We start from the raw sequence: 54,881 nt of genomic DNA on the forward strand, positions 1-54,881 counted from the left end.
TGCCAGGAGGGGGCGTCGGCAAGCGGGGTGGCGCCCACCGAGGTAGGCAGCGGCCGATCGGGCTCGGGCTGGGCGCAGCCGGCGAGGCAGAAAGCGGCCAGGATGGCGAAAATGAGAGTGCGCTGCATTGAAAATCCCCCCGAATTGAAAAGTGCAACGCCCCGAAGTTTAGCGGCTGACTGTGAATCGCGCACTCCAACTTTTGTATAGCGCGCGAATCGCTAGAATGTCAGACATGCCTAATACTTCCCAGTCGCAACAGTGGTTTGAGCGTTCCTCCAAGGTGATTCCGGGCGGGGTGAACTCGCCGGTGCGCGCATTTGGCTCCGTGGGCGGCCAGGCCCGCGTGATTGAGCGCGGCGCGGGCTCGCGCCTGTGGGATGCCGACGGCAACGAGTACGTTGACCTGGTCAGCTCCTATGGCCCGATGATTCACGGCAACGCGCACCCAGAGATTGTGGAGGCCGTGCAGCAGGCCGCAGCGGGTGGATTGAGCTTTGGCTCGCCCACCGAGGGTGAGGCTTTGCTGGCGGAGGCCATTGTGTCGCGCACCGCGGCCGATAAGGTGCGCATGGTCAACTCCGGCACCGAGGCCACCATGTCCGCGGTGCGCCTGGCCCGCGGCTACACCGGCCGCGCCAAGGTGCTGAAGTTCGAGGGTTGTTACCACGGCCATGTGGATGCGCTGTTGGCCTCGGCTGGTTCCGGCGTGGCGACTTTTGCGCTGCCGGATTCCCCGGGCGTGACGGGTGCGACGGCGGCCGATACCATCGTCGTTCCCTATAACGATATCGAGGCCGTGCGCGAGGCATTTGCGCAGCACCCGGGCGAGATTGCCTGCATCATCGCGGAAGCCTCGGCCGGCAACATGGGCACCGTGGCACCAGAAGAGGGCTTCAATGCCGCGCTTGCCGACGTCGCCCATAGCGACGGCGCCCTCCTCATCCTCGACGAGGTCATGACCGGTTTCCGTACCTCCTATCAGGGCTGGTACGGCGTCGATGGCGTGGCGGCGGACTTGGTGACCTTCGGCAAGGTCGTCTCCGGTGGCCTGCCGGCCGCTGCTTTCGGTGGCCGCGCCGAGTTCATGGACTACCTCGCGCCGGACGGTCCGGTCTACCAGGCCGGTACGCTGTCCGGTAATCCGGTGGCCATGGCCTCTGGCCTGAAGTCTTTGGAGTTGGCCGATGAATCGCTCTACGAGCGCCTGCAGGCCAACGCGGACCGCCTGACCGGCATGATTTCCTCCGCGCTGTCGGCCGAGGGCGTAGCGCACCACATCCAGCGGGCGTCTTCGATGTTCTCCATCCGTTTTGCCGAGGGCGAGGGCCGCAACTTTGCCGATATGCAGGCGGCCGAGACCTTCCGCTTCACCCCGTTCTTCCACGCCCTGCTGGATAACGGCATCTACGTCGCACCAAGCCCATTCGAGACCTGGTTTGTCTCGGATGCACTTACCGACGCCGACTTTGAACTCATCGAAGCCGCCCTCAAGCCCGCCGCCCAGGCTGCGGCCGCCGCGCGTCCCGCACATTAAGTCCCGCACACTAAGGAGAGACATGACACGCACCATCGTTCACCTCGTGCGCCACGGCGAGGTCCACAACCCGGAGAAGATCCTCTACGGTCGCATCCCGGGCTATCACCTGTCCTCGCGCGGGCATTCCATGGCGGCACGCACCGCGGAGTCCTTCCGCGACCACGATGTGACTTACCTGGCGGCCTCGCCGTTGCAGCGCGCCCAGGAAACCGCGCGGCCGATTGCGCAGGTAACGGGGCTAGACGTGGACGTCGATAAGACGCTCATCGAGTCCGGCAACCGCTTCGAGGGCCTGCGCACAAAAGGCCTGCGTTCCGCGCTGTGGAACCCGCGCCGCTGGCCGCTGCTGGTCAACCCGCTGGAGCCCTCGTGGGGCGAGCCCTATGAGCAGATTGCCGAGCGCATGCTGGGCTCCATCGAACGCGCCCGCACCGCCGCGGCCGGCCACGAGGCGATCTTGGTCAGCCACCAGCTGCCCATCGTGATGGTGCAGCGCACCGTGCTGGGCCAGCGCCTGCCGCACGCGCCGTGGAACCGCGAATGCGACCTGGCCTCGGTTACCTCCCTGCTTTTCGATGACAACCAGGTCACCGATATCTTCTACTCCTCGCCGGCCCAGGAGATTTAATGGCACTACAACGCAAACGCGCGATCGGCGCGGTGCTGGCGGCGGCAGCCATCGCGCTGCCGCTTGCCGGTTGCTCGCAGGATGCCGATAACGCGCAAAACGCGGTTGCTACCGGCGGAAACTTCGAGTTCATCACGCCCGGCGGCGAAAAGGTCATCAACTACGAGGAATCCGAGCGCAAGCCGCTGCGCACCTTCTCCGGCGAGGATGTGCGCGATACGGATAAGACCATTTCCCTGGAGGACTTTGAGGGCGAAATCGTCGTGCTCAACTCCTGGGGCCAGTGGTGCGCCCCGTGCCGCGCCGAGGCCGATGACCTCCAAGAGGTCCACTCCGAGCTACAGAAGCGGAAGATTGGCACCGTCTTGGGCATCAATGTGCGTGACTATAACCCGCAGGTGTCCAATGACTTCCTCGAAGACAACGGGCTGAAGTATCCCTCCATCTACGATCCGCCGTTTAAGACCGCGGCGGCCCTGGGCGGCGTGCCCACGTCCGTGGTCCCGACCACCATCGTCTTGGATAAACAGCACCGCCCGGCTACGGTCTTTTTGCGGTCCATCACCGCCCAAGACGTGATGGACGTAGTGGACAAATTAGAAAAGGAATAAATGGACAACGCAGCGAGCATCGGCAACTCTTTTGCCGAGGCCGCGACCTCCGGCCCTCTCATTCTGGGCCTGTTCGCGGCCGCCGTGGCGGGGCTGGTGAGTTTTGCCAGCCCATGCGTCATCCCACTGGTGCCCGGCTATATTTCCTACCTGGCCGGCGTGGTGGGCGGCGAGGTTACGTTTGACGGTGAGTTGGGGGTGGGCGTCGGCAAGCGCAGGCAATGGGCCGTGGTACTGGCCGCCGCCTTGTTCATCCTGGGATTTACCGTGGTTTTCCTGCTGGCGACGGTCTCCGTATTCGGCGCGATTTCCGTGCTCCGGCTCAATGAGGAGACGCTCATGCGCATCGGCGGCGGCGTGACCATCCTGATGGGTGTGGTTTTTCTCGGCGCGATCCCGGCGCTGCAGAAGGACACCCGCATGGCACCGAAGCGTTGGACCACCTGGCTGGGCGCGCCGCTGCTGGGCGGGATTTTCGCGCTGGGCTGGACGCCGTGCCTGGGACCAACGCTGGCCGCCATTATTTCCGTATCGGCCGGCACCGAAGGCATGACGGCCGCGCGCGGCGTGCTGCTCATCATCTTTTATTGCCTGGGCTTGGGCCTGCCGTTCCTTCTGGTGGCGCTGGGCTCCGCGCGGGCGATGCGCTCGATTTCGTGGGCCCGCAAGCACTCGCATACCATCCAGATAATCGGCGGCGTGGCCATGATCCTCGTCGGCCTGGCCCTGGTAACCGGCCTGTGGGGCGAGTTTATTAGCCTCATCCGCCAGTGGACCGGCAACTTTGGCGCAACCCTGATTTAGGAGAGACGTGAAATATTTCCGCAAAGCCTGGCATTGGCTGACCAGCATGCGCACGGCACTGGCGCTGCTTTTCTTGCTGGCGCTGGCCGCGATTCCCGGTTCCTTGCTGCCGCAGCGCGACCTCAACGAGCAGAACGTGCAGGACTTCATCGAGTCCAACGGCAACGTGGCGAAGATCTACGACAAGCTGCAGCTTTTCGACGTCTTTTCTTCCGTCTGGTTCCAGGCCATCTTCATTCTCTTGGCCATTTCCCTGGTGGGCTGCATCCTGCCGCGCTCCTGGGATCACTACAAGGCGTGGAAGACCCCGCCAACGCGCGCGCCGAAGTACCTCCACAAGCTGCCGCTGGCGGCCGAGGGGCACTCGGATAAGAGCGAGGAAGAGCTCTCTGCGGAAATCAAAAAGCGCCTGAAGAAGTGGCGCGTGGCCGAGTACGACCCAGAAGAAGACCGCGCCGGCGTGCATACCTTCTCCGCGGAGCGCGGCTACGGCCGCGAGCTGGCCAACCTCATTTTCCACGTGGCGCTGGTGGCCATCTTGGTCACCGTCGCCGCCGGCCGTTTGGTCAACTATGAGGGCCAGGTCATCGTGGTCACCGAGTCTGGTTCGCAGGGCGGTGGCCAGACCCTGGACCAGTCCACGGAGTTCTGCAATACCTCCACGTCCAACTTTGACTCCTTCCGCGCCGGCCCGCTTTTCGACGGCACCGGTCTCCACCCCTTCTGCCTCATCGCCCATGACTTCGCGGCCGAATACCTGCCCAACGGCCAGGCGGAGATGTTTACCTCCAACGTTTCCTACGCGGAGGGCGAGGACATCTACAAGGATGACTCCGAGTGGAAGGATTATGAGCTTAAGGTCAACCACCCGCTGCGCTTGGCCCACAACCGCGTCTACTTGCAGGGCCACGGCTACGCGCCGACGGTCACGGTGGAATGGCCCAATGGTGAAAAGCGCACCCAGACCATTCAGTTCCAGCCGAATGACACGACCTTCTTCTTGTCCTCCGGCGCGATGCGCTTCGACCCACCGGCCGGCATGCACCCGGATCTCTATGACCGCCGCCAGAACCAGATCGCCATCCAGGGCCTGTTTGCGCCCACGGCCGAATGGGCCGGTGAGAACGGCAAGCTGCTGCAGTCCTCCTACCCAGGTTTGCAGGATCCGGCCATGGCCATCGATATCTACCGTGGTGATGCCGGCTTAGATACCGGCACCCCGCAGTCTTTCTTCTCGCTGGATCCAAACCTGGTGCACTCCGGCCAGCTGCGAAAGATTGACCGCGTGAACCTCAACCAGGGTGAGGATGTCACCTTGGACGATGGCACCAAGATCACTTTCAACGGCGCCAGCGAGTTTGCCAATTACCAGGTCTCTTATGACCCCTTCCAGAAGTGGGTTCTGGTCTCCGCGCTGGTAATGCTCATCTCCTTGGTGGGTTCGCTGGTGATTAAGCGCCGCCGCGTCTATATCCGCCTGCGGCCGAATGCAGCCGGCGGCACCGATGTGGAGATGGGTGGTCTCGCCCGCACCGACCGCGCCGGTTGGTCAGAGGAATTCCACGAGTTGCACCGCGCGCTGCTGGAGCTGCCGGACCCAGACGAGGTCGAAGAAGACGAGCTTTATACCGATGATTAGTACGTCGGACTAGTCCAACAAAAGTTGGACTAGTCCATTTCGCTGAGTAAGGTAATCAGCACTATCCCCGCACGTGTATTGGCTAGGAGCGTTCATGCAGATCGATCAGAATCTATCTAATTTCTCGGATATCGCGGTGCAGACCGCCTTTGTGGTGTACTGCGTCGCGCTCTTTATGTCGCTGTTCTACTACGGCCGCATGCAGGGAATTATCGAGGGCCGCCGTGCCGTGAAGTCCCAGGCCGCTAAGGTCTTGGTGGGGGCGGGCGCTGGGGGCGTCGATAAGCAGAGCTATGCGGGCGAGGTGGCCCAGTCCTCTTCCGGTATCACGGAAGGTGAGCTGAAGGAGAAGGAGCGCAAGGCCGATAAGCTCGGTGGCATGACCAGCGCGCTGATGTGGGTGGGCATTGCCCTGCACGCCGCGGCGATTGTGCTGCGTGGCCTGGCTACCGGCCGTTTCCCCTTTGGCAACTTGTACGAGTACGTGCTGATGGTGAGCTTTGGTGTGTTGTTGGTGGGCAATATGGCCATGCAGCGCAAGGAATGGCGCACCGTGTGGCCCTGGCTGCTCACCCCGGTGCTGGCCCTGATGTTTTATGGTTCCACCAAGCTCTATGCTGAGTCTGCCCCAGTGGTGCCGGCGCTGCAGTCGCACTGGCTGCCCATCCACGTCACCGTGGTTTCCTTGGGCGCATCTATCGGTCTTATTTCCGGCATTGTCTCGCTGCTGACCCTATTCCGTATGGCACAGCCGAAGCATGCCGAGCATGGCTTTTTCGGTGCTGTAGCCCGCCCGTTGCCTTCGGCCGCGAAGATTGACCAGCTGGCCTATCGCTTGGCCGTGATCACCCTGCCGACCTTGGGTCTGGGCCTCATCTTGGGTGCTATCTGGGCCGAGTCCGCGTGGGGCCGCTTCTGGGGCTGGGACCCGAAGGAAACCGTCTCTTTCGCTACCTGGATCCTTTATGCCGCTTACCTGCACGCGCGTGCAACGCCGGCGTTCCGCAAGGCTGCGCCGTGGATCAATGTCATGGCGATGGCGTTGATGGTGTTCAACCTCTTCTTCATCAACATGGTTGTGTCCGGCCTGCACTCCTATGCGGGGCTGAATTAAATGGCGGAGCATACGAGCCCGCGCCATAAGCTAGGCAAGCCGGCTGGTGATAATGCGGTGATTTTGGGGCTGGGCGCGCAATTTGCGGAACGTCGCCGCGAGTTGGGTATTTTGCAGCAGCAGCTTGCCGACGCCGCCGGTATCTCCCGCTCCACCCTCCACACCATTGAGCACGGGGGCGCGGGCGTGCGGTGGGAAAAGATTACCGCCGTGGCCGAGGCCCTCGGCTTGGAGATGCGCTTCGTGCCGAAGGAATCCTAATCCTTCTCGCCGTCGGTGTCGCGATTGCGGCGCTGGCGGCGTTTTTCTTCCTCTGCCTCCTGTGCGCGGCGCTGTTTGAAGCGCTCCTTTTCTAAGTTCCAGAGGAATTCCTCATCATCGTCGGGTCCCTTGATAGCGCGGGGTTGTTCCACCTCGCGCTTTTTCCATGTGTTGGGCCCGAAGGCCTTCCACACCAAGTAGGCGGCGAGGACAAAGAGTAAAAGGAGGATGATTCGGCCCATGCGTGGAATTCTACCTGCACCGCGTACAATCAACCCCCATGACGCATAACCCTGAGCCACCCAAGCCGGACCCAGAACTGCGCCGCCGTTCCCGTGCGGCGCTGTGGAAGTATGGGCTCGCCCGCGTAGTGCTTTTTATCGCTTTGACCGTGGTGATCGAGCTTTTGTCCATCGCCATCCGCTTTCCCATCCCGGTGCTCGTCTCGGCGCTGTTGGCGCTCTTCGTGGCGCTGCCGCTATCGATGCTTATCTTTAAAAAGTGGCGCATCGAGGCCACCCAAACGCTGGCCGAGTACTCCGCCCAGCGCAAGGCCCACAAACGCTGGGTCCAGGCGGAACTGGAAGGCCGCGCCGCGCAGGATTAGACGATGATGAGTGCGGCGGCCTCGATAACGGCCCACAGGAGCATCGCGCGGCCGGTCAGGCCGAGCACGGGGATAAGCTTTGGTCCTTGAGCGCCGCGATTGACGGTGCGAATGGCACGCAGCGCGAAGGGGAAGTAGACCAAGCCGGCGAGTGCGAGCCAGCTGCTGAAGGCAATGCCAATGGTCAGCAGGAATGGCAGAAGGAGCAGCACCGTAAAGAGCAGGCGTGCCTTCTCATTGCCGAGGCGTACGGCGAGCGTAATCTTGCCAGTTTCAGCGTCGGAGGGAATATCGCGGATATTATTGACTAAGTTCACCCCGGAGCTCATCGCGCCGATGCCCACGGCCAGCGCGAGGCCCGACCACGACAGGTGGCCGGCTTGGGTGAATTCGGTGCCGAGCACGGCGACGAGCCCGAAGAAGATAAAGACAGCAACCTCGCCGAGCCCGCGATAGCCATACGGGTTCTTGCCACCGGTATAAAACCACGCGCCGGCGATGCATAGCGCGCCGACGAGGATGAGCCACCACGCATGCGCCGCGAAGGAGAGCGCGATGCCGGCGAGCCCGGCCACGGCGAAGGCGGCGAAGGCCGCGAGCTTTACGTGCTGCGGGCGGGCCAGGCCGCCGCCGGTGAGGCGCTGCGGACCGGTGCGGTCATCGTCGGTGCCGCGGATGCCATCGGAATAGTCATTGGCATAGTTCACGCCGATGATAAGTGCCCACGCCACGATGAGGGCGAGGAGCGCGCGGCCGAAGTGCGCGCCGTCGGCAGCCGCTGCGGCACCAGTACCAGCGATGACTGGGGCGAAGGCATTAGCCCACGTGTGCGGGCGTGCGCCTTGGAGCCAGTCTTTGGCAGTTGCGGGATAGGCAGAAAGTGACATGTCAGTTATTGTGCCACGCCACCGCGGGCATGCTGTGCACAAGGGACGTACACGGCGGATATATAAAAGCCACGGGTATGGCGGAAGCGCGTCGTACGTACCCAAGAAAGGACGGCTGTGGGCCACACCCGTGACAAAAGTTCAATGCGTTGAACTTTCTTAAAGTTATCATGTGAATCGCTCGCGGGGCAAGGCCGTTACTACGATGAATGTCATGCATTTAAGCGATCTCCCTGAACGTACCCAGGACTACCTCAAAGTCCTGTGGGACCTCTCCGAGCACTCCGGCGGCGCGCCCATCGCGCTCAAGGAGCTGGCGGGGCGATTGAACCAAAAGGTGCCCACGGCGTCGGAAGCCGTAAAGCGTCTCGTTGCCCAAGGGCTGGTGGAACATGAGCGCTACGCTGGCGTTTCGCTGACCCCAGAGGGCCAGGCACTGTCCATGGGCATGGTCCGCCGCCATCGTCTCCTCGAGACCTTCTTGGTCAAAGAGCTGGGGTACACCTGGGACGAGGTTCACGAGGATGCCGATCTCCTCGAGCATGCATGCTCCGATCGCTTCATCGATCGACTCGATCAGCACCTGGGCCATCCTCAGCGCGATCCCCACGGCGATCCCATCCCCGACGCGCAGGGCAGCATCGAGGACCTTGGCACGCTCACGCTTGACGACGTTCCCCTTCACACCCCTGTCACCATCGAGCGGGTATGCGACGGAGACACCGAGCTGTTGCGCTACCTCGACAGCCATGGCGTCGGCCTGGGCGTCGAGGTCGTAGTCGATTCCCGCGTTGCGGGCCTGCTCAACCTGCACGCAGGGGACGAGGAGTTCTCTCTTGCGGAAGTCGCGGCCGCCGACGTGACGGTGCGCGCTAACGAAGTCTAATCAGTTCTTAAAGAGCCCTGCGACACCACGACGGTCCACCTTGCCGGGGCCGGTCAGCGGCATCTCAGCAATGCGGATAATCTCGCGCGGAATCTGCCACCGAGGCAGGTCATCGAGCGCTTCGAGGATGTCGGTGCGCGAGGCCCAGCCGGTGTAAGCTGCGGCGATCATCTGGCCAAGACGTGGATCAGGGATGCCCACCACGCATACACTGTCGACGCCCGGTACCTGCAACAAGAGCTGTTCCAGTTGTTCTGGGTGCAACTTCAACCCGCCCGAGTTGATGATGCTGTCCAGACGTCCAGTGACGGTGAGTTGACCGTGGGCGTCGAGCTCCCCGGCGTCGGAAGTTGCGAACCAGCCACCGACGAAGTCGCGCGATTCCACATTGCGGTAGCCCTGCGCAATGGTCGGCCCGCCCAGGAAAATGCGGTTATCTTCCCCGATGCGCACCTCGGTGCCGGGCAGGGGAGTGCCGTTGTAGACGCAACCGCCCGCAGTCTCCGAGGAGCCATAGGTGGTTACCACGGTGATGTCGAGCTTGCGCGCAGATTCCAATAGCTGGGGATGTGGCGCTGCTCCACCTACCAGGATGGAGTTGAAACGGCGCAGTGCTTGGATGCCGTCCAGCGAATCGAGTGCCTTGTGCAGCTGCATCGGTGTGAGCGCGGTGTACATGCGGTCCTCGGTGTGGGCGAGTTCTTCTGCTGCGCGGGCGAACTCGGTGATGTTAAAGCCTTGGGACAGGTCGAGGCACAGTGGCTCCACACCCGCCACCAACGAACGCACGAGCACCTGGATGCCCGCGATGTGGTGGGCGGGCATGGCCAGTAGCCATTGGCCGGGGCCACCCAGGAAAGAATGGGTGGCATCCGCACTCGCCACCAGGTTAAGCGGGCTTAGCTGCGCACCCTTCGGTGTGCCCGTGGAACCCGAGGTGGACACCACCAAAGCAATGTCCTCAGCAATCGATTCGCCCGCGCGCATGTGGTTGCGCAGCAATTCCGTCCGCGTGCGGTCCGCTGCGGGAAGGGGTAAGAGCGTGGTCTGCCCAGCGATGGCCTTCTCGAGGTCATCCAAAATTCCTGCGGGATTGCGGGGATCGACTGGGAGTGGGGCGAGGATATGAGTCACGAATAATCAGGTTACCCGGGCATATCGCTCGTCCCGGGAGGCGGCGCGCCGGGCGTTTAGAGCAAGGCGCGCAGCCCCATGCTGAGCAAATAGAACACACCCGCCAGCACCGCGATGCAGCCGCCCGCCGACAAACTGAGTGCGGCCGCCAGCCAGAGCCCGCCGCATGCCAGCGCAATGCCCGCGATACCGGCACCGAGCATGAGCTGGGTCGGGCGCTTGATCCACGGCTGCAACGCCGCCGCCGGGGCTACCAGCAGCGCCAGGGACAAGATAGTGCCCACTGCGGGAATCACCACCACCATGGTCACGCTGATAAGCGTGAGGGTAAGCAAGTCATAGCGGCCGGGCTTTCCGCCTTGTGCGCGGAAGGACGTCTGGTCGAAGTAGAAGGAGACTAACGTCCGGCGAAATGCCACCAGCACGCCAAGGCTGACCACCACCAGGGCGCCGACAAACCAGACATCCTGCGCATTGACAGTGGTCAGCGAGCCCACGAGAAAGCTATCCACGTGGATAGGTAGCGGTTGGAACCAGCGCAGCAACAAGATGCCCAGGGAAAATCCCAAGGTGAGCGTCACGCCGGCGGCAGCGGTCGAAGAAATGCCCTCGACGGTACTCAACCACCGCATAAGCCAGGCCAAAGGCAGGCAGAACAGTGCCGCCCCCACCATCAAACCCGTGGAGAGATCCAAGCTCAGAAGGTTGGCCACTACTACACCGAGCACCGCGCCGGGGAAGATTCCGTGCGACAGGCTCTCAGCGAAAAAGACGCGCTTGCCCATGACCATCAAGGTTCCAACTAAGCCAGATAAACATCCCACAGCGATGGCCTCAAGGAGGGGCATCCGCAGGATCTCTGGATCAAGATGAGACAGTCCCATTAGCTAAATACCCCCTTCAAGCCCGCTAGCGGCACGGTGGCAACCAGCATCAAGCTGACGATTGCCTGCGGCGAAATCTGGTGCGTGGTTTGGGACAGCATGATGGCAAATCCAACCACCACTGCCAGCGTGGACAAACCCGCAGCCCAGAAGCACATGCTGCGCGGGGATCCTGCGATCAAGCGCGCCGAGAGGCCTGGAATGACAATAAAACCGATAACCAGCAACACACCCACTGCCGAGCTAGCCGCCACCACGATTAGGCCAACCGCGATATTCGCAATGAGCTCATAAGCCGCCACGTTGATGCCCATGGCGCGGGCCGCTGTGGTATCGAAAGCGACGAGAATCTGCATGCGCCAGGTTGTCAGGATGAGTAGTGCCGCAATCACGCAGAGCGTGACGGAGGTTGCCAGCCTGGACTGCGTGACGTCGAGAAGCCGGCCAAACATGAGGGCCTCCAGCTGCCCGGACTTGTCGCCATAGGCCAAACTGATGACCACGCCGATGCCGTACATAAAGGTCAGCACCACGGCCGTTCCGGCTTCCATATCCAGCTTCTGCGCTGACTGGCCCTGCCCAGAACCCAGAGAAGCCAGCACCAGCACCGTCACCGTGGCCACCGCGGCCGCACCCGGCACGATGCCCGGGATGCCGCCCACGATGAGCCCTACCACGATGCCCGGAAAAACCGAGTGCACGAGGGCTTCCACCGTAAATTCCATGCGGCGGAGATTAACGAGGACGCTAATGGCAGCTCCCGCAATCGATAGGCACAGCAGGAAGAGGAAAGCATTGCGCAGGTACGGGGCGAAGAGAATCTGCTCTATCACAGTCGCGCGCCTTGCTCCATATAGGTTTCCACTGCTTCCTCGGTTCCCATGGTGCGGACCTTGCCGTCGATCACAAACGCCGCCCAGTCGCAGGTGTGCTGCGCCAAGATGGGGTCGTGAGTGGAGACGAGCAGGGCGATTCCTGCTTCCTTGAGATCCGCAATGATCTGAATCAGGATTCGGCGGCTTTCTTGATCAAGCCCGTTGAAGGGTTCGTCGAGAAGCACCAGCTCCGGGGCCGAAACCAACGCGCGCGCGATGAGCACGCGCTGGCGCTGCCCTCCCGAGAGCTGGCCAAACCGCGTCTCGGCGAGGTGCTCCATCCCCACTTGTCGCAGGGCATTGAGTACATGGCCGCGATAGCTACGCATGCTCGTGCACCTATGCCACCAGCTCACTGATGGCAAAAGGCCCATTTCCACGACCTTGTAAGCCGTGACGGGAAAACTCAGGTCGGAGTCTTGGTACTGCGGGACGTAGCCGAGCGAGGCGTCGATGGTGGCCATGCCGCGCAAGGCAGCCAGGCCAGTGATTGCCTTGAGCAGCGTAGACTTGCCCGCGCCGTTGGAACCTAGGAGCGCCACGGCCTCGCCCGCGCGGATCTCAAGGTCAACGTCGGTGAGGATATCCCGGGCGCCATAGCCGCAGGTGGCATTGTGCAGAGTGACTAATGGGGAAGACATAAAGAGCTACTTGCGCTTGGCGAAGTCGAATTCCTGCAGCGATTCTGGCAACGGTTGCTGCTTGGAGTCCCAGGCGCTGACCAGGGTGTTGATGTTGTGGACGATGGATCCGATGTAGGTCTCGCCCTCACTGCCTGGCACACCTAGCGAGTCGCCGTACAAAGCGTCGTCGGATGTAACCGCCTTGACGCCTGCGGCGCGGGCGATGGCCTCGATGGACTTCGAGTTGTTGGAATTCTCCGCAAAGATGGCCTTGGCGCCGGACTCGCGGACCTTCTTTACCTGCTCATCGATGTGGCTCGAGGTGGCGTCCTGCTGGTGGTTGAAGTCAGACAGTGCGGAGCCGATGAATTTCACGCCATACTCGTTAGAGAAGTAGCCGAAGGCGTCGTGGGAAGAGAAGAGCACGCGGTCTTGCTCAGGAACTGCGGACATGGAATCGCTGGCCCACTTGTCGAGGTCCTCCAGCTGGTCGGTGTACTTCTTGCCGGCGGCGGTGAAGGCGTCCTTGGCCTGCGGGGAGGCCTGGGACAACGTGTTGACGATGTTGTCGACCTGAATCTTGGCCTGCTTCGGGGAGGTCCACACGTGCGGGTCGTACTTGAATTCTGGGGCCTCGCCGTCCTCCCCCGGGAAAGGCCACGGGCGCGGGCTCACGTGTTCGATGCCCTCGTCGATGGTGTACTTGCCGTTGCCATCGCCCATACCTTCGCTCTTGACGCCCGAGGTCACGGCCATGACGCCGTGGAAGCCGGAGGAGTCCACGGCTTGGTCGAGGAAGTGCTCGAGGTCGACTCCGTTGACGAACATGTAGTCGGCCTGGGAGAGCGCCTGCATCTGCTGTGGGGTCATCTCGTGCTCGTGGGCGCTGGCGTTGGGGGCGAGCAAACAGGTGAGGTCGAGGGTCACTGGGCCCTCGCCGGAGGTGGTCTCTGCACCTTGGGAGTCGACCTTGTGGAGCTTGACGCCGCCGGCGGCTATCTGGGTGAGGTAGTCGCAGATCTGGGTAGTCGTGGCCACGGCCTTGACGGTGTCGCCGTCCTTCGGCTTTGCAGCGTCGATGGATTCCTTCGAGGCGCTGCAAGCGGCGAGGCTGGCGCCGAGTGCGAGGGCGCAGGTGCCTGCGAGAATGCGCTGTAGGGGCCGGCGTGGGGTGCTGTGATTTGAGTTCATAATGAACTTCCTTTGTATTAGGAGAAGTGAACTCAACAAACACTAGCACCCTTGAACTAGATTGTTCAACGTAATGAACTTAGGTGGTCCTATCTCTTCCTTAAGCTGCCAAAATTTAAAAATGCCTCTCACTTCAATGAGTGAAGTGAGAGGCTAGGAAGCGGTGGCCTTATTTGGCTACTTTTGCCTTTTTGCTGAAGGGGAGCTGATCCAGGGAGCGTATGCCGGGGCCGGCGGCGAGCATCAGGCCCGCGACGGCGACGGTCCATTCGGAGAACTTTTGCCAGCCCTGGGCGATGAGAATTACGCCCAGGGCGACGCGTGCTGCGAGCATGACGAATGAGTTGCAGAGTTTCATGTTCGACACTTTAAGTATTAACTATGGGCATGTCCACAATTGCTTGAGATGTCTCACTCCGGTCCGAGGGCGTCCCACGCCATTTACTCCGCTACATGTATGGATTGCGCGGGGTGTCCTCCTGATCGAAGGGACGCTCCCCGCTGTCCTGCGCATCCTTGATACGCTTGAGCATCCACACTCGCGAGACGATGACGCCCGCCAGTGCAAGTGTGGCCAAGCCGATGGCGAAAATCCACATCGTGCTAACTCCTGGCTAGTAGTAATACGGGAACTGCTCCCACTGCGGGTCGCGCTTTTCGAGGAATGCTTCTTTGCCCTCGACGGCCTCGTCGGTCATATAAGCCAGGCGGGTGGCCTCGCCGGCGAAGACCTGCTGGCCCATCAGGCCATCATCGGTCAGGTTGAAAGCGAACTTCAGCATGCGCTGGGCTGTTGGGGACTTGCCGTTGATTTCGCGGCCCATCTGGATTGCGGCGTCTTCCAAGTCGGCGTGATCGACAACCTCATTGACCGCACCCATCTCATACATGCGCTGGGCATCGTAGGTGCGGCCCAAGAAGAAAATCTCGCGGGCGAATTTCTGGCCCACCATCTTAGCTAGGTAGGCCGAACCATAGCCGGCATCGAAGGAACCCACGTCCGCGTCCGTCTGCTTGAAGCGCGCCTCCTGGCGGGAGGCGACCGTCATATCGCAGACCACGTGCAGCGAGTGTCCGCCGCCGGCCGCCCAACCATTGACCACGGCGATAACCACCTTGGGCATGGTGCGGATAAGGCGTTGGACCTCGAGGATATGTAGGCGGCCGCCTTCCACCTTCTCGCGGGCGGTGTCCACGGTGGATTCATCCGCGGTGGCGTCATCATGGGCGTGCTCGGTGGCGTAGCGGTACCCGGAGCGGCCGCGAATGCGCTGGTCGCCGCCCGAACAAAAAGCCCAGCCGCCATCCTTGTCGGAAGGACCATTGCCGGTGAGCAAAATCGTTCCCACATCCGGCGTGCGGCGGGCGTGGTCGAGGGCGCGGTAGAGCTCGTCTACGGTATGCGGGCGAAACGCATTGCGCACCTCCGGGCGGTCGAAGGCGATGCGCACGATGCCGTTCTTGCGGCCCTCGCCGTTGAGCCGGTGATAGGTGATATCCGTCAGGTCCTCAAAACCTTCTACGGCATGCCACAATTCCGGGCGGAACGGATTATCGGTGCTGTATTTTCTCTGCTCGCTCATGATGGCCAGCTTAGTGGCAAAAGAAGAATAGTCCCCATTCCCAACCCTCACCCACACACTGCCCAGCAGGCCGGTAATAATCAATACGCGATACTGCGAGGTTGTTGCCCCGCATAATACCCGTGTACGCCATACCAGCGCGGTACTCCATGCCATGGGGAGACTCGAACTCCCCGCCCCTTAAAGCGCTAAAGGGGGCCAGTGTCCCAGGATTTTCCCCTCCAGGGTGGGGGCCTGCTCGCTGCAGGTGTGTGGGCTACCATCGCGCGCTTTAAGCAGCGCGCGAGATGACTATCCGTTTTTCAGTTCGGTATTCCAGTTCAGCTGCTGGATGCGGGTATCCAGCTCGCGGTACTGCTTAGACAAATCATCGACGCGCTTGCGCAGATCCGCCACCGGGATGGTGGAGACAAACTTAATCTCGGTGCGGGAATAGCGATCCGAGCGCGTACCCGCCCGCTGCGCCAGGTCGTGGTAGATGCGGCGCTTGCGCAAGAGGCCGTCGCGAAGCGCGAGGGCTTCCATCAGGTTCCTCTTCTCATCAAAGGCGGTGGCGATATTCGTCGCATTAATGGCCTGCACCAGCTCATCGATGCGCCCGGCCACGCCGTCGAGCTCGCGCAGCAGCTCCTGCGGATCCTCATCCGGGGTATCACCCTCCTGCACGCGGGCCACGGTCAGCAGCCGCTCGTGCAGGCTATTGAGGCGCTCCTGCGCCTGCGCGCGCTCCGCCAATGCCTCAGCTAGCAGCATATTTCCTCCTTTATTGGTATAGGTTCCCAAAATAGCGCAGAGCGGGGGAGGGGTCAATGGCCGGCGGGCGCTACCATGAAGGCCATGCATATCGATGACGTCCTTGACCGCGCCCACGTAGTCTCCCTCCCGCTTGCCGTGCGTTTCCGCGGCATCACCACGAGGGAGGCCCTGCTCATCGAGGGCCCGGCCGGCTGGGGCGAGTTCGCGCCCTTCCTGGAATACGGCCCGGCCGAGTCCGCCGCGTGGCTGCGCGCCGGGCTCGAGGCCGCCTACGAGGGCTTTCCAGAGCCGGTACGCGATTCCATCGAGGTCAACGCCACCATCCCGGCCGTATCCGCCAGCGAGGTCCCGGCCGTGGTGGAGCGCTACCCCGGCTGCCGCACCTTCAAAATCAAGGTGGCGGAGAAGGGGCACACGCTTGCCGACGACGCCGCTCGCGTCCGCGCCGTCCGCGACGCCGTCACCCAACGCGGCGATATCCCTATTCTGCGCGTGGATGCCAACGGCGGCTGGAGCGTCGATGAGGCGGTCGAGGCCGCGCAGATGATGATGCCGCTGGATTATATGGAACAGCCATGCGCTACCACTGAGGAGCTCGCCCAGGTGCGCGGCCGTCTCATGCGCGCCGGCATCTTCGTACGCGTGGCCGCCGATGAGTCCATTCGTAAGGTCGCCGACCCCTATCGCGTCGCCGAGCTGCAGGCCGCGGACGTCGCCGTGGTTAAGCCCGCCCCACTCGGTGGCGTGCGCCGCGTCCTCGAGGTGGCCCAGCACCTGCGCCAGCGCCATATGGATATCACGGTGGCCTCCGCGCTCGATACCTCCATTGGCATCAATATGGGCTTGGCGGCCGTCGCCGCCCTCCCGCGCATCTACGACGACGAGGACATCGACGTCACCCCGGCCGCCGCCGGCCTTGCCACCGGCTCCCTTTTTGAAGAGGACGTCACCGCCCCGCGCCCGCTTATCGATGGCCACCTTCCCGCCGATATCCTCGCCCCCGACCCAGACCGCCTCGCCGCACTCGCCGCCCCCGCCGACCGCCGCGACTGGTGGTTCGACCGCCTTCGCGCCTGTTGGCCGCACCTGTCTGACTAGGCCCTAGAGCAAGCTTTGGTGAAACCGCCATGCCGGAGTCACCAACGCCCGCCGCACCTTTTGCGGACTGCTCTTTAGCCCGCGCACGCTGCGCCGATGCGCCACCGTTTCCTGCACCGTCTCCACCACTAGTTTGAGGTGGTAGTCGGTGCACTCATCCGTAAACTTCAGCGGCGCCCATCCGTGCTGCACCGCGTGATTGGTCTTCCACGTCCCGATGAGGAATTCCCGGTGATTATTCTCCGGCGCGTGATAATAAAGCGAGTCCAAGTCCACCACCATCGTCCCCGCTTCGAAGCCTAAATCCCAGGTATACGGCCCAAGCCGGAAATTTGGCACCGGCTTGAGCCCCACCCGCCGCATCTCGTGGTACATCCGCTGCTCCCATTTCGACGCCGTCCCCACCGGCGCCTGCTCCGCCAACTCGCGCACCGCGTCCCTTTTCTTACTGATCACCAGCTCTAAATCGGCCGCGAACCTCCCCCTTCCGTTGAGCCCGCGATACGCCTGCGCCAGCGCTTCTTTCAGCAGCCACTCGCTGCAGCGCTCGAAGCTCAATGCATCTGCTACCGCCTGTGCCGGCAACGCCATCCTTACACCCTTTATCCGATTCGCCGGCACCGGCCGCGACCTCACCGTATACACCACATCATCCGCTCGAATCCGGCAGTTTTTATCCACCCGGATCACCGCCGGCAGCTGCACCTCGCATAAGCCATAGGCCGCGAGCGCCGCCGTCCCCGAAAACACCGCATCCGGATAAAGCTGCGCCACCGCGGCTACTTTATCTTTCGCGCTCGCCTCTGCAGCGATATAACAGTTGCGCCGCAAGCGCAAAAGTGTTCCCCCACTAATCCTGCTGCGGATTTGATAGTCAGTAAGGCCTAAATCTAGTAATTCATTTCTCGTCCACATGACTCATTGGACTGGAAATCTTCCGGAAAGGTTCCACCTTCCTAGTTTCAACGATTTCGTCCATCTAGAACACCTAAACCGTCGACGGTTTTCGCCATATGGGTGGACGAAATCGTTGAAAGCCGGTGAACCGCTAGAGAGAACCGTTAAAAAACTGCTGTCAGGCTTGAGACTGCCCAACCTGCCACCTGTGAGTACGCTGGAGGACATGTCTACTATCAAGGTCCGCGATGCTCACCTGCACAATCTGCGCAATGTCGACGTCGATATGCCCCGCGGCAAGCTCGTCGCGGTCACAGGTGTGTCTGGTTCGGGCAAATCTTCGCTGGCGTTCGGTACGATTCACGGCGAAGGCCAACGCCGCTACCTTGAATCGGTAGCACCCTTCGCACGCCGCCTCATTAGCTCGGCCGTCGACCCACAGGTCAGCCAGGTAGAGGGCCTACCGCCGACGGTCGCACTGCAGCAATCGACCTCCGGCGGCGGAGCGCGCTCTACGGTGGGCACGGTGTCCGCGCTCTCCAATAGCGTGCGCCTGCTTTATTCGCGCGCCGGGGATAACCCGGAGGGCCTATACTCCGATTCCTTCTCGCCCAATACCCCGGAGGGAATGTGTCCGCAGTGCCACGGCACAGGCGTGGTGCATGAGCCGACCGAGGACTCGATGGTCCCGGATCCCACCCTCTCCATCGAGGAAGGAGCCATCCAAGCCTGGCCGGGCGCCTGGGCCGGCAAGAACTTCCACGACATTTTGATGAACTTGGGCTATGACCTGGATTCGCCCTGGCAAGAGCTGCCGCAAGAAGACCGCGACTGGATCCTCTTCACGGAAGAGCGCCCCGTAGTCACGGTCAAGCCCTTGCGCGGAAAAGATCAGATTCAGCGCAACTATGAGGGCACGTGGCGCTCGGTGGCCAGCTACCTCAATAAGACGCTTGCGGAGACCCAATCGGATACCCTGCGCAAGCGCACCCTGTCCTATATGGAATCGCGCGAGTGCGAGACTTGTGGCGGCCGCCGCCTCAACCCGGCCGCGCTGAAGGTCACCTATGCGGGCATGCCGATTGATGAGCTGGGCGCGCTGCCGCTGGATAGGGTGCATGAGGTGCTCAGCAAGCAGAACCCGGAGGAGAATTCGGCCGAGGATTTGCTCCTGCGGCAGATTCTGCCGGCGTTGACCTCGGCGCTGGAGCTCGGCTTGGCGCACCTCAGCCTGGATCGGCCGACGCAGAGCCTGTCCGGCGGCGAGATGCAGCGCATCCGGTTGGCGGCGCAGCTGCGCTCCGGCCTCTTCGGCGTGGCCTATGTGCTCGACGAGCCCTCGGCCGGCCTGCACCCCGATGAGCGCGACGCGGTCATGGATATGTGCCGCCGTTTCATCGCGGCCGGCAACTCCGTGCTCTTGGTGGAGCATGACATGGATTTGGTCGCGCAGGCGGACTGGCTCGTTGACGTCGGTCCGCTGGCCGGCGAGCGCGGCGGCAACGTGGTCTATTCGGGCCCGGTCGAAGATTATGACGCGGACACCCCTACCGCCAACGCGCTGGCTCACCGCACGCTCACGCTTGCCGACGACCCCCGTACCCCCTCCTCCCACCTCGCCCTCCGCGGCATCAACGCACGCAGCATCGACAACTTGGATGTGGACTTTGGCTTGGGCCAATTCACGGCGGTCGCCGGTGTCTCCGGATCGGGCAAGTCCACCCTGGTCAGCACGGTGCTCGCCGGCCTACTGCGCCAATCCGCTACGGCCGTTTCCGATGAGGAAGAGACCGAGGAGAAGGGCTGGTCCGTAGAGAGCACGGAAGGCTTTGACCGAGTCAAGCGCGTCGTGCAGATTACCCAGAAGCCCATTGGCCGCACCCCGCGTTCCACGCTGGCAACCTATACCGGGCTTTTCGATAATGTGCGCAAGCTCTTCGCCTCCACCGATGAGGCTAAGCAGCGTAAATGGACGGTCTCGCGCTTTTCCTACAACGTAAAACAAGGCCAGTGCCCCACCTGCGGCGGCGCAGGCAAGATCGAGGTGGAGCTGGTCTTCTTGCCGGGCTCGTACACCACATGTCCAGAATGCGGCGGCGCCCGCTTCAACGACGAGACCCTGGAGGTGACCTGGCAGGGCCGCACCATCGCGGACATCTTGGAGCTGACCGTGGATGAGGCCGCGGAGGTCTTCGCCGAGGAAGAAAAGATTTACCGCGCCATCGCCACGCTGCAGGCCGTCGGCCTGGGCTACCTCCGCCTGGGGCAGGGTGCGCCGGAGCTGTCCGGCGGCGAGGCCCAGCGCATCAAGCTGGCCACGGAGCTGCAGCGCTCCCGCAACTCGCGTCGCGGCCATACGGTCTACCTGCTGGACGAGCCCACCACGGGCCTGCACCCAGCCGATATCGACCTGCTCAATACCGAGCTGCACAAGCTGGCGGATGCGGGACATACGGTAATCGTCGTCGAGCATGATCCTTCGGTCATGGCGCATGCGGACCGCATCATTGAGATGGGCCCGGGCGCTGGCGAAGATGGCGGCCGCATCATCGCGGACGCCACTCCGGCGCAGGTCGCCGCAGAGGATACCGCCACCGGCCGTGCCTTGAGCGCACGCCAAGCGCACTAAGCGGCGAGCCTTCGCTGCCCGTTAGCTGTGGGAGACCTCTCTGGGATCTCACAGCAAAATGGGGTAGAGGTAGAGGGTATGACTACTAAAGGCCCTCATGGCGATAATAATGAAACCCGCAGCTGGTCTAGCCCGGCGGATGATGCCACGCGCCAGATAGGCCGCGTGCCCGATAAAGCCGCCGGCCCCAGCCGCGACCAAGCGCGCCGCGAGCACCCCAAGCAGTACTTCCCAGGCGAGCAGCAGCCGCAGAATGAGACTCGTCAATTCGATGCGGCCGCCGGCTACCAGCAGGGCTCTGGCTATCAGCAGGGCTACGGCCAGCAGCAAAGCTATAGCCAGAACTATCAGCAGCCGGCCGGGCAGGCATATGGCCAGCAGTACGCGCAGCAGCCCGAGTACGAGCCGGTGCCGTCGAACTATGATCCGGATCAGCCAGAAAAGCGCAAGAAGAAGAGCAGCGGCGGTGGCGCCATGGCCGGCGTCTTCGCGGCCATCGCGGTACTTGCAGTACTGGCTGCGGCGGTCCTGTTTTTCCTGTGGCGCAATGCCGCGGACGAGGCGGATAAGCCGGACCCACAGCCGGTGACGGAAACGCTGACCACGGAAGTTCCCACCACCGTGACCCAGACCGAAGAGCCGGATTCGCAGGATGAGAACTCCAATAATCTGCCGAAGCTGCCGGACTTCCAAAATGACCTGCCGTCCGATATCCCGACCGAGCTGCCACCAGAGGTACAAGACCAGCTAGATAAGGGCAGCGACGTGGACATTGAGGGCCTCCTCAATGACCTCCTGGGCGGCGGCGAGCAGCCGGCCAGCCAGAACTAAGCGCCCAGCACCTGCCCGGTAAGGGAAATGGTGCGCGGACAGGTAAAATCGGGCGGCATGAATGAATCGATGCAGTTGGCTGAGAAGGTAGCCGCCCAACTGGCGCGCCACCTCACGGATGTCGTCTTGTGCCCTGGTTCGCGCAACGCGCCGCTGTCGCTGGCGCTGCTGGCGCGTGATGATATCCGCGTACACACCCGCCTAGACGAGCGCGGGGGAGCGTTTACCGCCCTGGGCATGGCGCGGGTGCAGCGCCGCCACGTGGGCGTGGTGATGACCTCGGGAACTGCGGTGGCCAATACTTTGCCGGCCGTGGTGGAGGCACACTATTCCCACACGCCGCTGGCCATCATTAGCGCGGATCGGCCGGAGCGCCTGGTGGGCACGGGGGCGTCGCAGACCATCGAGCAGCAGGGCATCTTCGGCGTCTATGCGGATACCACCCAGGTCACTGGCGCGGATGATATCGCGGCGATGGCCCAGCGCTTCCGCGAGGACCTGCAGGTACACATCAATGTGGCCTTTGATGCCCCGCTTGTCGACGACACCCTGCCAGACCACACCTCCGGCGACGGCGTGCGCGAGCCAGCACCGGCCTTTGTGGACCACGGTGAAGTGGCCGTGGACTTGGGCAAGAATACCTTGGTTATTGCGGGTGATGAGGCCTGGGAGGTAGAAGGCCTCCAAGACGTGCCAACCATCGCGGAGCCGAGCGCGCCGGGCCCGTATCATCCGGTGCATCCAGCGGCGGCGCATATCTTCCGCAAGCCGCAGGTCTCCGCGAACGATTATGTGGTCAACACCAAGGTAGAGCAGGTCATCGTCGTGGGGCATCCGACGCTGCACCGTGGCGTGCTAGCGCTGATGAATGATCCGGATATTGAGCTGGTGGTGCTCTCACGCACCAAGGACTTCACCAACCAGCGTGGCGAAGAGGCCCGGCTTGGCACCACCGTCAAGGTCACCGGTGAGCCGAGCCGCGAGTGGATGAAGATCTGCGAAGGGGCAACCGATATGGCTGGACAAGCGGTGCGCGAGACCCTCGAGGATGAGGAACTGGGATTCACCGGGCTACACGTGGCGGCCGCGGTGGGCGATACGCTCTCCGTCAATGACACCCTGGTGCTCGGCGCTTCGAATCCGGTGCGTGACGCCTCCATGGTGGGCCTGCCTTTCGACGGCGTGGATACGTACTCGCCGCGCGGGGCGGCCGGCATCGACGGCACCATCGCCCAAGCCATCGGCATTTCCCTGGCCACGCAATCGCTAGATCCCACCAACTGGCGCGCCCCGCGCGTTATGGCGCTCATGGGGGATGTCACCTTCTTGCATGACGCTAATAGCCTGCTCATCCCGGAAGACCAGGCGCGACCGGAAAACCTCACCATCGTGGTGGCCAATGACAATGGCGGCGGCATCTTCGAGACCCTGGAACAAGGCGCCGATGCGCTGCGCGAGTCCTTCGAGCCGGCGTTTGGAACGCCGCATGGGGTGGACGTCGGCAAGCTGGCAGAAGCCTATGAAGCAGACTACCGCGAGGTGACCACCCCGCAGGAGCTATTGGATACGCTGGCGGAGCTGAAGGAATACTCCACCGGGATTACCGTCGTGGAGGCCAAGACCACCCGTGCCACGCGCCGGGCTCTCAATGAGAAGCTCACCGCAAAGGTAGGCCAGTAAGTGGCCCCGCCGCAGCATAAGCCGCACGCGGCCGTGGTGCCGCGCTATACGCCCGCGGTCTATCGCCGCCGCCTGCACCAGCTGACGCTGGCGCTGTACCTGGCCGCGCTGGTGGGTGTGGTGGGCATGGTCATCGGGCCGGCGCTGAATGACCACGCCATCGCCAGCCACCCCGCGCGCGCTTTGGCCACGGTCAAGGATGTGGGCATGCTGCGCACCACGGTGGATTTCCAAGACAGTGAAGGGATTTACCACACCCCACAGCACGGGCTGCTCTATCCCAGTGGGCTAGGTGAGGGTCAGCAGGTGTGGGTGCACTACGCCCAGGACGACCCAGACCTGGTCAAGGTCGAAGGCCGTGAATGGACGCTGGCCATCATCCCGGCGCTCTCGGTAGGGGTGGTTGCCACGCTCATTGCGGCCGTGCTGTGGAAGCTGATTAGCTTCTTTACCCGCCGCGCGGAGAAATAATTAACCAAGATTTTCCGCTGGCTTCACCATAAACTTAAGAAGATGGGCCATGATGGTGGCATGCGTGTTGCGATCGTGGCTGAATCCTTCCTCCCCAATGTCAATGGTGTGACCAACTCCGTGCTGCGTGTTTTAGAGCACCTGCACGAGACCGGCCAAGAGGCCATCGTCATCGCGCCGGGTGCCCGTGAGGGACAAGAAGAAATCCCGGACTACCTAGGATTCCCCATCTACCGTGTGCCCACCGTGCGCGTGCCGCTGGTGGATTCGCTGCCGGTGGGCGTTCCTACCACGGCGGTCGATGAGGCCTTGCGCGACTTCAAGCCGGATATCATCCACCTGGCCAGCCCCTTCGTCCTCGGCGCGGCGGGCGCTTTCTCCGCCCGCCAGCAGCGCGTGCCGGCCGTGGCGTTGTATCAGACCGATGTTGCCGGATTTGCCACCAAGTACCATGCCTCCGCGCTGGCCTATGGCGTGTGGGAGTGGCTGCGCACGATTCATAACTCTTGCCAGATGACGCTGGCACCGTCCTCGCTGACCATCCGGGACTTGGAAAAACACCACATCAAGAATGTGCGCCACTGGGGTCGTGGCGTGAACGCAGAACTTTTCCATCCCTCCAAGCGCTCTGACGAGCTGCGCCGCAGCTGGGATCCGAGCGGCACCAAGAATGTGGTGGGATTCGTTGGTCGTCTCGCCGCGGAAAAGGGCGTGCACCGCCTCTCGGCGCTCAACGGGCGCGAGGATATCCAGCTGGTCATCGTGGGCGATGGGCCGGAGCGCCCGCTGTTGGAAGCCCAGCTGCCCGGTGCCGTCTTTACCGGTGCGCTGTCCGGCGAAGACCTCGCTGCCGCCTATGCCTCCTTGGACGTCTTCGTCCACGCCGGCGAGTTCGAGACCTTCTGCCAGTCCATCCAGGAGGCGCAGGCCTCCGGCGTGCCGACCATCGGGCCGCGGGCCGGTGGCCCGGTAGACCTCATCGACGAGGGCTATAACGGACTGCTGCTGGAGGTAAAGACCTTTGTGGAAGACCTCCCCAATGCGGTGGACGCTCTGCTCAATCCGGAGATTCACCAGGAGATGCGGGACAATGCTCGCGAGTCCATTTCCTCCAAGACGTGGAAGGCGCTGTGCGAGCAGCTCGTGGGCTATTACGAAGAGGTACTGGAGGATACTCGCCGGGTGCCGCTGACCATTTTGGGCCAGCGTCCGGAGCTGCCGCGATGGGCGGCTCGTGCTCTTGGCGCCCGCGTAGCCTAGACTGATCATTTGTGTCTAAGGCAGATCTGGATAAAAAGCCCTTCGATGTGGCGCGCATGTTTGACGCCGTGGGCGAGAAATACGACCTCACCAATACCGTGCTGTCCTTTGGGCAGGACGCGCACTGGCGCAAGCGCACCCGCGAGCGTTTGAACCTGAAGCCGGGCGAGAAGGTCCTGGACCTTGCAGCGGGTACCGCCGTGTCCACCGTTGAACTTTCCAAGTCCGGTGCGTGGTGCGTGGCGTGTGATTTCTCCCGTGGCATGCTGGCCGCCGGCCGTGAGCGCGACGTGCCCAAGGTGGCTGGCGATGGCATGCAGCTGCCGTTTGCGGATAACACCTTTGACGCCGTGACCATCTCTTATGGCCTGCGCAATATCCACGACTTTGAACTCGGCCTGCGCGAAATGGCGCGCGTGACCAAGCCGGGCGGGCGCCTTGCGGTGGCGGAATTTTCCACCCCGGTGGTACCGATTTTTGGCACCGTGTACAAGGAATACTTGATGCGTCTGCTCCCGCCGGTAGCGCGCCTGGTTTCTTCTAATCCGGAGGCATATATTTACCTCGCGGAATCCATTCGTGCGTGGCCGGGGCAGGAGGAGCTTGCCGCGGTTATCAATCGCAATGGTTGGGCCGAGGCCGGCTGGCAGAACCTTACCTTCGGCATCGTGGCGCTGCACTCGGCGGTAAAGCCAGCCTAGGCGCTGCTCCGCCCGCGCCTAGAGGACTGCGGCGGGGAGGCTATGCCGCGGTCGAATCCCAAAGGGGCGTATCGCGGCGAAGGGCCGAGACCGTGCGGCCGGCGGCGCGCCAGGTGCGTGCGATGAGGTCGCGGTCATCGTCAGTAATGAGGTTGCCCATCAGGCGCGCAGCGGCCGGCATGAGCATGCGGCCGATGGGCCCGCGCAGGGCCAGCGGACCGGCCAGCGGTAGGAACTGCGGATAAGTAAGCAAGCGCGCGGCCGTGCGGGCCAAGAGGAAGGACTCGCCGTAGTGTTCGCGCAAGACGGCCGGCCAGGCCAGGGTAAAATCCTTCGGGCCGAGCAGGGCTACGGCCAGCGCAGCCGTCTCCAAGCCGTAGTCGATGCCCTCGCCGTTGAGGGGATTGATGCAGGCCGCGGCATCACCAATGATCATCCAATTGGCGCCGGCCACGTTAGACACCGCGCCGCCCATGGGCAGTAAGGCAGAGGTAACGTGCTCAATTTCCCCGAGTCCCCACTCGGGGCGCTGTTGGGCGGCGTAGAACTCGAGCAGCTTCTTGGTGTTGATCTTGGCGGGGCGCTGCGCGGTCGACAGCGCGCCGAGGCCGATGTTGACCTGGCCAAGCTCGGGGCCGAGCGGGAAGATCCAACCGTAGCCGGGCTGCACCTCGCCTTCTTCGTCCTTGAGCTCAACGTGGGAGTGCATCCAGGGCTCAGTGGCATGCGTAGAGGAAGCATAGGAGCGCGCGGCAATGCCATAGACCTCCTCGCGGTGCCAGGTGCGGCCGAGCTTCTTACCAAAGGTAGAGCGCACGCCATCGGCCACGATGACCCACTTGGCATGTACGGTGGCCTCTCCCACGCGGAAGGAGGTCACGCGGTTGCCCTCGAGCACGGGATCGGTGGCGGGGGTGCCGGTGAGGAGGGTGGCGCCGGCTTCCCGGGCGGCGTCGGCAAGCAGGGCATCAAAGCGGAAGCGCGGCAGGGCCGTGCCCGCTTGGGAGGGATAGGTCTCCGGCCAAGGCGCGGTAATATCGCCGCCGTATCCGTGCAGCTTCAGGCCGCGATTGCGATAGGAGGCGTTGACCGCAATGCCGAGCTCATTGAGCTGGTGCATCGCGCGCGGGGTAAGCCCGTCGCCGCAGGTTTTATCGCGGGGAAACGTCGCGGAATCAATAAGGAGGGTGTCATAGCCGGCGCGTGCGGCATGGATCGCGGCGGCGGCTCCGGCCGGCCCAGCGCCAATGATGGCGACCTCGACATAGGTTTGGGAATCGATCTGCTCCGACATGAGGACTATCATTGCATGAGTTCGACCCCTCGAGTGTGTTTAGGGGCGCAGTTTGGACTACGGTAGGTAATCGATTATCTCTGGCTTTTAGTTGCAAGGAACACTATTTAATGACTCACGGTCAATCGCATGCCACGCACGTGGATCTTGGTGATCCGCAGCTCAACGAGCGCATTGGTGCGGGCATGGAAGCAGTAGAAGACAAGCTGCGCAGTGAAATCGACCGCGGCCAGGACTTCTTGAAGGACAAGGTCAGCCACTTGTCTAAGGCCGGTGGCAAGCGCTTTCGCCCCATGATGGCGCTGCTGGCCTCCGAGTATGGTCCGCGTCCGGGCTGCGAAGAGGTGGTTAAGGCCGCCACCGTCGTGGAGATGGTGCACGTAGCCACGCTTTATCATGACGATGTCATGGATGAGGCGGACCGCCGCCGCGGCGTGGAATCTGCCAATTCGCGGTGGAATAATTCCGTGGCCATCCTCGCCGGCGATGCGCTCCTGGCGCATGCTTCCCGCCTGATGAGTGAGCTGGATACCCACACGGTGGGCCACTTTGCCGATACCTTTGAAGAGCTGGTGACCGGCCAGATGCGCGAGACCATCGGGGCGGGTGAGGCCAATGCCGTGGAGCACTACACGGCCGTTATCCGTGAAAAGACCGCGGTGCTCATCGCCTCTGCGGGCTACCTGGGCGCCTACCACTCTGGCGCCTCGGCCGAGCATGCCGCAGCCTTGCACCGCATTGGTGGTGCCATCGGCATGATCTTCCAGATTGTGGACGATGTCATCGACATCTTCTCTGACCCAAAGGAGTCCGGCAAGACCCCGGGCACGGACCTGCGCGAGGGCGTATTTACCCTGCCGGTTCTCTACGCCTTGGAGGAAGAGGGCGAAGTGGGCGATAAGCTGCGTGAGCTGCTTACTGGACCGCTGCATTCCGACGCCGAGGTGGAGCGCGCCATCGAGCTCCTGCACCAGTCTGGTGGCCGTCAGAAGGCGCTGGAGGACATCAAGGCCTACCTGCGCACGGTGGAGGAGCAGCTCGCCGTGCTACCGGAGAACTCCGCGAGCCAGGCCTTGCGTCAATTGGCGGATTACACGGTGCGCCGCGTGGGCTAGCTGCTTGGCGATGCCCCCTTATTCCCGCCCCATTCGCCCCTACTACGCTGGCGATTTGTAGGTGGGAGGGTGGTTCGTAGTAAAGTACTTACTCGCACCACACAGTGCATGCCAGGTTGCCCGAGCGGCCAAAGGGAGCGGACTGTAAATCCGCCGGCATTGCCTTCAGAAGTTCGAATCTTCTACCTGGCACAGAATGAACCCCGCAAGCAAAAGCTTGCGGGGTTCCGTCGTACCTGGGGCTGTGGCGGGTGCTATCGGAAGGGCGCCTGTCTGCGGGATCTTTGAGCCTTGTGGAACACCGCATAGGCACCGACGAGGAATACAGCTAGGAATACCCCGCCGATCTTGAAGTAGAAAAATCCATTTCCTAACCTACGAGAAATATCTGGCAATGAGGTGGAATCCGATTCCGCCAGAGCCTTGGCCACGTATACCGCATTCAAACCGCCAATGAAATAGCCGAGGCAGAGCAATAATGAAATACCAACTGCAATCTTTAGCAAAACTGTTAAGGATGAATGGTGGGGTTCTGTACTCATCTAATTCCTCTCATCTTGGTCTTCAGGACCAGCAAACTACACCGTTCTGAGGCGCTGTGTACCAACAGGCGTGCTCGGTAGCCATACCATCAGTCGCAGAAAGTCACTGTAGAGATGAAGGTACGGGGTTTAGCGATAGGATATGGGATATGAAGAAGATCCGAACGATGCTGGACGGGGTAAACGAGATTCACCTATTTCAAAGCCAGCGAGTAGCGCAGGCCGCGCAGCAAGCGCATCTGCGCAATCGGACTCGCAGTTATCGGGCGCACCGGAAAATAAACGCAGCGATTTCCCACCAGTTGGAGGAGCGCTCCCTGGCGTAAATAGCCTTTCTAACCTTGATGCCCCGTTGTCGTGGGACTGGCGGCAGCGAGCCCACTAGTCCGCACCCTCATTGGCCCTAAGCAATCTCGAAAGGACCAGTTAGAGAGCGCGGAGCGGGGAGGGGTTTAAATCCCAAAGTAGGCGCGCAGGTCGGCCGCGATGGCATCGAGGCGGTCGGCGTCGGGGGATTCGAGGTAGCACTTCAGCTTCGGCTCGGTGCCGGAAGGGCGCACGATGACGCGGTCATCGTTGTTGGTGAAGAACTTGGAGCCTTGGGCGAATTTCTCTACCTTTGCCACGGGGGAACCGGCCAGTTCCGTGGGCGGGGTGGAAGCGACCTTATCCATCGCTTGGGCGATGATGCTGAGGTCATCGACGCGGAAGGTCAGCGGCTGGGTGTAGAGGGCACCCACGGTGGCGTAGATGCCTTCCAGGCGCTCTAGCACAGTGGTTCCTGCGGCCTTGCACTCGGCCGCGAGGCTGGCGAGCACTACGGAGGTAGCAACGCCGTCCTTGTCGCGGACAGCGGTGGGGTCGGGGCAGAAACCAATGGCTTCCTCATAACCAAACGCGAGGTCCGGGGTGCGGGCGATCCACTTGAAACCGGTGAGCGTCTCCTCGTGGCCGAGGCCATAGTGGGCGGCGATGCGCCCGAGCAGGCGGGAGGAGACGAGCGAGTTGGCGAAGTTGCCTGTCGCACCCTGGCGGGCAAGATAGTCGCCCAAAAGGGCGCCGGTTTCATCGCCGGTGAGCTGGCGCCACGTGCCTGAGGACGTGGGCACGGCGGCGGCGCAGCGATCCGCATCCGGGTCATAAGCGATAAGAATATCGGCGCCGATCTCCTCAGCGTGGCGGATGCCTAGGTCGAGGGCACCGGGCTCTTCCGGGTTGGGGAAGGAGACGGTGGGGAAATCGGGATCCGGTTGGGCCTGCTCAGGAACCAGCGAGACGCGGAACCCACAGCGGGTCAGCAGCTTTTCGCCCAAGGCAGCACCGACGCCGTGCATGGCGGTCAGCGCGATGGTGACATCGGTTTGTGCGCCCACGAGCTGCGCGGCGCGGTCGAGGTACTCGGCGCGGGTATCGACGTCCGCGATGTTCTCGGTGGATAGCGGGACTTCATCGGCATGGGGTGCCGCGGCAATGGCGGCGGCGATTTCGGCATCGGCGGGTGAAATCAGCTGTACGCCTTCAGCCGGGCCGGTGGCGATGCGGCCGCCCAGGTAGACCTTGTAGCCATTATCGGCCGGCGGGTTATGCGAGGCAGTGACCATAATTCCGGCATCCGCCTTGAGCGAGCGGACCGTGAAGGCGGTCAGCGGAGTGGGGTTCTGCGCTGGCAGAACCAAGGCCTTGCCACCGGCCGCGGAGATGACCTGTGCAGCATCGCGCTGGAACTGCGCGGAGCCGTGGCGGGCATCGCAACCAATGGCTACCACTGGGGCGTCCACGTGCTGCTTGAGCCAGGCGATAAGCCCATAGGTGGTGCGGATGACTACGGCGCGATTCATGCGAGACTCGCCCGGGCCCACGGCGGCGCGCAGGCCTGCGGTGCCGAAGGCGAGGGGACCGGCGAAGGCGGCGGCGAGCTCGTCAGTATTGCCCTCTTCAATCCAGGTCATCACTTGGCGGGCGGTGTCCGGATCGGGGTCGTGCTCGGCCCAGGTGCGGGCGTAGTCATAATCCACGGCGGCGGCCTTCGACATGGCTTAGAGCTCCTCGAGGATCTTGGCGGAGGAAGACAGGCCCAGGCGGGTTGCGCCGGCCTCAATCATGGCCAAGGCATCCTTGGCGGTGCGGATGCCGCCAGAGGCCTTGACGCCTAGCTTGTCGCCTACGGTCTCGCGCATGAGCTTAACGGCGTGTACGGAGGCGCCGCCGGCCGGGTGGAAACCAGTGGAGGTCTTGACAAAGTCCGCCTGGGCGGCTGCGGCGGCCTTGCAGGCGAGGACAATGGCGTCGTCGGAAAGCGCGGCAGACTCGATGATGACCTTGAGTACCTTGCCTGGGATGGCATCGCGCACGGCCTGGATTTCGGCCTGCAGATCCTCGGCGCGGCCTTCGATGGCCAGTGGGATATTGATGACCATGTCCACCTCTTCGGCGCCATCGGCAACCGCGCGGGCCGCCTCAGCGGCCTTAATCTCCGGCTTCACGGCGCCGGAAGGAAAGCCCACGACGGTGGCAATGTGCAAGGATTCTGGAACCTCGATGGGCAGGGCGGACGGGGAAACGCAGACGGAGTAGGTGCCCAGCTCGGCCGCCTCATTCACCAAGGCGAGGAACTGATCCGGGGTGGCCTCCGGCTTGAGCAGGGTGTGGTCGATGATGGAAGCAACGTCGGTGCGGGAAGTCATAATTGTTCTCCTTAGCGGGTTAGGCGGGATTCGGAACGGGCCATCTTGAGGTCAGAGACGATATACAGGGCAATGCCGATGGCGGCGACGGCCGCGAGGATCCACAGCACGGTGTTATAGCTGGTGAGGTCCTGCAGCTTTGCCGTATAGGCAATGCCCAGCGGGATGGCGATATTGATGGTCAGGTTATAAAAGCCGATGGCGATGCCGGACTTGGCGGCGGCGATATTGCGCAGCGCGGTATTGACCAGCGGGGCGTACATCAGCGCAAAGCCGGAGGCAAAGGCCACGATGGCGAGAATGAGTACGGCGACGTGAAGCTGCACAAAGAGCGCGGCCGCCACCAGCGCGCCGGCAACTAGGGCGAAGGCGGTGTAGATGGTGGCGCGAGAGGACAAAACGGCACCGATCTTGCCGGAGAAAATGCCGATGAGGATGGCGCAAATATAGCCCGGGATCATCAGCAGGGAGGCCTTATCGATGTTCATGCCGTGCAGGTCATGTGCGGCAAATGGCAGCAGGAAGATAAAACCCATCTGGGTGGAGTAGACGAAGAAGACCATGAGGATGGTCCACACGTAGCGGCCGTTAGTAAAGAACTCCGGGGTGACCACGGGGTGTTTGGCGTCGCCGATGTGGATGATGAAGTCTACGACGCCAAGGGCGGCAAAGATGAGCCATGCCCAGTTAAATTCTTGCATGAACATGGTCAGGCCGGTGGCAAAGACCGCGATGAAAAACAGGCCTAGGGCGTCGAGGTGGCCTTCCACGGCTTCATCTTCTGGCACCAGCTTGATAATCGGCGGGATGGCCAGGATGAGGATGAGCGGGATGAGGAACATCGCCGTCCAAGAGACATAGGTGGAAATAAAGCCGGAGGTCAGCGCTCCGATGAGCAGGCCGGCCTGGAAGGCGGCGGTGGAAAAGCCGAGGTAGGTCTTCTGGTCGGCCTCGCTCAAGTGCTTGGTCACGTAAATGACATAAAGCGTTTCCGCAGCGGCAAGGCCGGCGGTTTGGATGAGGCGGCCGGTGAGCACCATGGGCCAAAAGCTGGAAAAGGCGAAGGCCAAAAGCGAGCCCACGGCGATGAGGACAACGCCGGTGAGCATGAGCTTGCGGATGGAGATGGAATCCGCCAGCGCGGCGTAGACTACGGCGCCGATGCCGATGATCACGCCGGCGAGGGAAGCCTGGAGGGAGGCGGTTTTAACGGAGATGTCCAGCGCCTGGGCGATCGGCATGGTCATCGTCTTAAAGCCGTTATCAATGACCAGCGAGAAGACGAAGACAAAGAGCAGGATAGGTACGGCAACCTTGGGGTTTACCGCGGAGCCTGTCCGCTTGTCCTGCGGGGAAGCGGTGGGGTGGGTGGAAGTCACGGGGGAGAGGATCCTTTTAGTCGAGCGCGTTGAGCGGAAGCGCGAGTTCAATCATGGTGCGGAAGGCGGTCTGGCGCTCTTCCGCGGAGAGGTGGGTATCGTGCACCAGGTTGTCGGAGACGGTGAAAAGTCCCAGCGCATCGACGCCGGCCTCAGCCGCGGTGGCATAAAGCGCTGCGGATTCCATCTCTACGCCGAGCACACCCATGTGCGCCCAGCGCTCGTTAACGCTCTGGTCAAAGTTGTAGAAGATATCCGAGCTCAAAATATTGCCCACGTGGATGTGGGCCTGCTGCTTTTCGGCCTGATCCACCAAGGCCTTGAGGAGCTTCCACGAGGCGGTGGGGGCGTAGCTACCCGGCAGGTTGTATTGGCTCAAGAAGTTGGAATCGGTGGATGCAGACGAGGCGACGATGACATCGTGCAGCTCAATGTCTTCCTGCATGGCGCCAATGGAGCCGACACGGATGAGCTTCTTTACGCCGTAGTTGTGGATGAGCTCCCAGGAGTAGATGCCGATGGAGGGAATGCCCATGCCGGAGCCCATGACGGAGATGGGCTTGCCGTTAAAAGTTCCGGTAAACCCCAGCATATTGCGCACACCGTTGAACTGGACGGTATCTTCCAGGAAGTTCTCGGCGATGAACTTCGCCCGCAGTGGGTCACCGGGCAGGAGGATGGTTTCCGCAATGGGCGCGCCCTGCGGATTGATGTGTGGGGTGGCAATATCGGTAGCGGACATATCTGCGCTCCTCGGTATCGGGTGGGGGATTTTACAGACCAAGCTTAAACCCTCAGGGCCCCGAATCAATGGCCTTGTGTGCGGCCTTTCAACAACTGCGGAAAGCCTCACTGGACTCAGCCACCAGCGTGCGTGCCGAGGGGTCACTGCCGGCGGTGAGCATTGCCACGCTTGCCGACGCCCCTTTTTCCCACAACCGCCCAATCCACATGCCTTCACACTTCTGTCGGGGCACGGTAGGAGACGTGGCCGAGCGGCCCGCAGGGGTGGGCAGCCATGCCGTTTGTCTAACTGCCTTTAAAAGGCGCGAAAAGGTGTCACAGGAGCTATGCATTTTTGCGCTCTGACGTGGCGATTTGTGTAAAACGTAGAAAGCGGGTTAGATTATTGGAGTCCGCAACGGAGAGCACAACGAAATAGCGATGTGTTCAACGCTAGGATGTGCCCCCTTAGCTCAGTCGGCAGAGCGTTTCCATGGTAAGGAAAAGGTCGACAGTTCGATTCTGTCAGGGGGCTCCATTCATGTTCGGAGGAAGAAATTCCCCCAAGGTGAATATGGCGGTGTAGCTCAGTGGTAGAGCAAGCGACTCATAATCGCTGTGTCGCGAGTTCAATTCTCGCCATCGCTACCGGGAAAGAAAGGCGCCCGCAGGGCGCTTTTTTATTACCGCGCTGAAGACGGCCCAGGCTGTGCCTAGTTTCGGATTGGAACTATGGCTCTGGTAAGGTCTTCAACGCTTGATGCTTAGGCATCAAGGAATAAAAGAATAGGGGCGTGGCGCAATTGGTAGCGCAACGGTCTCCAAAACCGTAGGTTGCAGGTTCGAGTCCTGTCGCCCCTGCACAGTGAACCCCGTCACCTCAGATGGCGGGGTTTCTTCATGCCCTATTTTCCTCTCGGCGCTTGGCCCGCCCACTTGTTATCAAAGCCACGCCTTGCAAATGCCGTGGTCAGCTTTTCATGCTGTGCAAGCTTTGCTAGGGTTGACAAAGTTATGGAGGTGCGCGCTAAGCGCCCTATTAGATTTAGTTCCCAAGGAGGGTTAGCTGTGAGCGATGAGCAGCAGCCGAAGAATTCGGGTGCATCGCGCCCGACCGGTAAGCGTCAGCTCTCTGGTGCGGCTACCACGTCCTCCGCGGACTACGCCGATAAGCACGTCGTCCGCGTCGAGGATAAGAACCACGATGACACCCCAGGTGGTGGCGTAGCCGCCTTCCCGGGCGAGGTAGCATCCGAGATGAAGAAGGTGGTGTGGCCTACCGCTAAGGAGATGCTGCAGTACACCCTCATTACCTTTGCGTTCCTTATCGTGCTGACCGTTTTGGTCTGGGGCGTTGACACCCTGGCAGGTCTCGGAGTTGAGCAGGTTCTCTCAGATTAGTAAGATAAGCGCATAATCTTTTATCCCGCTGTTTCCGCTTAAAGGAACGGCGGGATACTTTTTGCCCATACGCGGGCGGGTAGGCTGGTCCTACGCAACGCGCCGAGGAATTTTTGGAGAAAGAATTATGAGCGACGAGAACAACGTCGAAACCGTAGGCACCTCCCTGGAAGAGGCAATGCAGTCCAACGTGCAGGAGCAGGCGGCAGAGCACGCTAGCTCCGTAGAAGAAGCACAGCAGGAGGACGCTACCCCAGCCGCTCCGGCAGCGGAAGAAGCTGAAGGAACGGCCGAGTCCACTGACGCTGCAGGCGAGTCCGCCGAGTCCACCAACGCGGCGGAACCGGCAGCGACCGAAGCAGAGGCCGAGGGCACAGCCCCTGAGGCCAGCGAAGACGAGTCCGAGGATGCCGCCTACCGCAAGCGCCTGCGCGCCTTTACCCGCGAACTGAAGAAGCAGCCGGGCCAGTGGTACATCATTCAGTGCTACTCCGGCTACGAAAACAAGGTAAAGACCAACCTGGACATGCGTGCCCAGACCCTCGAGGTAGAAGATTCCATCTTCGAGGTCGTTGTACCTATTGAGCAGGTCCTGGAGAACAAGGACGGCAAGAAGAAGATTGTGAAGCGCAAGCTGCTACCGGGCTACGTCCTGGTTCGCGCTGAGCTTAACGACGCCGCATGGTCCGTCATCCGCGAAACCCCAGGCGTGACCTCCTTCGTGGGCAACGAGGGTAACGCCACCCCGGTCAAGACTCGCGACGTGGCTAAGTTCCTGATGCCCAACGAGGCGCCGTCCACCAAGGGCGATGCTGCACCGAACGAGGCAGAGGGCGAGCAGGTTGTGGCTATGCCGGAGAAGGAAGAGGCCAAGAAGTACGCGCACGACTTCGAGGTGGGCGAGGCAGTGACTATCCTGTCCGGCCCGCTGGCCGCCGTATCTGCGACCATTTCCGAGATTGACCCAGAGACCGGCAAGATGCAGGGCTTGGTGTCCATCTTTGGCCGCGAGACCCCGGTGGAGCTGTCGCCGACCGAGATCGAGCGCATCTCCTAAAAGTGATTTTGTGCAGGGCGCACGGTGTTCTAAACTGGAACGCCGTGCGCCTTTGGCGTGCGTATAAGAAAACGTTTCATCCTCCGGTGGCCCACTGAAGGTGAGCATCCGGACGGGATCCCGTTATTCATCGTGGCGGACATCCCGGTAACACAGGAAAGAGGTAATTCGATGGCTCCTAAGAAGAAGGTATCCGGCTTCATCAAGCTGCAGATCGAGGCAGGCGCCGCTAACCCGGCACCGCCAGTTGGCCCGGCACTGGGTGCCCACGGCGTCAACATCATGGAGTTCTGCAAGGCTTATAACGCCGCTACCGAGAACCAGCGTGGCAACGTGGTTCCGGTTGAGATCACCGTCTACGAGGACCGTTCCTTCGACTTCAAGCTGAAGACCCCGCCGGCAGCTAAGCTGCTGCTGAAGGCCGCTGGCATCAAGAAGGGCTCCGGCGTCCCACACACCGACAAGGTCGGCTCTGTGTCTTGGGATCAGTGCAAGGAAATCGCAGAGACCAAGTTTGCGGACCTGAACGCACGTGACATCGAGAACGGCGCTCGCATCATCGCCGGTACCGCCCGCTCCATGGGCATCACCGTTGATGGCGCACCGGAGAAGTAAAAACTTTATGTGGTAGGGCCAGCTACGGCCCGCCGAACACCACACCAATCCAGAAAAGGAATTGTTAAATGAGCACCAAGTCTAAGGCTTATAAGGCCGCTGCGGAACTGGTAGATAAGTCCCGCCTGTACCGTCCGATCGAGGCTACCAAGCTGGCCAAGGAGACCTCCTCCAAGAACTTCGACGCCACCGTTGACGTCGTCTTCCGTCTGGGCGTTGATCCGCGCAAGGCTGACCAGCTGGTTCGCGGCACCGTTTCCCTGCCTAACGGCACCGGTAAGGACGTTCGCGTTGCTGTCTTCGCTGAGGGCGAGAAGGCTACCGCCGCTCAGGAAGCTGGCGCTGACATCGTTGGCACCGCTGAACTGATCGAGCAGATCAACGAGGGCAACATCGATTTCGACGTTGCTATCGCTACCCCGGATCAGATGGCCAAGGTTGGCCGCGTTGCTCGCGTCCTGGGCCCGCGTGGTCTGATGCCGAACCCGAAGACCGGCACCGTTACCGCAGATGTTGCTAAGGCAATCGCTGAGGTTAAGGGCGGCAAGATCTCCTTCCGCGTTGATAAGGCTGCTAACCTGCACGCCATCATCGGCAAGGCATCCTTCGATGCTGAGAAGCTGGCTGAGAACTACGGCGCCCTCATGGACGAGATCCAGCGCCTGAAGCCTTCTTCCGCCAAGGGCATCTACATTAAGCGCGCTACCATCTCCACCACCTCCGGCCCGGGCATCCCGGTTGACGGCTCCGTGGTTAAGGGCTACACCGAGTAAATCGGTTTAGCGCACTGCGCTTAAAGCTAAAGGGCTTCGAGGAATTCCTCGAAGCCCTTTTTCTATGTCTTAGCCCGCCTGCAGCTACACGGCGTCAATATCGTCTGGCACCCAATCGTCGCCGTCGGAGTAGACGTTGCGCGCCAAAGGAATTTGGTGGGAAGAAGACTCCAGGATGTGCATAAAATACCCGGCTGTATTCGGAATGGCGAGGGTATCTCCCACGGCAATGCCATCCGGGAAGTCCAGTTCGCGGCGCAGGATAACCTCGTCTTCAATGCAATAGGCACCCACCACAAAGCCGGTGCGTGGCTCGCGGGAGATTTCCTTTGCCGGGCCGGCCGTGGGTACCAGGAGGGGGTCGAGCAGGATGTCATCTGCGGCGGTCCGGCATTGGGTGCGATTCATCGCCACGCCGATAAGGGGCAGGCCATCGGAGCGTTCTTTGAGGAAGCTCACCTCGGTGAGGATGACTCCGCAGCCGTCGAGGAGGCTGCGGCCCGGCTCTAGATGCAGGGCGATGTCCCGCTCGCGCAGCGCCGTGCCAGCGGTGCCGTAGACGGGGACATCACCGGAGAGGAGCTGGTCCAGCCACTGACCGCGCGTTGGCTCCTGCCAGAAGGGGTAAGTATTGGAGAGCGGATCCGCTTTCCACGTGAACGGTTCACCGGTACCAGCGCGTTGGGAGGCGATGCGCTCGAGGTAATTCTCCCACTGCTCGCGGGATTCCAGGTAGCTCATGGGCACCCCGCCGCCGATATCGATGAAACCTGCGGGCTGGCCCAATGCGCGTACATGCTCGATCAAGGCAATTGCCTCTGCAAGGGCGGTTCGGCGGTCGGCCTCGCTATAGCCATGCAGGTGCACGTGGACGCCCGCAACACGAAGTTCCTGTGGCCACTCGGCTTGCCGCCATGCCGGCAGCCTCTCGCCGAAGCGGGTGGGAGGTAGGGAGTCCGGATCTGGAGCCAGGCGTGGCGCCACGTGGGCGGTGGTGTCTAATGCCTGCGCGATGGCGGCGATGCGGCGGGACTCGGCGCGAGAATCACAAGAGATAGTAACTCCCCGCGAAACCGCGAGGCGGAGCAAGCCATCTGTTTTGATAGCGGCGCTGAGGATGATGCGCTCTGGGGCGACACCGCGGTCGAGCACTTGGCGGAGCTCGTTCTCGCTGGCTACATCCACCCCGAGCCCGGCATCGCGCGCAGCATCGACAAAACACAGCGCCTTATTGGCTTTGCGTGCGAAAAATACCTGAGTCGCCACGCCGTGGGAAGCGCCCGCATCGAGCAACTCCTGGGCATTGTGGCGCAACGGCGCGGAATTCAACACGTTCACCGGCGAACCGTAGCGCGAGGTCAATGCGCTGACGTGCTGCGGGTTTTCGACAAGCTCACGCATCCACCGTTCCCACCGGGCTCGCAAGGGGACGGTGCCGTGGACGGATAGGGGTTCTACAGGGGTGGTGGTCATGGGTTTCCTACTTTCTCCGCCCAGCGGGGGATGTCATCGTGCACGGAACGGTTAAGGGAGTCATGGCCGGGCAGGGAGAGCTCATTCATCCGGCCAATTTCCACCACGCCAGCAACGTCGTGGAAGGGGGAGGGGGTGGCTTGGGGAGCAACGGTGGCGTCGATAAGCAGGTCCACGCCGCCCTTTTCCCGCCAAGAATCTATCTGCCCAGGCATGCCTAGGTAGTCGGTATTCACCACACCGGAGTGGATCAACTCGAGCAGACGCCTAGCTGTGACCGGTGGCGGACCAAAAGCCACGCGCTCAAGGGTGCGTGAAAGCTCGCGAAAGCCGGGCATGGGGCCATGCACCTTGTGCCAATCGACGCATTCTTGGAATACCCCACGAAACGCTGCGCCCACGGCCGCGGCCGGGGTGAGCGGACCGGTACCTTCGGCCGCACGTAGGGAAGCCTCGAGCTCAGCGACGGCATCGCCAGTGAAATCCTGACCGTCGATAACTGAGGCGAGGTCCGCAGTTGAGAAGTCACCGAACTCGCCTGCAGCCCCGATGAGGATCTCACGCAGCTCCGCAGCGTTGTCGATATGCGCGCAGGCCTGCCGCCACCGCGGTGATACCTCCGGCAGCGGTGTCTCTGGGGAGGGCTTTACCTCCATGAAGCGCCCGCTGCGGCTAACCGGGTAGATGGTTTCGGCGGTATCGCCATACAGCAGGCACACATCGATGAAGCTCAAGGCAGCACCGCGTACGCCGATCCGCCGTGCGGAGCTCGGGAGATCGGCACCGAAGTAGAGACCGGTGAGCGGTACGCAAGAGGCCTCATAGGCCAAGGACCCAGCGTGGAGATGGTCGTGGCCGGTGCAGACTAGGACTTCGTCGAAGGGGGCGCCATCGACCAAGAACCCTTCTCCTTCGGCGCTTACCGCGGTCACGCGGTGCGGCAGGTGGCGAAGGCGAACGTGGGCCGGCGCGCGGCGTACTGCGGCGGACCAGGTATCGGCGAGGAATTGGCCCACCTGGGCCCGCGGTGGGAAGGCATCGGTGGTGTCTTCGCCGCGGCGGGTGCGCCAGGCGTTGAAATTATCGTGGGCCGTAGTGACGATGGCGCAGTTGACGTTGAGGCGCCACTGTAGCGGCTGCTGCGGACGGTAGACGGCGCCCGCACCGGCGGGGTAGGGGTCAAAGACGGTGACATCGAGTGGAACGCGGGCGCGCTCGAGGAGCTCCTCGACGGCCCAAAGTCCACGCGGTCCACCTCCAATGATGGCAATGCGGCGGGCAGGACGAGAAGAAGTCACTGCGCCGACCCCTCGATGCGCGCGGCAAGTTCAGCGGGCGAAATGTCGAAGTTTTCGCACACCCAGGAGTCGTTATAGATGGTGTCGAGGTAAGGCTGGCCGGCGTCGTGCAGCACGGCAACCACTTCGGCCCCTGCCGGCAGGGAGGGCGCGAGGCGTTGGAAGGCGGCGATGACGGCACCGCCGGAAGCGCCAGGCAGCAGGCCCTCTGCTTGAGCGAGCTGTCGGGCGGCAACGATGGCATCGAGATCCGGAACCCTCTCCACGGAAGAAGGCGAAAACTTGGTGGATAACTCGGTGACGATTCCGGCGCCATAGCCAGGCAGCATGCGGGTGCCGCGCTCACCGCCAAAAAGCACGGAGCCTTCTGCATCAACGCCGATTGTGTGGGTGTCGGCGCCCAGCTCGGAGAGCTTGCGTACGCAGCCGCCAAGGGTTCCGGTGGTGCTCATGGCCACGAGCAGATGGCTGGGTGCCTGGCCGAGCTGGTCCAGGATTTCAGTCATGGTGCCTTCCGCGTGGGCGTGGAAGGCGGCTTCATTGGAATACTGGTTGAGGTTGAAAGAATCGGGGATCTCTTCCAAAAGCTCGGCCACGCGGGTGCGGCGGGCGGTGAGCCAATCGCCGGTTTCTGGATCGGGGTGGTCGAGCAATTCCACGTGTGCTCCGTAGGCCCGCATGGTAGCCACCGTGGAGGCGTTGACCCGCGGATCCACCACGCAATGGAACTTCATCCCCTGGAGCGGGGCTTGGCGAGCTAGAGCCATGCCCAGGTTGCCGGAGGAAGATTCCACTAGCGTCGAACCTGGGCGAATATCGCCGGCAGCAAGCGCCGCCTGGATAAGCGCTCGCGCCGTCCGGTCTTTTGCAGAACCGCCGAGGTTGAATTGTTCGAGTTTGAGATAGAGGTGGACATCCGGCCGGGGACTAATCGCCTCCACTCGCATGAGTGGGGTATTGCCAATGGGCGGATGCGCTTGAGAATGAATCCTAGGGCTCATCATTGGCCCCATGGTAGACCTTTACGTCCACCTTTTCCGCCGGCTTAGTCCTTGATCTCCGCATAGGCATCGAGCGCGGCTTGGCGTGATTCCTTTAGATCCACGATGGGCGGGGCGGACAGCGCCGGTGCCCAGCGGCGCACGTACTCGCCGTCGGGGTCGAAGCGCTGGGCCTGCGTTTCGGGGTTGAAGATGCGGAAGAAGGGCGCGGCGTCATCGCCGCAGCCGGCCACCCACTGCCAATTAAACGGGTTGGAGGCGGCATCGGCGTCCACCAACGTGTCCCAGAACCATTCCTCGCCCAGGCGCCAGTGGATGCCCAGGTTCTTGGTGAGGAAGGAGCCCACCACCATGCGCACGCGATTGTGCATGTACCCGGTGGCCCATAGTTCGCGCATTCCGGCGTCGACAAGCGGAATGCCGGTAGCGCCGGCCTGCCAGTCCTTGAGTCGCGGGTCATCCCAGGACCAGTCGAAGCGGTCGAATTTCTCCCGCACGTTTTCGGTCGCGAGATTGGGCAGGTAGTAGAGGCGGTGCCAGGCAAAGTCGCGCCACAGCAGCTCGGAGTGGAACTTGGCGGCCTCTGGCTCCTCGGCCGCGGCGAACCACACCTCGCGCGGGGAGACTTCGCCAAAGCGCAGGTGGGGCGAGAGTAGGGAGGTGGCATTGAGCGCGGGGATATCGCGCTCCTCGGCATAGTTGGCTAGGTCCAGCTGGGCTAGTCGCTCGCGCGCGCCGGCCTCGCCGGGCGTCCAGTGCTCGGCCAGCGATGCCGCCCATGCCGGTTCGGTGGGCTGGGGCCAGGCAGATGCACTGCTTGCCGACGCCCCCATCTCCGGCACCCCCTCCGGTTCATCTCCCGCCACCTGGGAGGCGGCGGCCTTGGAGAAGGGAGTAAAGACCTTATAGGGCTGGCCTTGGCCATTGGTGACCTCCCAGGGTTCGACCAAGGTGAAGCCGGGCAAGGAGGTGGCAGTAGTGCCCTGGGAGGTTAGGGTTTCCTTGACGCTCGCATCGACCTCGCGCAAGGGGCCGTGGTAGCGGCGGGTCCACGTGACGGTGGTGGCTCCCAGTTCTGCGGCTAGGCGGGGGATTTCCTCGCGGGCATCGCCGGCGGCGCGAATGAGTTCTACGCCGCGGCCGGCAAGGTCGCGGGCGAGGGCGTAGAGGGAACGCTCGCGCCACCACGTGCTCGCGCCGCCCAGTGGGCGGGTGCCGGGATAGGCAGGCTCGTCGAGGACGACGGCGACCAAGGGGGCGTCGCCAAGCGCGGCGGCCTCGGCCGCGCGGGAAAGGGCCTGGTTATCGTGCAGGCGCAGGTCATCGCGAAACCACATGAGGCCGGTCATGGCGGCCATCCTACGCGGCGGAAACGGCGATTTGGAGAAACCGCGGGTGGGGAGGTAGTGTTTTCCACGAAGTTTGAACGGCCACTTCACGGCCGAGTCAAAGTTCACCGAAGACCGTTGGTCATCCATTTGGATCGAAGGTTCTCCATCCTAGGAGGCGGCCCACGCAGGAGACACTTTGCGATTTTTCGCGGCATTCTCTTATGTCGCGCGCCCTGTGCTCTTGCACGGGGCTTTTGTTGTTTCGGGCAACCGAAGCGAGGAAGGCCCCGGCGGAATAATAAAAGAGATGTTTTGGAAGGAGGCGAGAGACAATGGCAAACCCAAAGAACACTGCAGACCTGGCAGAGCTGAAGGAGAAGCTGGCTGGCGCTAACTCTGTTGTATTGACCGAGTACCGCGGCCTGACCGTATCCCAGCTGCAGGAGCTGCGTAATGATCTGGGCTTTGACGTTGAATACTCCGTCGCCAAGAACACCCTTTTCAAGATCGCTGCCAAGGAAGCTGGCATCGAAGGTCTTGATGATTTGCTGACTGGCCCGACCGCAATTGCGTTCATCAAGGGCGAGGCAGTGGATGCTGCGAAGGTCATCACCAAGTTCGCTGATGACAACAAGGCACTCATCATCAAGGGTGGCTACATGGACGGCAACGCACTGTCTGCCGACCAGGTTGAGGCCATCGCCAAGCTGGACAACCGCGAGACCACCCTCGCAAAGCTGGCTGGCGCTATGAAGGGTTCTATGGCGAAGGCAGCCGCTCTCTTCAACGCTCCTGCAACCAAGGCTGTACGCACCGTCGCAGCTCTGCAGGACAAGAAGGAAGCAGAAGCTTAAGTCGTCACAAAAGACGCACAATTACAACACCGTGTGCGCGGCATAAATTACGCGCAGCGCACACACAACACAGAAAGGACTTGCCATCATGGCTAAGCTCACCAAGGACGAGCTCATTGAAGCTTTCAAGGAAATGACCCTCATCGAACTGTCCGAGTTCGTTAAGGAATTTGAAGAGGTATTCGACGTTGAGGCTGCTGCTCCGGTTGCTGCTGTTGCAGCTGGCGCTCCGGCTGAGGGCGGCGCTGGTGCCGCTGAGGAGAAGACCGAGTTCGACGTCGTTCTGACCGACGCTGGCGCTAAGAAGATTGGCGTTATTAAGGCTGTCCGCGAGATCGTCTCCGGCCTGGGCCTGAAGGAAGCTAAGGAAATGGTCGAGGGTGCTCCTAAGGCTATCCTCGAGGGCGCTTCCAAGGACGACGCTGAGGCTGCTAAGGCTAAGCTGGAAGAGGCTGGCGCTTCCGTCGAGCTCAAGTAATTTCACTGAGCTTTACGCTTTCAAACCCCCACTCTTACCGCCGCGCGGTGGGAGCTGGGGGTTTCCTCGTTTTATGCTCGCGGGCGCTATGCGGGTAGTACAGCAATGGCCAGTAGTGTCAAAGTGTGACACTATGGCATTGTGGAGTTCAGGAGGGGTAGCTTAGAGCGCTTTCACACAGATGGTAAGGCGCCAAAGTACGTGCCCCCTGAACTGCGAAGGATACTGCGTCGCAAACTCATCATGATTGACCGAGCAGCCTCTCTTGCTGATTTGAGGATTCCACCAGCGAATCACTTAGAGAGGTTGAAAGGGCAGTGGGACGGATTTTATTCCATCCGTGTTAATGCGCAGTGGAGAGTAGTTTTTCGATGGACAGGGAAAGGAGCTGTGGACGTTGACTTCATCGATTATCACAAATGAGGGAGAGGAAGCCTCGGATATCGTCCCCGTTCCACACCCTGGGGAGGTCCTGCGCGAGGAGTTTCTGGAGCCGCTCGGACTTACTCAATACCGCTTAGCCAAGGATATTTTTAGCTCCAAGTCCCAAATTTCCAAGCTGGTGCGTGGGCGCATTGGGATTAGTGCGGAAATGGCGCTACGTCTTTCCGCCTATTTTGGTAATTCGGCGGAGTTTTGGCTGGGGCTGCAAGAAGAGTTTGATCTCTGGTGCGCGCGGCAGACCACGGATACGAGCAGCATCATCGCTTGGAATACGCAGACGGCCTAAAACCAATCCGGCGTGGCGGGGCGGCCTGTAGAAACAGGGAATCGCCGCCACGGGTTGTAGAATTAGCCCCCATGCTGCCCAAGTCCCGCATTATTTCCGTCCTGCTCCTAGGCCTCGGCGTCGCGCTCATCGCCGCCGGTATTGTGGCGCCGGCGTTTTTGGATTACTCCCCGCGGCTGCCGCTGAACCTGAAAAACAGTACGTGGACACTGCACGATGATTCCGCGGATTCGCAGCAGCTGTCCAAGGACGGCACCACGCCGTATTCGGGCCCTATGACGTACCAAATCAACATGGATATCCAGGAGCCCTCGGACGAGGAGAAGGCCACCGTGCGCATCGGTGAGACCCGCATGCGTGGCGAAGGGGAGGGCCTCAATGACCTAAGCCAGGCCCAAGTGTGGACCTATCCCGTGGACCGCCTGAGCGGCGAGGCCGCGGGGGAGGCGTCGCTTAGCCATACGCTTGCGACGCCTTCGGATAAAGTCACGGTGGATGGCTACTGGCTTAAGTTCCCAGCAGACGCAGAGAAGACTAACTATCCGGTCTTTGACCCGACCCTGCGCAAGGCCGTCGATGCAGTCTTTGAAGAAGAAACCACGATGGACGGCCGCACGGTCTACCGCTACCACCAAGAAATTGAGCCGACGAACGTCGCGCAGCTTTTTGCGGCCGATGGCAATACCACCAGCTTGCCCAAGAAAGACGGCGGCGAGGAGCAGGGCTACCTGACCCACTCCGGCAGCCGCGACTTCTATGTGGACCAACAAACCGGCCTCGTGGTGGGCATGGATATGGATATCGATGATTACTACGCGGACCGCGAGGGCGTGGGCCGCGAGCGCGCCTTCGTCTTTAATGGCTCTACCTCCGAAGAGGACCAGCAGGCGCTGCTCAAAGAGGCGGCAGATTTCCCGCGCGACCGCGTGGCGGAGATCGTGCGGTGGGGTGCCATCGGCCTCGGCGCACTGTTGACCCTGCTCGGAATCATTGGCGCATTGGGCCTAATTGGCGGCAAGAATAAGCATGGCCGCTCGCGGCATAACCGTGGGCGCATCGGTGGAAGCGCGGTGCCGGCGAGCCGGTAAAAGCGCAGCTGGAAAACAAAATCGCCGCCGGGGTTGCGGTGTATTGAGATTTTAGTGGTAGGGTGCTCGGTGGTTGTCGCGCACAGTCGCGCGACGTGGACGCGTTAGCGCCGCGGCGAGCACGAGCTTGCCCCCTAGCGCGGTAGCGACACGCCCCAAGAGTGGTGTGTCTTTACATGGCAGGTCTTTTCCTATAAGCTGTTTCGTTGCGCTGGAATCTGGATCTTCGGTGCACATTTAGCCTTTCAGGCCGGTGATGGCAAAACCGACTTGACAAGGTGATTTTGTGCATTCTGAACCCAGACACTCCACAGCAGACCGAATGCTAGAATTACCAGCGGTTTTGCGGCTCGTCGGCCAGGGCGAGCAGGCAATCCGCGTGAGGTGCTGGAAGGACCCATCTTGGCAGTCTCCCGCCAGACCAAGTCAGTGGCCAATATCCCCGGAGCCCCGAAGCGATACTCGTTTGCAAAAATCAGCGAGCCTATCGCCCTGCCGGGTCTCCTTGACGTACAACTTGATTCCTTTGATTGGCTCGTTGGCGCGCCGGAGTGGCGCGAGCGCGAGCAGGCTGAGCGCGGCGATGACGCCCGCGTGACGAGCGGCCTCGAGGACATCCTCGAAGAGCTCTCGCCGATTGAGGACTACTCGGGCAATATGTCCCTGTCCTTGTCGGAGCCGCGCTTTGAACCGGTGAAGAACACCGTGGATGAGTGCAAGGAAAAGGACATCAACTACTCCGCGCCGCTGTACGTGACCGCAGAGTTTATTAATAACGACACCCAAGAGATTAAGTCGCAGACCGTCTTCATCGGCGATTTCCCGATCATGACGGATATGGGCACGTTCATCGTGAACGGTACCGAGCGCGTCGTCGTCTCTCAGCTGGTGCGCTCCCCGGGCGTCTACTTCGATCGCTCGATCGATAAGTCCACCGAGCGCCCGCTGCACTCCGTGAAGGTTATCCCTTCCCGCGGTGCATGGTTGGAGTTCGACGTCGACAAGCGCGACACCGTCGGCGTGCGCATTGACCGCAAGCGCCGCCAGCCGGTAACCGTGCTGCTTAAGGCATTGGGCTGGAGCGAGGAGCAGATCAAGGATCGCTTCGGCTTCTCCGAGCTCATGATGTCCACCCTGGAGTCTGACGGTGTAGCGAACACCGATGAGGCACTGCTGGAGATTTACCGCAAGCAGCGCCCAGGCGAGCAGCCCACCCGCGAGCTGGCTCAGTCCTTGCTGGATAACTCCTTCTTCCGTGCAAAGCGTTACGACCTGGCTAAGGTCGGCCGCTACAAGGTCAACCGCAAGCTGGGGCTCGGCGGCGATCACGATGGTCTGATGACCCTGACCGAGGAAGACATTGCCGTCACCCTCGAGTACCTGGTCCGCCTGCACGTAGGCGAGCGCGAGATGAAGGCGCCGAACGGTGAGATGATCGCCCTGCACACAGACGACATCGACCACTTTGGTAACCGTCGCCTGCGTACCGTGGGTGAGCTCATCCAGAACCAGGTCCGCGTCGGCCTGTCCCGTATGGAGCGCGTTGTGCGCGAGCGCATGACCACCCAGGACGCGGAGTCCATCACTCCGACCTCCCTGATTAACGTGCGCCCGGTCTCTGCTGCTATCCGCGAGTTCTTCGGTACCTCGCAGCTGTCCCAGTTCATGGACCACAACAACTCGTTGTCCGGCCTGACCCACAAGCGCCGCCTGTCCGCGCTGGGCCCGGGCGGTCTGTCTCGTGAGCGCGCCGGCATTGAGGTGCGAGACGTTCACGCTTCTCACTACGGCCGTATGTGCCCGATCGAGACCCCTGAGGGCCCGAACATTGGCCTGATTGGTGCGCTGGCGTCCTACGCCCGCGTGAATGCTTTCGGCTTCATTGAGACTCCGTACCGCAAGGTTGTGGACGGCAAGATCACCGACCAGGTGGAGTACCTCACCGCCGATGAAGAGGACCGCTTCGCTATTGCTCAGGCCGAGGTCGAGCAGGACGCAGAGGGCAACCTCACCGGCGAGCGTATTGAGGTCCGCCTGAAGGACGGCGACATCGGGCTTACCGACGCCGCCGGTGTGGACTACGTTGACGTCTCCCCGCGCCAGATGGTTTCCGTGGGTACCGCCATGATTCCGTTCTTGGAGCACGACGATGCTAACCGTGCCCTGATGGGTGCGAACATGCAGAAGCAGGCAGTGCCGCTGGTGCGCTCCGAGGCCCCGCTGGTTGGTACCGGCATGGAGCAGCGCGCTGCGTACGACGCTGGCGACGTTGTCATCACCCCGAAGGCCGGTGTGGTCGAAAACGTCACCGCTGATGTCATCACCATCATGGATGATGAGGGCCAGCGCGATACCTACATCCTGCGTAAGTTCGAGCGCACCAACCAGGGCACCAACTACAACCAGACCCCGCTGGTTTCCATGGGCGAGCGCGTAGAGGCCGGCCAGGTTCTGGCCGATGGCCCGGGTACCCACAACGGTGAGATGTCCCTCGGCCGCAACCTGCTGGTTGCCTTCATGCCGTGGGAAGGCCACAACTACGAGGACGCCATCATCCTCAACCAGCGCATCGTGGAAGAGGACATCCTGACCTCCGTCCACATCGAGGAGCACGAGATCGATGCTCGCGATACCAAGTTGGGCGCCGAGGAAATTACCCGCGAGATCCCGAACGTCTCCGAGGACGTCCTGAGCGACCTGGACGAGCGCGGCATCATCCGCATCGGTGCCGACGTCCGCGCCGGCGACATCCTGGTGGGTAAGGTCACCCCGAAGGGCGAGACCGAGCTGACCCCGGAGGAGCGCCTGCTGCGCGCCATCTTCGGCGAGAAGGCCCGCGAGGTCCGCGATACCTCCATGAAGGTGCCGCACGGTGAGGTAGGCAAGGTCATTGGCGTTGCTCGCTTCTCCCGCGACGATGATGACGATCTGGCCCCTGGCGTCAACGAGATGATTCGTGTCTACGTTGCCCAGAAGCGCAAGATCCAGGACGGCGATAAGATGGCCGGCCGCCACGGCAACAAGGGTGTTGTGGGCAAGATTCTACCGCCAGAGGATATGCCGTTCATGGAAGACGGCACCCCGGTCGACATCCTGCTGAACACCCACGGTGTGCCGCGTCGTATGAACATTGGCCAGGTCCTTGAGGTTCACTTGGGCTGGCTGGCACACGCTGGCTGGAAGGTCGATACCGAGGATCCAAAGAACGCCGAGCTGCTCAAGACCCTGCCGGAAGAGCTCTATGACGTTCCTGCGGATTCCTTGACGGCGACCCCGGTCTTCGACGGTGCTACCAACCATGAGATCGAGCGCCTGCTGGCTTCTTCCCGTCCTAACCGCGACGGCGATGTGCTGGTGGATGAGCATGGCAAGGCCACGCTTTTCGACGGCCGCTCGGGCGAGCCATACAAGTACCCGATCTCTGTCGGCTACATGTACATGCTCAAGCTGCACCACTTGGTCGATGAGAAGATTCACGCCCGTTCCACCGGTCCTTACTCCATGATTACCCAGCAGCCGCTGGGTGGTAAGGCCCAGTTCGGTGGCCAGCGCTTCGGCGAGATGGAGGTGTGGGCAATGCAGGCATACGGCGCTGCCTACACCCTGCAGGAGCTGCTGACCATCAAGTCCGATGACGTCGTCGGCCGTGTGAAGGTCTACGAAGCCATTGTTAAGGGCGACAATATTCCAGATCCGGGCATCCCTGAGTCCTTCAAGGTGTTGCTCAAGGAGCTGCAGTCCCTGTGCCTGAACGTGGAGGTTCTCTCCACCGACGGCACGCCGATGGAGCTGTCTGGCTCTGATGACGATGACATGGATAGCCCATCGCTTGGCATTAACCTGTCCCGCGATGAGGGTTCTTCCGCTGACATCGCCTAGTTAGTTTCTTGGTCCACCGCGGGAAAATCCCCGCGGCAGGGCATAAACGTTTCATTCATAGAAAGCCATCAATTCCTCGACAACGAGGATGAAAGGGAGACATTACGTGTTTGACGTAAATCTCTTCGACGAGCTCCGCATCGGTCTGGCCACCGCAGACGATATTCGTCGCTGGTCCAAGGGCGAGGTCAAAAAGCCCGAGACCATTAACTACCGCACCCTGAAGCCGGAGAAGGACGGCCTCTTCTGCGAGCGCATCTTCGGCCCCACCCGTGACTGGGAGTGCGCTTGTGGCAAGTACAAGCGCGTCCGCTACAAGGGCATCATCTGTGAGCGCTGTGGCGTTGAGGTGACCAAGTCCAAGGTTCGCCGTGAGCGCATGGGCCACATCGAGCTGGCTGCTCCGGTAACCCACATCTGGTACTTCAAGGGCGTTCCTTCCCGCCTGGGCTACCTGCTGGACCTGGCTCCGAAGGATCTCGAGCGCATCATCTACTTCGCAGCCAACATCATCACCTCCGTGGATGAAGAGGCCCGCCACAACGACCAGTCCACTCTGGAAGCAGAGATGCTTCTGGAGAAGAAGGACGTTGAGGACGATACCGAGTCCGAGATCGCAGAGCGCGCCTCCAAGCTGGAGTCTGACCTGGCTGAGCTGGAAGCAGCCGGTGCCAAGGCAGATGCCCGCAAGAAGGTACAAAACGCTGCCGATAAGGAGATGCAGCACATCCGTGAGCGCGGCGAGCGCGAAATCGCCCGCCTGGATGAAATCTGGAACACCTTCATCAAGCTGGCTCCGAAGCAGATGATCATTGATGAGACCATCTACGAAGAGCTGGTTGACCGCTACGAGGATTACTTCACCGGCGGCATGGGTGCAGAAGCCATCCAGACCCTGGTCCGCAACTTCGACCTCGAGGCTGAGGCCGAGGAACTGCGCGAGATCATCAACAACGGCAAGGGCCAGAAGAAGATGCGTGCCCTGAAGCGCCTGAAGGTCGTTGCTGCCTTCCTGCGCTCCGGCAACGATCCGGCAGGCATGGTGCTGGACGCCATCCCGGTTATCCCGCCAGAGCTGCGCCCGATGGTGCAGCTGGACGGTGGCCGCTTCGCTACCTCCGACCTGAACGACCTCTACCGCCGCGTAATCAACCGCAATAACCGTTTGAAGCGCATGATCGACCTGGGTGCTCCAGAGATCATCGTGAACAACGAGAAGCGCATGCTGCAGGAGTCTGTGGACGCGCTCTTCGATAACGGCCGCCGCGGCCGTCCGGTTACCGGCCCGGGCAACCGTCCGCTGAAGTCCCTGTCTGACCTGCTCAAGGGCAAGCAGGGTCGCTTCCGCCAGAACCTGCTGGGTAAGCGCGTGGACTACTCCGGTCGTTCCGTTATTATCGTTGGTCCGCAGCTGAAGCTGCACGAATGTGGTCTGCCGAAGCTCATGGCGCTCGAGCTGTTCAAGCCGTTCGTCATGAAGCGCCTGGTAGAAAATGACTACGCCCAGAACATCAAGTCCGCCAAGCGCATGGTTGAGCGCCAGCGCCCAGAGGTGTGGGACGTTCTGGAACAGGCCATTTCTGAGCACCCGGTGATGCTTAACCGCGCACCTACGCTGCACCGCCTGGGTATTCAGGCCTTCGAGCCGAAGCTGGTTGAGGGTAAGGCTATTCAGCTTCACCCGCTGGCTTGTGAGGCTTTCAACGCCGACTTCGACGGCGACCAGATGGCAGTCCACCTGCCGCTGTCCGCTGAGGCACAGGCTGAGGCCCGCGTCCTGATGTTGGCGTCCAATAACATTCTGTCCCCGGCATCGGGTAAGCCGTTGGCCATGCCACGTCTGGACATGGTTACCGGCCTGTACTACCTGACCATGGACAAGTCCGAGGACGAGATCGGTGGCAATGGTCGCTTCCGCGAGGCAGAGAAGGACAAGCCGGCTACCGGCGTCTTCTCCTCCTACGCTGAGGCCCTCATGGCCTACGATCGCGGCACCGTTGGTCTGCAGGCTCCGATCAAGGTCCGCATCGATCACCTCCGCCCGCCGAAGGAGATCGAGGAAGAGCAGTTCCCGGATGGCTGGACCAAGGGCCAGGCATGGATGGGCTACACCACCATCGGCCGCGTCATGTTCAACGAGCTGCTGCCATGGAACTACCCGTACCTCGAGGGCATCATGGTCCGTAAGGGCGGCGGCTCCGGCAACAAGGTTCTCATCGGTGACGTGGTCAATGACTTGGCCAATAAGTACCCGATGATCACCGTGGCTCAGGTGCTGGACAACATGAAGGATGCCGGCTTCTACTGGGCAACCCGTTCCGGCGTGACCATCACCATGTCTGACGTTCTGGTTCTGCCGAATAAGACCGAGATCCTCGAGTCTTATGAGAAGGAAGCAGAGCGCATCGAGCGCAAGTACTGGGAGCAGGGTGCCCTGACCGAGCGCGAGCGCTACGACCGCCTGGTTGAGCTGTGGAAGGACGCTACCGATACCGTCGGTGAGGCCGTCGAGAACATGTACCCGGACCACAATCCGATTCCGATGATTGTGAAGTCTGGTGCGGCCGGTAACATGCGTCAGATCTGGACGCTGGCCGGTATGAAGGGCATGGTTGTGAACTCGCACGGTGATTACATCACCCGTCCGATTAAGACCTCCTTCCGCGAAGGCCTGTCCGTGCTGGAGTACTTCAACAACTCCCACGGTTCCCGTAAGGGTCTGGCCGATACCGCACTGCGTACCGCTGACTCCGGCTACCTCACCCGTCGTCTGGTGGACGTGGCTCAGGACGTCATCGTGCGCGAAGAGGACTGTGGCACCCGCCAGGGCGTGCGCGTCCCAATCGGCGAGGAATCCGGCGACAAGGTTGTTCTCTCCGAGCTGTGGGAGACCTCCGCATCCGGCCGCGTTATCGCAACCGACGTCAAGGACGCCAACGGCGAGGTCGTGGCCGAGGCCGGCTCCGACCTCACCGAGGAGCTCACCCAGAAGCTGCTTGACGCTAAGGTCACCGAGGTTAAGGTTCGCTCCGTGCTGACCTGCCAGACCCCGGCTGGCGTGTGCGCCAAGTGCTACGGCAAGTCCATGGCCTCCGGCCAGCTCGTCGATATCGGCGAGGCCGTTGGCATCGTGGCTGCACAGTCTATTGGTGAGCCGGGTACCCAGCTGACCATGCGTACGTTCCACCAGGGTGGTGTCGGTGGCGATATTACCGGCGGTCTGCCGCGTGTTCAGGAGCTCTTCGAGGCCCGTAACCCGAAGAACCGCGCTCCTATCGCCTCTGTTGACGGCACCGTATCCCTGTCCGATGAGGGCAACTTCTGGACCCTGACCATCACCCCGGATGACGGCTCTGATGACGTGGTCTATGAGAAGCTCTCCAAGCGTCAGGGCTTGGCTCAGGTTCGTCGCCCGATGGAGTCCAACCCGGACGCCATGATTGAGCGTTCCCTCAAGGACGGCGACCATGTTGAGACTGGTGACCGCCTGATGCGTGGTGCGGCTGACCCGCACGACGTGCTCGAGGTCCTCGGCCGCCGTGGCGTGGAGCAGCACCTCATCAACGAGGTTCAGGCTGTGTACCGTACCCAGGGTGTGGCTATCCACGATAAGCACATCGAGATCATCATCCGCCAGATGCTGCGCCGCGGCACCGTCATCGATGCGGGTACCACGGACTTGCTGCCGGGTAACCTCATCGACCTCTCTGAGGCCAAGCAGCTCAACGCTGCCCAGGTTGCAGAAGGCGGCGAGCCGGCTCAGCTGCGCTCTGAAATCATGGGTATTACCAAGGCTTCCTTGGCTACCGAGTCCTGGCTGTCCGCTGCATCGTTCCAGGAGACCACTCGCGTGCTTACCGACGCCGCTATTAACAAGCGCTCCGATAAGCTCATTGGCCTCAAGGAGAACGTCATCATCGGTAAGCTGATCCCGGCCGGTACCGGTATCTCTCGCTACCGCAACATCTCCGTCAAGCCGACCGAGGCTGCACGCAACGCTGCATACTCGATTCCGACTTACGGCGATTCCATCTACGGCGATGACGGCTTCGGTGAATTCACCGGTGCTTCCGTCCCGCTGGATGAGGACTTCACCTTCTAAGCATGGAGGGTTAGGCGCTAAATAGAGCGCATCAGACACCCCGCTGTCCTGAACTAATCAGGAGGGCGGGGTGTTGTCTTATGTCCCGGCCTCGGATCGCCCCACGGAAGTTGCGCACGGCTGCGCGCGTTCGTCGCTGGAAAAGATACGGTCCGGAACTCGTTATGCGCTTGAACTACAAAAAGTTAGGTTCCCGCAGTTCTTTTCCCTTCGGGGTTTGTCCCCTGTGTTTAGTTCTGGATCTGGCTAAAGCCTTCAAAAGTTTCTGGTGTAAACCTCTATGTTAAGATTATGCCGAGAGTGTTAAGCCGTCCCCGCGGTTTAGCGATTTCACTGAGCTTGGATTCTCCTGAGGTATTTTTCCTTTCCTTAGAACCTTTGACTTGAGGATCCATGGAGCCCCGTCGCGGAAGTAAGAGGCCGCGGCGGGGCTCATTTATGTCCTGGCCTGCTTGGGGGCCTAAACGACAGAATGTGTTGTTTTGCGGCGTGTCAGGCTAAACGACATTTTGTGTTGGTGGGGTTAGCGTATGTGGCCTTTGCGTATTCCCATAGAGTGGTTGTAGGCAGTGTCGATGGCATTGTCGTAGGTTGCTGGTTGGCCGTCTTCGTGGCCGCTGGTGGCTTGTTTTTGCTGGTTGGCTAGGGTTTGTGCTTTGGCGAGTGCGTCCTGGCCCCAGTTTTGCTGCCTGGCGATCTCTACAGGGTCGTCAGGCAGTTGTGTGTGGAGGTATAGCCACCAGTCGCAGGCGATGCGTTGTTGTTCGTCGCGCAGTCCGCGGTGGGTGTGCATAAGTTGCTTAATTTGTGAGTTCACTGCGCCTTCTGAGGTTACCCTCGTTTAGTGGACACCCTATTTGTACGGATCCTGTGTCCGTAGGAGAGGATGTTCATTGTGAGTCAACAGCGCAAGAAGTACACGCCGGAGTACCGGCGTGAAGCCGCGAACTTGGTAATCGAGTCAGAGCGCCCGATCGCTCATGTGGCTAAGGAGATTGGCGTCTCCGCCGGGCTTTTAGGCCGGTGGGTCAAACTCGAGCGTGAACGCCGAGGGGCCTCGGATGGGATGAGTGAGGCGGATCTTCGTGCTGAGAATGCTCGTCTGCGCCGTGAGTTGGCGGAAGCCAAGATGGATAATGAGTTTTTGTCAAAAGCGACAGCCTTCTTCGCCGCGAAGCAACGCGAGCAGAAAAGTTCGAATTGATGCAGCAGGAGAAGGCAAACTACAGCATCAAACGCATGGCACGGCTATTAAAAGTGTCTCGGTCTGGATACTACAAATGGGCTGATACGCAGCAGAAACGACTATCCGGAAAAGATAATCGTGCAACATTTTACGATGACGTTGACCGCAAGATTCATCAGATCTGGAAAGACTCCGATGAGGTTTATGGTGCTCCCCGGATCACCGCAGAACTTACCGAGCGTTACCGGATCACCCTGAATCGCAAGACTGTGGCTAAGCGGATGCGCC

At 61.6% G+C, this 54,881-nt stretch carries 53 protein-coding genes, 4 tRNA genes and 1 pseudogene; 35 read left to right on the forward strand and 23 right to left on the reverse strand.

Annotation, left to right across the window (positions count from 1 at the left end):
• Positions 1–226: 226 nt before the first annotated feature.
• From hemL to RAE09_RS09105, 7 genes are all read left to right on the forward strand, one after another.
• A complete protein-coding gene (gene hemL, locus RAE09_RS09075; RefSeq protein ID WP_316981524.1) occupies positions 227–1,537 on the forward strand; it encodes a glutamate-1-semialdehyde 2,1-aminomutase in 1,311 nt (436 codons plus the stop codon).
• A gap of 22 nt (positions 1,538–1,559) precedes the next feature.
• Positions 1,560–2,168: a histidine phosphatase family protein gene (locus RAE09_RS09080; protein ID WP_239283012.1), complete on the forward strand. Its 609-nt coding sequence runs from the start codon at positions 1,560–1,562 to the stop codon at positions 2,166–2,168.
• Positions 2,168–2,779, forward strand: a complete 612-nt coding sequence (locus RAE09_RS09085; protein ID WP_250413293.1) for a TlpA disulfide reductase family protein — start codon at positions 2,168–2,170, stop codon at positions 2,777–2,779. The genes RAE09_RS09080 and RAE09_RS09085 overlap by 1 nt, the downstream gene beginning before the upstream one ends.
• Positions 2,780–3,583, forward strand: coding sequence for a cytochrome c biogenesis CcdA family protein (locus RAE09_RS09090; protein ID WP_316981525.1), 804 nt, complete (start codon positions 2,780–2,782; stop codon positions 3,581–3,583).
• 7 nt (positions 3,584–3,590) lie between these two features.
• Positions 3,591–5,222 carry a cytochrome c biogenesis protein ResB gene (locus RAE09_RS09095; protein ID WP_316981526.1) on the forward strand — a complete coding sequence of 544 codons (1,632 nt, stop codon included), beginning with the start codon at positions 3,591–3,593 and terminating at the stop codon, positions 5,220–5,222.
• A 94-nt stretch (positions 5,223–5,316) separates the two neighbouring features.
• On the forward strand, positions 5,317–6,336 hold the full coding sequence (gene ccsB / locus RAE09_RS09100; RefSeq protein ID WP_316981527.1) for a c-type cytochrome biogenesis protein CcsB: 1,020 nt from the start codon (positions 5,317–5,319) through the stop codon (positions 6,334–6,336).
• The gene (locus tag RAE09_RS09105; protein WP_049358704.1) at positions 6,337–6,597 is read left to right on the forward strand and encodes a helix-turn-helix domain-containing protein; all 261 of its coding nucleotides are present in this window, start codon (positions 6,337–6,339) and stop codon (positions 6,595–6,597) included.
• Here the strand turns inward: RAE09_RS09105 and RAE09_RS09110 are convergent.
• Positions 6,594–6,839, reverse strand: a complete 246-nt coding sequence (locus tag RAE09_RS09110) for a hypothetical protein (RefSeq protein ID WP_316981528.1) — start codon at positions 6,837–6,839, stop codon at positions 6,594–6,596. The two genes, RAE09_RS09105 and RAE09_RS09110, sit on opposite strands and share 4 nt — an antisense overlap.
• A gap of 38 nt (positions 6,840–6,877) precedes the next feature.
• Between RAE09_RS09110 and RAE09_RS09115 the strand changes: the two genes are divergently transcribed.
• On the forward strand, positions 6,878–7,204 hold the full coding sequence (locus RAE09_RS09115; protein ID WP_084279006.1) for a DUF4229 domain-containing protein: 327 nt from the start codon (positions 6,878–6,880) through the stop codon (positions 7,202–7,204).
• Here the strand turns inward: RAE09_RS09115 and RAE09_RS09120 are convergent.
• Positions 7,201–8,091, reverse strand: coding sequence for a 1,4-dihydroxy-2-naphthoate polyprenyltransferase (locus RAE09_RS09120; RefSeq protein WP_248099191.1), 891 nt, complete (start codon positions 8,089–8,091; stop codon positions 7,201–7,203). The genes RAE09_RS09115 and RAE09_RS09120 overlap by 4 nt on opposite strands.
• A gap of 214 nt (positions 8,092–8,305) precedes the next feature.
• On the opposite strand from RAE09_RS09120, the gene RAE09_RS09125 reads away from it, so the two are divergent.
• Positions 8,306–8,977, forward strand: coding sequence for a metal-dependent transcriptional regulator (locus RAE09_RS09125; protein ID WP_034656208.1), 672 nt, complete (start codon positions 8,306–8,308; stop codon positions 8,975–8,977).
• Here the strand turns inward: RAE09_RS09125 and menE are convergent, their stop codons facing one another.
• From menE to RAE09_RS09170, 9 genes are all read right to left on the reverse strand, one after another.
• On the reverse strand, positions 8,978–10,111 hold the full coding sequence (gene menE, locus RAE09_RS09130) for an o-succinylbenzoate--CoA ligase (RefSeq protein ID WP_005322961.1): 1,134 nt from the start codon (positions 10,109–10,111) through the stop codon (positions 8,978–8,980).
• Between the two features lie 56 nt (positions 10,112–10,167).
• On the reverse strand, positions 10,168–10,995 hold the full coding sequence (locus RAE09_RS09135) for a metal ABC transporter permease (protein WP_023020499.1): 828 nt from the start codon (positions 10,993–10,995) through the stop codon (positions 10,168–10,170).
• Complete coding sequence (locus RAE09_RS09140) at positions 10,995–11,828, reverse strand: metal ABC transporter permease (protein ID WP_023020500.1); 834 nt, start codon at positions 11,826–11,828, stop codon at positions 10,995–10,997. The genes RAE09_RS09135 and RAE09_RS09140 overlap by 1 nt, the downstream gene beginning before the upstream one ends.
• The gene (locus tag RAE09_RS09145) at positions 11,825–12,511 is read right to left on the reverse strand and encodes a metal ABC transporter ATP-binding protein (protein ID WP_070732066.1); all 687 of its coding nucleotides are present in this window, start codon (positions 12,509–12,511) and stop codon (positions 11,825–11,827) included. Before RAE09_RS09145 ends, RAE09_RS09140 begins: the two co-directional genes overlap by 4 nt.
• Before the next feature lie 6 nt (positions 12,512–12,517).
• Positions 12,518–13,684, reverse strand: coding sequence for a metal ABC transporter substrate-binding protein (locus RAE09_RS09150; protein WP_023020502.1), 1,167 nt, complete (start codon positions 13,682–13,684; stop codon positions 12,518–12,520).
• Positions 13,685–13,853: 169 nt separating this feature from the next.
• Positions 13,854–14,042 (reverse strand): hypothetical protein, encoded by a 189-nt coding sequence (locus tag RAE09_RS09155; protein ID WP_005322954.1) that lies wholly within the window; start codon positions 14,040–14,042, stop codon positions 13,854–13,856.
• Positions 14,043–14,133: 91 nt separating this feature from the next.
• Positions 14,134–14,283, reverse strand: a complete 150-nt coding sequence (locus tag RAE09_RS09160) for a hypothetical protein (protein ID WP_005322953.1) — start codon at positions 14,281–14,283, stop codon at positions 14,134–14,136.
• A 15-nt stretch (positions 14,284–14,298) separates the two neighbouring features.
• Positions 14,299–15,267, reverse strand: coding sequence for a 1,4-dihydroxy-2-naphthoyl-CoA synthase (locus tag RAE09_RS09165; protein WP_316981529.1), 969 nt, complete (start codon positions 15,265–15,267; stop codon positions 14,299–14,301).
• 291 nt (positions 15,268–15,558) lie between these two features.
• Positions 15,559–16,020: a DIP1984 family protein gene (locus RAE09_RS09170; RefSeq protein WP_005322951.1), complete on the reverse strand. Its 462-nt coding sequence runs from the start codon at positions 16,018–16,020 to the stop codon at positions 15,559–15,561.
• 75 nt (positions 16,021–16,095) lie between these two features.
• Between RAE09_RS09170 and RAE09_RS09175 the strand changes: the two genes are divergently transcribed.
• Entirely contained in the window at positions 16,096–17,121 is a 1,026-nt protein-coding gene (locus tag RAE09_RS09175) for an o-succinylbenzoate synthase (protein ID WP_394372005.1), read from the forward strand.
• 3 nt (positions 17,122–17,124) lie between these two features.
• Here RAE09_RS09175 and RAE09_RS09180 read toward each other — a convergent pair whose 3' ends face one another.
• Entirely contained in the window at positions 17,125–17,895 is a 771-nt protein-coding gene (locus RAE09_RS09180) for a hypothetical protein (RefSeq protein WP_316981531.1), read from the reverse strand.
• Positions 17,896–18,244: 349 nt separating this feature from the next.
• Between RAE09_RS09180 and RAE09_RS09185 the strand changes: the two genes are divergently transcribed.
• From RAE09_RS09185 to RAE09_RS09210, 6 genes are all read left to right on the forward strand, one after another.
• Entirely contained in the window at positions 18,245–20,647 is a 2,403-nt protein-coding gene (locus RAE09_RS09185) for an excinuclease ABC subunit UvrA (RefSeq protein WP_316981532.1), read from the forward strand.
• 78 nt (positions 20,648–20,725) lie between these two features.
• Positions 20,726–21,478 (forward strand): hypothetical protein, encoded by a 753-nt coding sequence (locus RAE09_RS09190; protein WP_316981533.1) that lies wholly within the window; start codon positions 20,726–20,728, stop codon positions 21,476–21,478.
• 57 nt (positions 21,479–21,535) lie between these two features.
• A complete protein-coding gene (gene menD, locus RAE09_RS09195) occupies positions 21,536–23,158 on the forward strand; it encodes a 2-succinyl-5-enolpyruvyl-6-hydroxy-3-cyclohexene-1-carboxylic-acid synthase (protein ID WP_316981534.1) in 1,623 nt (540 codons plus the stop codon).
• Complete coding sequence (locus RAE09_RS09200) at positions 23,159–23,629, forward strand: DUF3592 domain-containing protein (RefSeq protein ID WP_080971157.1); 471 nt, start codon at positions 23,159–23,161, stop codon at positions 23,627–23,629.
• Positions 23,630–23,689: 60 nt separating this feature from the next.
• Positions 23,690–24,889: a glycosyltransferase family 4 protein gene (locus RAE09_RS09205; protein WP_299138133.1), complete on the forward strand. Its 1,200-nt coding sequence runs from the start codon at positions 23,690–23,692 to the stop codon at positions 24,887–24,889.
• Between the two features lie 11 nt (positions 24,890–24,900).
• A complete protein-coding gene (locus RAE09_RS09210) occupies positions 24,901–25,590 on the forward strand; it encodes a demethylmenaquinone methyltransferase (protein WP_239278152.1) in 690 nt (229 codons plus the stop codon).
• A 40-nt stretch (positions 25,591–25,630) separates the two neighbouring features.
• Here RAE09_RS09210 and RAE09_RS09215 read toward each other — a convergent pair whose 3' ends face one another.
• The gene (locus RAE09_RS09215) at positions 25,631–26,896 is read right to left on the reverse strand and encodes a geranylgeranyl reductase family protein (RefSeq protein ID WP_316981535.1); all 1,266 of its coding nucleotides are present in this window, start codon (positions 26,894–26,896) and stop codon (positions 25,631–25,633) included.
• 98 nt (positions 26,897–26,994) lie between these two features.
• Between RAE09_RS09215 and RAE09_RS09220 the strand changes: the two genes are divergently transcribed.
• Positions 26,995–27,999 (forward strand): polyprenyl synthetase family protein, encoded by a 1,005-nt coding sequence (locus RAE09_RS09220; protein ID WP_049358687.1) that lies wholly within the window; start codon positions 26,995–26,997, stop codon positions 27,997–27,999.
• 110 nt (positions 28,000–28,109) lie between these two features.
• Positions 28,110–28,191, forward strand: a tRNA-Tyr gene (locus RAE09_RS09225).
• Positions 28,192–28,253: 62 nt separating this feature from the next.
• Here the strand turns inward: RAE09_RS09225 and RAE09_RS09230 are convergent.
• Positions 28,254–28,541: a hypothetical protein gene (locus tag RAE09_RS09230; RefSeq protein ID WP_152680468.1), complete on the reverse strand. Its 288-nt coding sequence runs from the start codon at positions 28,539–28,541 to the stop codon at positions 28,254–28,256.
• A 149-nt stretch (positions 28,542–28,690) separates the two neighbouring features.
• Here RAE09_RS09230 and RAE09_RS09235 point away from each other — a divergent pair, with 149 nt between their 5' ends.
• Complete coding sequence (locus RAE09_RS09235; RefSeq protein ID WP_023020515.1) at positions 28,691–28,867, forward strand: hypothetical protein; 177 nt, start codon at positions 28,691–28,693, stop codon at positions 28,865–28,867.
• 126 nt (positions 28,868–28,993) lie between these two features.
• On the opposite strand, the gene RAE09_RS09240 is transcribed toward RAE09_RS09235, so the two are convergent.
• The 4 genes from RAE09_RS09240 to deoD are packed head-to-tail and all read right to left on the reverse strand — an operon-like array spanning position 28,994 to position 33,346.
• Entirely contained in the window at positions 28,994–30,574 is a 1,581-nt protein-coding gene (locus RAE09_RS09240) for a phospho-sugar mutase (RefSeq protein ID WP_316981536.1), read from the reverse strand.
• A gap of 3 nt (positions 30,575–30,577) precedes the next feature.
• A complete protein-coding gene (deoC, locus tag RAE09_RS09245) occupies positions 30,578–31,225 on the reverse strand; it encodes a deoxyribose-phosphate aldolase (protein ID WP_316981537.1) in 648 nt (215 codons plus the stop codon).
• Positions 31,226–31,236: 11 nt separating this feature from the next.
• Positions 31,237–32,604: an MFS transporter gene (locus tag RAE09_RS09250; protein WP_316981538.1), complete on the reverse strand. Its 1,368-nt coding sequence runs from the start codon at positions 32,602–32,604 to the stop codon at positions 31,237–31,239.
• Positions 32,605–32,620: 16 nt separating this feature from the next.
• Positions 32,621–33,346 carry a purine-nucleoside phosphorylase gene (gene deoD / locus RAE09_RS09255; protein ID WP_040424899.1) on the reverse strand — a complete coding sequence of 242 codons (726 nt, stop codon included), beginning with the start codon at positions 33,344–33,346 and terminating at the stop codon, positions 32,621–32,623.
• A gap of 443 nt (positions 33,347–33,789) precedes the next feature.
• Here deoD and RAE09_RS09260 point away from each other — a divergent pair.
• The 7 genes from RAE09_RS09260 (at position 33,790) to rplA (ending at position 37,173) form a co-directional block, all read left to right on the forward strand.
• Positions 33,790–33,865, forward strand: a tRNA-Thr gene (locus RAE09_RS09260).
• 38 nt (positions 33,866–33,903) lie between these two features.
• Positions 33,904–33,975 (forward strand) — tRNA-Met (locus tag RAE09_RS09265).
• 140 nt (positions 33,976–34,115) lie between these two features.
• Positions 34,116–34,188: transfer RNA gene (locus RAE09_RS09270), tRNA-Trp, on the forward strand.
• A 207-nt stretch (positions 34,189–34,395) separates the two neighbouring features.
• Positions 34,396–34,728: a preprotein translocase subunit SecE gene (gene secE / locus RAE09_RS09275; RefSeq protein ID WP_204610288.1), complete on the forward strand. Its 333-nt coding sequence runs from the start codon at positions 34,396–34,398 to the stop codon at positions 34,726–34,728.
• A gap of 127 nt (positions 34,729–34,855) precedes the next feature.
• Positions 34,856–35,785 carry a transcription termination/antitermination protein NusG gene (nusG, locus tag RAE09_RS09280; protein ID WP_316981539.1) on the forward strand — a complete coding sequence of 310 codons (930 nt, stop codon included), beginning with the start codon at positions 34,856–34,858 and terminating at the stop codon, positions 35,783–35,785.
• A gap of 171 nt (positions 35,786–35,956) precedes the next feature.
• On the forward strand, positions 35,957–36,400 hold the full coding sequence (gene rplK / locus RAE09_RS09285) for a 50S ribosomal protein L11 (protein ID WP_005327961.1): 444 nt from the start codon (positions 35,957–35,959) through the stop codon (positions 36,398–36,400).
• A gap of 68 nt (positions 36,401–36,468) precedes the next feature.
• The gene (gene rplA, locus RAE09_RS09290; protein ID WP_316981540.1) at positions 36,469–37,173 is read left to right on the forward strand and encodes a 50S ribosomal protein L1; all 705 of its coding nucleotides are present in this window, start codon (positions 36,469–36,471) and stop codon (positions 37,171–37,173) included.
• Positions 37,174–37,257: 84 nt separating this feature from the next.
• Here rplA and RAE09_RS09295 read toward each other — a convergent pair whose 3' ends face one another.
• From RAE09_RS09295 to RAE09_RS09310, 4 genes are read right to left on the reverse strand one after another with little or no spacing between them, the layout of a single operon-like run.
• Positions 37,258–38,646 carry a type III PLP-dependent enzyme domain-containing protein gene (locus RAE09_RS09295; RefSeq protein ID WP_316981541.1) on the reverse strand — a complete coding sequence of 463 codons (1,389 nt, stop codon included), beginning with the start codon at positions 38,644–38,646 and terminating at the stop codon, positions 37,258–37,260.
• Positions 38,643–39,944: an FAD/NAD(P)-binding protein gene (locus RAE09_RS09300; protein ID WP_316981542.1), complete on the reverse strand. Its 1,302-nt coding sequence runs from the start codon at positions 39,942–39,944 to the stop codon at positions 38,643–38,645. Before RAE09_RS09300 ends, RAE09_RS09295 begins: the two co-directional genes overlap by 4 nt.
• Positions 39,941–40,957 carry a pyridoxal-phosphate dependent enzyme gene (locus RAE09_RS09305; RefSeq protein ID WP_080971156.1) on the reverse strand — a complete coding sequence of 339 codons (1,017 nt, stop codon included), beginning with the start codon at positions 40,955–40,957 and terminating at the stop codon, positions 39,941–39,943. The genes RAE09_RS09300 and RAE09_RS09305 overlap by 4 nt, the downstream gene beginning before the upstream one ends.
• Before the next feature lie 32 nt (positions 40,958–40,989).
• A complete protein-coding gene (locus RAE09_RS09310) occupies positions 40,990–42,294 on the reverse strand; it encodes a cryptochrome/photolyase family protein (protein WP_316981543.1) in 1,305 nt (434 codons plus the stop codon).
• 314 nt (positions 42,295–42,608) lie between these two features.
• Here RAE09_RS09310 and rplJ point away from each other — a divergent pair, with 314 nt between their 5' ends.
• The 7 genes from rplJ to RAE09_RS09345 all read left to right on the forward strand — a co-directional run bounded on the left by rplJ (position 42,609) and on the right by RAE09_RS09345 (position 53,407).
• Entirely contained in the window at positions 42,609–43,130 is a 522-nt protein-coding gene (gene rplJ, locus RAE09_RS09315; protein WP_005322886.1) for a 50S ribosomal protein L10, read from the forward strand.
• A gap of 88 nt (positions 43,131–43,218) precedes the next feature.
• Positions 43,219–43,608, forward strand: coding sequence for a 50S ribosomal protein L7/L12 (rplL, locus tag RAE09_RS09320; protein ID WP_150851002.1), 390 nt, complete (start codon positions 43,219–43,221; stop codon positions 43,606–43,608).
• A gap of 201 nt (positions 43,609–43,809) precedes the next feature.
• Entirely contained in the window at positions 43,810–44,031 is a 222-nt protein-coding gene (locus RAE09_RS09325) for a type II toxin-antitoxin system RelE/ParE family toxin (RefSeq protein WP_232619486.1), read from the forward strand.
• A complete protein-coding gene (locus tag RAE09_RS09330; protein ID WP_250409854.1) occupies positions 44,006–44,338 on the forward strand; it encodes a HigA family addiction module antitoxin in 333 nt (110 codons plus the stop codon). Before RAE09_RS09325 ends, RAE09_RS09330 begins: the two co-directional genes overlap by 26 nt.
• 71 nt (positions 44,339–44,409) lie before the next feature.
• Positions 44,410–45,426, forward strand: a complete 1,017-nt coding sequence (locus RAE09_RS09335) for a DUF3068 domain-containing protein (RefSeq protein WP_316981544.1) — start codon at positions 44,410–44,412, stop codon at positions 45,424–45,426.
• A gap of 384 nt (positions 45,427–45,810) precedes the next feature.
• Entirely contained in the window at positions 45,811–49,305 is a 3,495-nt protein-coding gene (rpoB, locus tag RAE09_RS09340) for a DNA-directed RNA polymerase subunit beta (RefSeq protein ID WP_005322877.1), read from the forward strand.
• 106 nt (positions 49,306–49,411) lie between these two features.
• Positions 49,412–53,407, forward strand: coding sequence for a DNA-directed RNA polymerase subunit beta' (locus tag RAE09_RS09345; protein WP_040424892.1), 3,996 nt, complete (start codon positions 49,412–49,414; stop codon positions 53,405–53,407).
• A 523-nt stretch (positions 53,408–53,930) separates the two neighbouring features.
• On the opposite strand, the pseudogene RAE09_RS09350 reads toward RAE09_RS09345, so the two are convergent.
• A pseudogene (locus RAE09_RS09350) lies at positions 53,931–54,233 on the reverse strand (IS1249 family transposase); the annotation flags it as partial.
• A gap of 69 nt (positions 54,234–54,302) precedes the next feature.
• Between RAE09_RS09350 and RAE09_RS09355 the strand changes: the two are divergent.
• Positions 54,303–54,611 carry an IS3 family transposase gene (locus tag RAE09_RS09355; protein ID WP_010188437.1) on the forward strand — a complete coding sequence of 103 codons (309 nt, stop codon included), beginning with the start codon at positions 54,303–54,305 and terminating at the stop codon, positions 54,609–54,611.
• The coding region (locus tag RAE09_RS09360) for an IS3 family transposase (protein ID WP_316981545.1) at positions 54,611–54,881 on the forward strand (271 nt) is incomplete at its 3' end. The genes RAE09_RS09355 and RAE09_RS09360, both read left to right, overlap by 1 nt.

Origin of the sequence: Corynebacterium tuberculostearicum (genome assembly GCF_032821615.1) — a bacterium.
Classification (GTDB): domain Bacteria; phylum Actinomycetota; class Actinomycetes; order Mycobacteriales; family Mycobacteriaceae; genus Corynebacterium; species Corynebacterium tuberculostearicum_H.

Bases quoted from the DNA above. Each gene is read 5' to 3' on its own strand.
- hemL (WP_316981524.1), top strand. From the start codon at position 227: ATGTCAGACATGCCTAATACTTCCCAGTCGCAACAGTGGTTTGAGCGT.
- RAE09_RS09080 (WP_239283012.1), top strand. From the start codon at position 1,560: ATGACACGCACCATCGTTCACCTCGTGCGCCACGGCGAGGTCCACAAC.
- RAE09_RS09085 (WP_250413293.1), top strand. From the start codon at position 2,168: ATGGCACTACAACGCAAACGCGCGATCGGCGCGGTGCTGGCGGCGGCA.
- RAE09_RS09090 (WP_316981525.1), top strand. From the start codon at position 2,780: ATGGACAACGCAGCGAGCATCGGCAACTCTTTTGCCGAGGCCGCGACC.
- ccsB (WP_316981527.1), top strand. From the start codon at position 5,317: ATGCAGATCGATCAGAATCTATCTAATTTCTCGGATATCGCGGTGCAG.
- RAE09_RS09105 (WP_049358704.1), top strand. From the start codon at position 6,337: ATGGCGGAGCATACGAGCCCGCGCCATAAGCTAGGCAAGCCGGCTGGT.
- RAE09_RS09110 (WP_316981528.1), bottom strand. From the start codon at position 6,839: ATGGGCCGAATCATCCTCCTTTTACTCTTTGTCCTCGCCGCCTACTTG.
- RAE09_RS09115 (WP_084279006.1), top strand. From the start codon at position 6,878: ATGACGCATAACCCTGAGCCACCCAAGCCGGACCCAGAACTGCGCCGC.
- RAE09_RS09120 (WP_248099191.1), bottom strand. From the start codon at position 8,091: ATGTCACTTTCTGCCTATCCCGCAACTGCCAAAGACTGGCTCCAAGGC.
- RAE09_RS09125 (WP_034656208.1), top strand. From the start codon at position 8,306: ATGCATTTAAGCGATCTCCCTGAACGTACCCAGGACTACCTCAAAGTC.
- RAE09_RS09135 (WP_023020499.1), bottom strand. From the start codon at position 10,995: ATGGGACTGTCTCATCTTGATCCAGAGATCCTGCGGATGCCCCTCCTT.
- RAE09_RS09145 (WP_070732066.1), bottom strand. From the start codon at position 12,511: ATGTCTTCCCCATTAGTCACTCTGCACAATGCCACCTGCGGCTATGGC.
- RAE09_RS09150 (WP_023020502.1), bottom strand. From the start codon at position 13,684: ATGAACTCAAATCACAGCACCCCACGCCGGCCCCTACAGCGCATTCTC.
- RAE09_RS09155 (WP_005322954.1), bottom strand. From the start codon at position 14,042: ATGAAACTCTGCAACTCATTCGTCATGCTCGCAGCACGCGTCGCCCTG.
- RAE09_RS09160 (WP_005322953.1), bottom strand. From the start codon at position 14,283: ATGTGGATTTTCGCCATCGGCTTGGCCACACTTGCACTGGCGGGCGTC.
- RAE09_RS09165 (WP_316981529.1), bottom strand. From the start codon at position 15,267: ATGAGCGAGCAGAGAAAATACAGCACCGATAATCCGTTCCGCCCGGAA.
- RAE09_RS09170 (WP_005322951.1), bottom strand. From the start codon at position 16,020: ATGCTGCTAGCTGAGGCATTGGCGGAGCGCGCGCAGGCGCAGGAGCGC.
- RAE09_RS09175 (WP_394372005.1), top strand. From the start codon at position 16,096: ATGAAGGCCATGCATATCGATGACGTCCTTGACCGCGCCCACGTAGTC.
- RAE09_RS09185 (WP_316981532.1), top strand. From the start codon at position 18,245: ATGTCTACTATCAAGGTCCGCGATGCTCACCTGCACAATCTGCGCAAT.
- RAE09_RS09190 (WP_316981533.1), top strand. From the start codon at position 20,726: ATGACTACTAAAGGCCCTCATGGCGATAATAATGAAACCCGCAGCTGG.
- menD (WP_316981534.1), top strand. From the start codon at position 21,536: ATGAATGAATCGATGCAGTTGGCTGAGAAGGTAGCCGCCCAACTGGCG.
- RAE09_RS09205 (WP_299138133.1), top strand. From the start codon at position 23,690: ATGCGTGTTGCGATCGTGGCTGAATCCTTCCTCCCCAATGTCAATGGT.
- RAE09_RS09215 (WP_316981535.1), bottom strand. From the start codon at position 26,896: ATGATAGTCCTCATGTCGGAGCAGATCGATTCCCAAACCTATGTCGAG.
- RAE09_RS09220 (WP_049358687.1), top strand. From the start codon at position 26,995: ATGACTCACGGTCAATCGCATGCCACGCACGTGGATCTTGGTGATCCG.
- RAE09_RS09230 (WP_152680468.1), bottom strand. From the start codon at position 28,541: ATGAGTACAGAACCCCACCATTCATCCTTAACAGTTTTGCTAAAGATT.
- RAE09_RS09235 (WP_023020515.1), top strand. From the start codon at position 28,691: ATGAAGAAGATCCGAACGATGCTGGACGGGGTAAACGAGATTCACCTA.
- RAE09_RS09240 (WP_316981536.1), bottom strand. From the start codon at position 30,574: ATGTCGAAGGCCGCCGCCGTGGATTATGACTACGCCCGCACCTGGGCC.
- deoC (WP_316981537.1), bottom strand. From the start codon at position 31,225: ATGACTTCCCGCACCGACGTTGCTTCCATCATCGACCACACCCTGCTC.
- deoD (WP_040424899.1), bottom strand. From the start codon at position 33,346: ATGTCCGCTACCGATATTGCCACCCCACACATCAATCCGCAGGGCGCG.
- nusG (WP_316981539.1), top strand. From the start codon at position 34,856: ATGAGCGACGAGAACAACGTCGAAACCGTAGGCACCTCCCTGGAAGAG.
- rplK (WP_005327961.1), top strand. From the start codon at position 35,957: ATGGCTCCTAAGAAGAAGGTATCCGGCTTCATCAAGCTGCAGATCGAG.
- rplA (WP_316981540.1), top strand. From the start codon at position 36,469: ATGAGCACCAAGTCTAAGGCTTATAAGGCCGCTGCGGAACTGGTAGAT.
- RAE09_RS09295 (WP_316981541.1), bottom strand. From the start codon at position 38,646: ATGACCACCACCCCTGTAGAACCCCTATCCGTCCACGGCACCGTCCCC.
- RAE09_RS09305 (WP_080971156.1), bottom strand. From the start codon at position 40,957: ATGGGGCCAATGATGAGCCCTAGGATTCATTCTCAAGCGCATCCGCCC.
- RAE09_RS09310 (WP_316981543.1), bottom strand. From the start codon at position 42,294: ATGACCGGCCTCATGTGGTTTCGCGATGACCTGCGCCTGCACGATAAC.
- rplJ (WP_005322886.1), top strand. From the start codon at position 42,609: ATGGCAAACCCAAAGAACACTGCAGACCTGGCAGAGCTGAAGGAGAAG.
- rplL (WP_150851002.1), top strand. From the start codon at position 43,219: ATGGCTAAGCTCACCAAGGACGAGCTCATTGAAGCTTTCAAGGAAATG.
- RAE09_RS09335 (WP_316981544.1), top strand. From the start codon at position 44,410: ATGCTGCCCAAGTCCCGCATTATTTCCGTCCTGCTCCTAGGCCTCGGC.